At 72.4% G+C, this 40,988-nt stretch carries 29 protein-coding genes and 1 pseudogene; 24 read left to right on the top strand and 6 right to left on the bottom strand.

Annotated elements, in window-relative coordinates; genetic code table 11:
* Positions 1-560: 560 nt before the first annotated feature.
* The 21 genes from AB0K02_RS30945 to AB0K02_RS30845 all read left to right on the top strand — a co-directional run bounded on the left by AB0K02_RS30945 (position 561) and on the right by AB0K02_RS30845 (position 31,828).
* Complete coding sequence (locus AB0K02_RS30945; protein WP_365995898.1) at positions 561-1,118, top strand: transglycosylase SLT domain-containing protein; 558 nt, start codon at positions 561-563, stop codon at positions 1,116-1,118.
* Positions 1,119-1,912: 794 nt separating this feature from the next.
* The gene (locus AB0K02_RS30940; protein WP_365995897.1) at positions 1,913-3,763 is read left to right on the top strand and encodes a phage tail sheath C-terminal domain-containing protein; all 1,851 of its coding nucleotides are present in this window, start codon (positions 1,913-1,915) and stop codon (positions 3,761-3,763) included.
* A gap of 36 nt (positions 3,764-3,799) precedes the next feature.
* Positions 3,800-4,324 carry a phage tail protein gene (locus AB0K02_RS30935; RefSeq protein WP_159694533.1) on the top strand — a complete coding sequence of 175 codons (525 nt, stop codon included), beginning with the start codon at positions 3,800-3,802 and terminating at the stop codon, positions 4,322-4,324.
* A 25-nt stretch (positions 4,325-4,349) separates the two neighbouring features.
* A complete protein-coding gene (locus tag AB0K02_RS30930) occupies positions 4,350-5,087 on the top strand; it encodes a hypothetical protein (protein WP_365995896.1) in 738 nt (245 codons plus the stop codon).
* Positions 5,080-5,796, top strand: coding sequence for a hypothetical protein (locus tag AB0K02_RS30925; RefSeq protein WP_365995895.1), 717 nt, complete (start codon positions 5,080-5,082; stop codon positions 5,794-5,796). The genes AB0K02_RS30930 and AB0K02_RS30925 overlap by 8 nt, the downstream gene beginning before the upstream one ends.
* The gene (locus AB0K02_RS30920; protein WP_365995894.1) at positions 5,793-6,620 is read left to right on the top strand and encodes a DUF4255 domain-containing protein; all 828 of its coding nucleotides are present in this window, start codon (positions 5,793-5,795) and stop codon (positions 6,618-6,620) included. The genes AB0K02_RS30925 and AB0K02_RS30920 overlap by 4 nt, the downstream gene beginning before the upstream one ends.
* Before the next feature lie 285 nt (positions 6,621-6,905).
* Positions 6,906-9,149 carry an ATP-binding protein gene (locus AB0K02_RS30915; RefSeq protein WP_365995899.1) on the top strand — a complete coding sequence of 748 codons (2,244 nt, stop codon included), beginning with the start codon at positions 6,906-6,908 and terminating at the stop codon, positions 9,147-9,149.
* A complete protein-coding gene (locus tag AB0K02_RS30910; protein ID WP_365995893.1) occupies positions 9,140-9,436 on the top strand; it encodes a hypothetical protein in 297 nt (98 codons plus the stop codon). Before AB0K02_RS30915 ends, AB0K02_RS30910 begins: the two co-directional genes overlap by 10 nt.
* The gene (locus AB0K02_RS30905; protein ID WP_365995892.1) at positions 9,433-15,930 is read left to right on the top strand and encodes a DUF4157 domain-containing protein; all 6,498 of its coding nucleotides are present in this window, start codon (positions 9,433-9,435) and stop codon (positions 15,928-15,930) included. Before AB0K02_RS30910 ends, AB0K02_RS30905 begins: the two co-directional genes overlap by 4 nt.
* A gap of 29 nt (positions 15,931-15,959) precedes the next feature.
* Entirely contained in the window at positions 15,960-16,658 is a 699-nt protein-coding gene (locus AB0K02_RS30900) for a hypothetical protein (protein ID WP_365995890.1), read from the top strand.
* The gene (locus AB0K02_RS30895) at positions 16,655-17,344 is read left to right on the top strand and encodes a hypothetical protein (protein ID WP_365995889.1); all 690 of its coding nucleotides are present in this window, start codon (positions 16,655-16,657) and stop codon (positions 17,342-17,344) included. The genes AB0K02_RS30900 and AB0K02_RS30895 overlap by 4 nt, the downstream gene beginning before the upstream one ends.
* Positions 17,345-17,349: 5 nt before the next feature.
* Complete coding sequence (locus AB0K02_RS30890) at positions 17,350-17,724, top strand: hypothetical protein (RefSeq protein WP_365995888.1); 375 nt, start codon at positions 17,350-17,352, stop codon at positions 17,722-17,724.
* Complete coding sequence (locus tag AB0K02_RS30885) at positions 17,717-18,856, top strand: hypothetical protein (protein WP_365995887.1); 1,140 nt, start codon at positions 17,717-17,719, stop codon at positions 18,854-18,856. The genes AB0K02_RS30890 and AB0K02_RS30885 overlap by 8 nt, the downstream gene beginning before the upstream one ends.
* Before the next feature lie 60 nt (positions 18,857-18,916).
* Positions 18,917-19,444 (top strand): phage baseplate assembly protein V, encoded by a 528-nt coding sequence (locus AB0K02_RS30880; protein ID WP_365995886.1) that lies wholly within the window; start codon positions 18,917-18,919, stop codon positions 19,442-19,444.
* A 41-nt stretch (positions 19,445-19,485) separates the two neighbouring features.
* Entirely contained in the window at positions 19,486-19,836 is a 351-nt protein-coding gene (locus tag AB0K02_RS30875; RefSeq protein WP_365995885.1) for a hypothetical protein, read from the top strand.
* Positions 19,833-20,210: a GPW/gp25 family protein gene (locus AB0K02_RS30870; RefSeq protein ID WP_365995884.1), complete on the top strand. Its 378-nt coding sequence runs from the start codon at positions 19,833-19,835 to the stop codon at positions 20,208-20,210. The genes AB0K02_RS30875 and AB0K02_RS30870 overlap by 4 nt, the downstream gene beginning before the upstream one ends.
* Positions 20,207-23,386, top strand: coding sequence for a putative baseplate assembly protein (locus tag AB0K02_RS30865; protein WP_365995883.1), 3,180 nt, complete (start codon positions 20,207-20,209; stop codon positions 23,384-23,386). The genes AB0K02_RS30870 and AB0K02_RS30865 overlap by 4 nt, the downstream gene beginning before the upstream one ends.
* Positions 23,383-27,153: a putative baseplate assembly protein gene (locus AB0K02_RS30860; RefSeq protein ID WP_365995882.1), complete on the top strand. Its 3,771-nt coding sequence runs from the start codon at positions 23,383-23,385 to the stop codon at positions 27,151-27,153. Before AB0K02_RS30865 ends, AB0K02_RS30860 begins: the two co-directional genes overlap by 4 nt.
* Before the next feature lie 22 nt (positions 27,154-27,175).
* A complete protein-coding gene (locus tag AB0K02_RS30855) occupies positions 27,176-29,329 on the top strand; it encodes a hypothetical protein (protein ID WP_365995881.1) in 2,154 nt (717 codons plus the stop codon).
* 46 nt (positions 29,330-29,375) lie between these two features.
* Positions 29,376-30,923, top strand: coding sequence for a DUF6519 domain-containing protein (locus AB0K02_RS30850; RefSeq protein ID WP_365995880.1), 1,548 nt, complete (start codon positions 29,376-29,378; stop codon positions 30,921-30,923).
* Positions 30,924-30,949: 26 nt separating this feature from the next.
* Positions 30,950-31,828: a peptidoglycan-binding protein gene (locus AB0K02_RS30845; RefSeq protein WP_365995879.1), complete on the top strand. Its 879-nt coding sequence runs from the start codon at positions 30,950-30,952 to the stop codon at positions 31,826-31,828.
* Between the two features lie 53 nt (positions 31,829-31,881).
* Here the strand turns inward: AB0K02_RS30845 and AB0K02_RS30840 are convergent, their stop codons facing one another.
* The 5 genes from AB0K02_RS30840 to AB0K02_RS30820 form a co-directional block, all read right to left on the bottom strand.
* Complete coding sequence (locus AB0K02_RS30840) at positions 31,882-33,423, bottom strand: hypothetical protein (RefSeq protein WP_365995878.1); 1,542 nt, start codon at positions 33,421-33,423, stop codon at positions 31,882-31,884.
* The gene (locus AB0K02_RS30835) at positions 33,420-35,408 is read right to left on the bottom strand and encodes a hypothetical protein (protein WP_365995877.1); all 1,989 of its coding nucleotides are present in this window, start codon (positions 35,406-35,408) and stop codon (positions 33,420-33,422) included. The genes AB0K02_RS30840 and AB0K02_RS30835 overlap by 4 nt, the downstream gene beginning before the upstream one ends.
* A gap of 163 nt (positions 35,409-35,571) precedes the next feature.
* Entirely contained in the window at positions 35,572-36,537 is a 966-nt protein-coding gene (locus tag AB0K02_RS30830; RefSeq protein WP_365995875.1) for a TIGR03557 family F420-dependent LLM class oxidoreductase, read from the bottom strand.
* 3 nt (positions 36,538-36,540) lie between these two features.
* A complete protein-coding gene (locus AB0K02_RS30825; protein ID WP_365995873.1) occupies positions 36,541-37,944 on the bottom strand; it encodes an NADP-dependent succinic semialdehyde dehydrogenase in 1,404 nt (467 codons plus the stop codon).
* Positions 37,945-38,002: 58 nt separating this feature from the next.
* The gene (locus tag AB0K02_RS30820; protein WP_365995871.1) at positions 38,003-38,380 is read right to left on the bottom strand and encodes a hypothetical protein; all 378 of its coding nucleotides are present in this window, start codon (positions 38,378-38,380) and stop codon (positions 38,003-38,005) included.
* Between the two features lie 240 nt (positions 38,381-38,620).
* Between AB0K02_RS30820 and AB0K02_RS30815 the strand changes: the two are divergent.
* Positions 38,621-38,989: pseudogene (locus tag AB0K02_RS30815) on the top strand (MFS transporter); the annotation flags it as partial.
* A gap of 224 nt (positions 38,990-39,213) precedes the next feature.
* Positions 39,214-39,348, top strand: coding sequence for a hypothetical protein (locus AB0K02_RS30810; protein WP_365995870.1), 135 nt, complete (start codon positions 39,214-39,216; stop codon positions 39,346-39,348).
* Positions 39,349-39,621: 273 nt separating this feature from the next.
* Here the strand turns inward: AB0K02_RS30810 and AB0K02_RS30805 are convergent, their stop codons facing one another.
* Positions 39,622-40,287: a DUF6629 family protein gene (locus AB0K02_RS30805; protein WP_365995869.1), complete on the bottom strand. Its 666-nt coding sequence runs from the start codon at positions 40,285-40,287 to the stop codon at positions 39,622-39,624.
* Positions 40,288-40,478: 191 nt separating this feature from the next.
* Between AB0K02_RS30805 and AB0K02_RS30800 the strand changes: the two genes are divergently transcribed.
* On the top strand, positions 40,479-40,712 hold the full coding sequence (locus tag AB0K02_RS30800; RefSeq protein WP_365995868.1) for a hypothetical protein: 234 nt from the start codon (positions 40,479-40,481) through the stop codon (positions 40,710-40,712).
* The last annotated feature ends 276 nt before the right edge of the window (positions 40,713-40,988 follow it).

Genomic DNA, 40,988 nt, shown 5'->3' with positions numbered 1-40,988 from the left:
CCTGTCGCCCCGTTTGCGACCGGGGGGGGGGCCCCGGGCCGGCCGGGCCGGGGCCCCGCCCCTTTCCGATGTCGGCAGCCCGCTCCCTTCCGCCGTCACGGCCCGCGCACCCACGGGCTGCCCGGGCGGCGGCTCCCCGCTGAACTCGGCTTCCGCCCACGCCTGATCACCGGCCGGACCGGCGGCGCCGGCGAGCGACGCCCGCTCACCGCCAGTAGCGCAGCTGCCCCCTGCCACCGGCCCCCGTGTGATGCCGGGCATAGGAGCCACGTCACTTCCTAAAGGCGATAGTGGACTCCGACGCCCCCGGCCCGTGGCGACAAACAGCCTAGAAGTGCCTTTTGTGACATTGCTCTGTAGTGGGGTAGTAGGTCACATTCTTGCGCCGGGTCCGAACCGCCCCTAACCATGGCTGACGTTCCGGGGAGCAAGCGCCGGACCGGGTGCATCCCGCCCGGTCGACCGCTCCGGCCCCGACGCGGAGACCTTCTCCGCCGCCGGCCGATCGCATCGATGGTCGGCTTCCCCATGACGTCCCCTGTTTGGAGAGTTCCTTCCGCATGACCGCCGCCACGCAGACCACCGCCAGCCGCACCGCCCGCTTCCGCAAGCTCTCTGTCACCGGCCTGGCCACGGCGGGCGCCGCAGCACTCGCGCTCACCCTGGCCCCCTCGCCGGCGCAGGCCGCTCCGGTCACGCAGAGCGCGTCGAAGGCCACGGTCGCGACGGCCGAGGCCGCGCCGACGAAGAAGGACAAGCCCAAGAAGGACAGCCCCAAGAAGGCCAAGAAGGTCTACGCCGACAACCTCGACGGCTGGATCAAGGAAGCGCTGGACATCATGAAGGCCGAGGGCATCCCCGGCACCTACGAGGGCCTGCACCGCAACATCATGCGGGAGTCCAGCGGCAACCCGAACGCCCAGAACAACTGGGACATCAACGCGCAGAACGGCACGCCGTCCAAGGGCCTGCTCCAGGTCATCCAGCCGACCTTCGACGCCTACCACGTCGACGGCACGCCGCACGACCTGACCGACCCGGTGGCCAACATCACCGCGGCCGCGAACTACGCCGCCGACAAGTACGGCTCCATCGACAACGTCGACTCCGCCTACTGATACGCCTTGTGAACCGTCCTCCCGGATCGTTCGGGCCGCGCGGCCCCGCCCCTCGTGGGCGGGGCCGCGTCGTCGTCGCGGGACGGCGCCGGTCCCTGCCGTCACGGGCGAAGTGACGTCGTCCCTCCCGAACGCCCGGGCCGACCGCCGTCGCCGGGAAGGAACTCCCCGCGCCACCCCCCCCCCCCCCCCCCGGGTTGACCGCTTTCCGGCCGTGCACACCCCCGCTTCCCGCCGACGGCACCGCGCGCCGTGATCCGGTCGCCCCGTCACAACGGTTGGGCGTGATGTGGCCAGACCGGGGAAGACGGTGCAGGCGCGCAAAGACCGACTGCGCCGGGCGCGCACACGGGCGGGCGCAGCCGTACCGGACAGAATTCCGTCACAATCCGCCGCATCAAGGACACAAGGCGGCGCGCCGGAGCATTTTTCGATCGGCCGGATCCTGACCCCGTCCGATGGAATTCTGTGAAGCCCGTGTGAATTGCTCTCCATATCCGCTCACCCACATGGCTCTGACCATGCCGATCAACCGGCTGCTTCATTCACATATCCGTCGGGCCGGATGACCGAATCGGTCCCTTGACCGGCACTTGAGGGACGAACGAGACTCGCAGAGGCACTCATGCACCAGGGGCCACTGACGCATGCGCATGCGAATGGCCCCTGAGACCGATATCGCACGGGGTGTGTGGCGGGGGAAAGTGAAGAGCTCATTGTGTGCGTCCGCACGCGCGGACATCTGCTTCACGTCCTCTCCTCATCTCTTGGTGCGCGAAGGGAATGGAGGGGGAATGCCGACGCACATGGGCTATCCCGGCGTATACATCGAAGAACTTCCCAGCAGCGTCCGTACCATCGCGTCGGTCACCACGTCGGTGACCGCGTTCGTGGGCCACACCCGCCGGGGTCCGCTCAACCAACCGGTCCGCATCACCAGTTTCGCGGACTTCGAGCGCCGCTTCGGCGGTCTGACCGCCCAGAGCGCTGTCGGCTACGCGGTGCACCAGTTCTTCGGCAACGGCGGCACGGTCGCGGTCGTCGTACGCGTGGCCAAGGCCGGCAGCGGCGAAGAGGCCTGCGTCACGCTCGAGTCCACCGAGGGGCGCAGCGAGTGCCCGGTGCTCGAGGTGCACGCGAAGGAGCCCGGCGTGTGGGGGTCGGGTCTGCGGGTGGCCGTCGACCACGACACCCGTACCCCGGACAAGACGTTCAACCTGCACGTCCTGGACGCCCGCGGCGACGCCCGCGAGTCCTTCACCGGCCTGTCGATGCACTCCGGGCACGGCCGCTTCGTCGAGACGGTCGTGAACGCCGGCTCCTCTCTCGTACGCGTGAAGGCACTCGACGAGGACCGGCCCGACCCCTCCGGCACGGTGTCGAAGCCGTTCGCCGCCGACCTGCCGGACCTCGCCGTCGAGCTGAAGGTCAAGATCGGTGACGTGGAGCGGGAGTTCACGCTCTACGAGCCCGACCGCGACGGCGAGCCGCCCACCGATGTCACCGAGCTGGCCCTGCTGCTGGAGCGCAAGCTCCGGGCCCTGCCCGACGCCCCGGGCAAGCACGCCTACGCCGGCGCCGAGGTCACGGCTTTCGGACGCCGGCTCCAGGTCGTCGCCGGGTCCCTCGACCCGGACGACGTGGTGCGCTTCGTCGGCGAATGCGCCAACGACCTGGGCCTGGAGGCCTCGGTCAACCCGCCGGTCTTCGCGCTCCAGGGCGGCAAGGACGGCGACGCCCCCGGACCGCGCGACCTGATCGGCAGCGAGGCGGACAAGACCGGTCTGCAGGCGCTGCGGGACGTCGACGACGTCAACCTGCTGGCCCTGCCGGAACTCGCGGCCTACGAGTCGACGGAGGACATGGTCACCGTCGTCTCCGCGGCGCAGCAGCTGTGCCGGGAGCGGCGGATCTTCCTGCTCGTCGACTCGCCCTCCACCTGGGGCAGCGTCGACGCGGCACGCGCCGGCATCGGCGCGTTCGACACCGTGCGCAGCGACCACGCGGGGCTGTACTTCCCCCATCTGCAGCTCACCGACCCGCTCACGGGCCGGATGCGGGCCTTCCCGCCGTCCGGCGCGGTCGCGGGTGTCATCGCCCGCACGGACGGCGAGCGCGGTGTGTGGAAGGCTCCGGCGGGCACCGAGGCGCGCCTGGCCGGGGTCCGTTCGCTGACCGTGCGGCTCACGGACCGCGACAACGGCCTGCTGAACCCCCTGGGCGTCAACTGCCTGCGCACCTACCCCGTCGTGGGACCGCTGGTGTGGGGCGCGCGGACGCTGGCGGGCGCGGACGCCCTGGAGAGCGAATGGAAGTACGTGCCGGTGCGCCGGCTCGCGCTCCACATCGAGGAGAGCCTGTACCGCGGACTGCAGTGGGTCGTCTTCGAACCGAACGACGAGCAGTTGTGGCAGCAGATCCGGCTGAAGGCGTCGGCGTATCTCAACGACCTGTTCCGGCAGGGCGCTTTCAAGGGCGGCACGCCCCGCGAGGCGTACTTCGTGAAATGCGACAAGGACACCACCACCCAGGCCGACATCGATCGCGGTGTGGTGAATGTCGTGATCGGAATCGCTCCGGTCAAGCCCGCGGAGTTCGTGATCGTCAAGATTCAGCAGATGGCCGGCCAGTTCGACCTGTCGTAGTCGCAGGCCCGAGGAAGAGGAACACAAAGGAAACCGATGGCTGAGTTCCAGGTAAACGCCCATCGTTTTGACCCCTACAAGAATTTCAAGTTCCTGGTCCTGTGGGACGGTCGAACGGTCGCGGGCATCAGCAAGATCAGTCCGCTGAAGCGCACCACCGAGGTGGTCAAGCACCGCCACGGCGGCGACCCCAGCTCGCCGCGCAAGTCCCCGGGCCGCTCCGAGTTCGAGGGAGTGACCCTGGAGCGCGGTGTCACCCATGACCCCGAGTTCGACCGCTGGGCCAACAAGGTCTGGCAGGTCGGGGCGGGGCTCGGCTCCGAGGTGTCGCTGCGGGACTTCCGCAAGGACATCATCATCCAGGTCCTCAACGAGGCCGGGCAGGTCGCCGTCTCGCACAAGCTGTACCGGGCCTGGGTCAGCGAGTACCAGGTCCTCGGCGAGCTCGACGCCAACGCCAACGCCGTCGCCATCCAGAGCGTGAAGCTCGAATGCGAGGGCTGGGAGCGGGACTACGAGGTGCCCGAGCCCGTCGAACCGTCCTTCACGCACCCGGCCTGACCGCCGGGCGCGACGGGGAACAGGGGTGGGACCCACCGAGCTGCTGGCCGTCTGGGAGGCCGGCCTGGCGCAGCGGGCGGCGGAGCGATCGCTGCTGCTGCACCGGGCCGCCCGCCCGGCGGCCACCACCGACGAACTGCTGTCGGTGCCGGTCGGAGAACGGGAGGCGGATCTGTTCGCGCTGCGCCGGGCGTTGTTCGGCGAGCGCATGCAGGTGCGTGCGGAGTGCGGGGCGTGCGGCGAGGCGATGGAGTTCGACCTCGACACGAGCGTGCTGGCTGCGCGGAGCGCGCTGCCGGAGGGACCGCTGCGCGTGGCGGACGGCGAGTGGGTGGTCGAGTTCCGGCTGCCGACCGTCGCCGACCTCGCGGCGGCCGCGACGGCGTCCGGTCCGGACGAGGCGCGCCGCGGGCTGGTGAGCGGCTGCACGCTCCTGGCGCTGCGGGGCGGCGAACCGGTCGCTGCGGAGGACCTGGCATCGCTGCTGCCGGAGCGCGTGGAGAAGCTGATCGCCGAGAAGGCGGCGGAGGCCGACCCGACGGCGGACGTGACGCTCGACGTCTCCTGCCCCGCGTGCGGCGAGGCCACACCGGCCGAGCTGGACATCACCTCCTACCTGTGGACCGAACTCGACACCTGGGCACGGGACCTGATGCTCGATGTCCATCTCCTCGCCTCCGCCTACGGGTGGAGCGAGCCGGAGATCCTGGCGCTCAGCCCGCTGCGGCGTCGTTACTACCTGGAGCTGTGCGCAGATGTCTGACTACTTCGACCGGCTGCTGGCCCGGTACACGCCGGCGGGCGCGGCGGCCGGCGCGCCCGTGCGGGTGCGACCCCGTCTGCCCGGGCCGTTCGAGCGCGTGGAGGCGCTGCGGTACGGGCCGCCGGACCCCGACGAGCCCGCGGCCCTGATCCCGACGGCGTACGTGCCGCCGTCCGCACCCGCCGCGACGGTGCGGCACGAGCACGAGGTACGGACGGAGAACCGCACGGTGGTGCGCACGGAACGGACACGTGGGGCCGAGACGGATCCGGCGCCTGTCCGGCCCGCCGCGGAGCCCCTGCTGCGGCCCGCCGCGCCCGTGCCCTCCCCGGCACGGCCCGCGGCGGAACAGGCACCGCGTACCGCACGCCGGGGCCGCGCGGTACGGGAGACGGATGACGCGGCACCGCGGCCCGCCGCCCCGGCGGCACGGGCGCACACCGCTCCCGTGGCCGCCGTACCGGCGGCCGTGCCCGTACCGCGCCGGTCCGACGCGGCCGCGGTGCGCGGCGCGGCGCTCGGCCCGGGGCGGCGCGCGCAGAAGCCCGCGGAACGGGTCGTGCACGTACAGATCGGACGGCTGGAGGTCAGCGCGGCGGCACCGCCGCAGGCGGCCGACCGGCGGCCCGCCGGGCGGGGCGGAAGGCCCGCGCCCGCACTGACCCTGGACGACTACTTGTCGCGCGGCGAGAGGAAGGACCGACCATGAGCAACGCACTCGCCGTCGCGACGGTCACCCAGGCGCTGGCCCTGCTCATCGAGAGCAACCTCGGCCCGGAGATGGACATCGCGGTCAAGGTGGAGACCCGCAAGCCGCCGAACGAACCACCGGCCGAACCGACCATCACCGTGTTCCTGTACCAGGTGACGCCGAACCCCTCGCTGCGCAACGCCGACGTGCCGACGCGCGCCTCGGACGGCACGCTGCGCAAGCGCCCGGCGGCCGCGCTGGACCTGCACTACCTGATCAGCGCGTACGGGGAGGAGGCGGAGCTCGTCGGGCAGCGGCTCATCGGCTGTGTGGTCCGTACGCTCCACGAGATGCCGGTTCTGCCGAAGGACCTGATCGAACTGGCTGCGGAGCGGCCGTATCTGGCCGGGTCCGATCTCGCCGAGTCGCCGCAGAAGGTGCGCTTCTCGCCGATCGTGATGGACATCGACGAGACGTCGAAGCTGTGGGGGATGCTCCACCAGACGCCGTACTCGCTGTCGGTCGCGTACCAGGCGTCGCTCGTGCTGCTGGAGGGCCGGGAGCGGCCCACGCCGGCGAAGCCGGTGGAGGAACGCACGGTCAAGGTGCTGCCGTTCGGCGCGCCGGGCGCGCCGGTGCCGCCGGGGCCCGTGGAGCCGCCGGCTCCGAAGGACGCGGCCTCCCCCGAGCCGGACAAGGCCCCCGCGGCCGCCGATGCCCCTGAGAAGAAGGCACCGGCCAGGCGGGCCGCCCGAACGGCGCCGACGAAGCGGACGGCCACAACACCGCGCCCCCGCAGGGCAGGTGGGCCCGCGGTGCCGAAACAGGACGGAAAGAGCTGAGCCGGAGTGCCGACGACGGGGGCGGGTGAGGACATGGGTACGTACGAGGGAGCCGGGGAGGCCCACGCACTGACGTCGGCGATCCACGAGGTCCTGTCCCGTATCGACGCGCACGGAAGCCGCGCGGAGCGCGGCGGGGCACCGGGCGGTTCACCCGCGCCGGGCGGGGCGAGTGGAGTTGACGGCCCCGGCCGCCGACAAGCCGGGCGCGGCGGTGCCGCCGCGTTTCGCGAGGGCGCGGGAGGTCGCACCGCACCCGGCGGTGCGCCTGCCGACGGGGCCGGCCTGGCCGGGCGCGGAGACCAACCCGACCGCCTCGAAGGGGCCGCACGCGCAGCAGCTGACGCCGACGAGTCGGACAGCGCCGTGCCCGGCGACGGCACGGCACGGCCCACCGCACCCGGCGGTGCGCCCGCCGACGCCCACGAGTTGGGCAACGCCGCATCAGGCGACGCAGGCACCGGCCGAGCGACGCTCGACGGCACGGCAAGGCGCACCGCACGCGGCGGTGCGCCCTCCGACGGGGCCGGCCTGGCCCGGCGCGGTGGCGAAGCCGACCGCCGCGAAGGGGCCGCGCGCGCGGCGGCCGACGCCGACGCCCACGAGTCGGGCAGCAACACGTCCGGCGAGACCGGCGCACACCGCGGCGGGCAGGGCGCGGGGCGCCGTGAGGCGCGTGGTGGCGGCACGGCGGTGCCTGCCGTCGCGGACGGCAGCGGACCGGCCGTCGGGGTACCACAGGGGCCCGCCGCACTCGACGCGCTCGTCGCGTGCTTCGGGCTCAGCCCCTTCGAGCGCGACGTCGTGCTGCTCACCGCCGCCGCCGAGCTGGAACCCACCACCGGCGTCCGGTGCGCCGCCGCCTGTGGTGATCCGGAGCGGGCGCATCCCACCTTCTCCCTCGCCCTCGCCGCCCTGCGCGACCCCCACTGGAGCGCGCTCACCCCCGTCTCTCCCCTGCGGCGCTGGCGCATCGTCGAGCTCGACGACGAGACCCGGCTGACCACCTCGCGGCTGCGGCTCGACGAGCGCATCCTGCACTTCCTGGCCGGCTCGCCCTATCTGGACGCCCGGCTGCACGGAATGCTCCGCCGTGCCGCCGTACCGGACTCGCTGCCCGCCTCCTACGACCTCGCGGCCGAGCGCGTCGCGGCGGGCTGGGCGGGAGCGCCGCTGCGCGTGGAGCTGGTCGGCGGCGACATGCGCACGCGGGCGGACATCGCCGCCGCGGCCGCCCGCCGCCGCGGGCTGAGCCTGTACGAGATGGCCGCGGAGGACGTCCCCACAGCCGCCGCCGAACGCGACAGGCTCGCACGGCTGTGGCAGCGGGAGGCCGTCCTCCTGCCCGCCGCGCTGCTGCTCGAAGTGGGCGACATGGACAGGGAACAGGCCGCCGCCACCGACGCGTTCGTCGAGAGCGCGGCCGTGCCCGTCGTCGTCTCGGGCCCCGAGCCGCGCCGGACGGCACGTGCGCGGGGCGAGCGCGTCGTCGTTCCGCCACTGGACGCCGACGAGCAACTCGGCGTGTGGACCGAAGCGTTCGCCGGCGTGCCGGAGGTCTCGGAGGACGACCTGCGCGACCTGGTCGCCCAGTTCTCGCTGCCGCCCCACCTCGTACGGTCAGCCGGCGCGGCCGTGGCACGCGACCTTCCCGGCGAGGATGAGCTCGACGCGACGGGCCTCGCCTGGCGCGCCGGCCTCACCGAGGCCCGGATGGGCATGGACGAACTCGGGCGGCGGATCGAGCCGCAGGCCGACTGGGGCGATCTCGTCCTGGCCGAACGGCAGTTGAGGGTCCTGCGCGAGATCGTGGCGCACGTGCGGCAGCGCCCCACCGTCTACCAGGAGTGGGGCTTCGCCGACACACTGCGCCGCGGACTCGGCGTCACGGCGCTGTTCGCCGGCGGCTCGGGCACGGGCAAGACGCTGGCCGCCGAGGTGATGGCGAAGGAACTCGGCCTGGACCTGTTCGTCATCGATCTGTCGCAGGTGGTCAGCAAGTACATCGGCGAGACGGAGAAGAACCTGCGCCGGGTGTTCGACGCGGCTGAACGCGGCGGCGCGCTCCTGCTCTTCGACGAGGCCGACGCGCTCTTCGGAAAGCGCAGCGAGGTCAAGGACAGCCACGACCGCTACGCCAACCTCGAGGTGAGCTACCTGCTCATGCGGATGGAGGCGTACCGGGGGCTGGCGATCCTGACGACCAACATGAAGCAGGCGCTGGACACGGCGTTCATGCGCCGTATCCGCTTCGTCGTCGACTTCCCGTTCCCCGGCGAGAGCGAACGCGCGGAGATCTGGCGCCGGGTGCTGCCCGCACGCGCCCCGATGAAGGACGTCGACCCGCAGCTGCTGGCACGGCTGACCGTCGCGGGCGGCTCCATCCGCAACATCGCGCTGTCGGGCGCCTTCCTCGCCGCCGAGGAGGGCGACCGGCTGCAGATGCGGCACATGCTGGAGGCGGCGCGCACCGAATACCTCAAGCTGGACCGCTCCTTGACACCCTCAGAGGTCCACGGATGGGTCTGAACGAGGCGCCGCGCGAGACGGCGGTGCGGGTGGACATCGGTGAGCTGGTGCTCGACGGCTTCGGCCGGGGCGTGGACCCGGAACGGGTGTCGGCGGCCTTCCAGGCCGAGCTGGCGCGGCTGGTACGGGAGCGGGGCGTGCCGATCGCCGTGGACGGGGGCCGTGCGCTGGACGGCCTGGCCGGCCTGCCGCCGCTGCCCGCGACCGCGTCGGCCCGTCGGCTGGGCCAGGAGCTGGCCCGCGCCGTGCACGCGGGCCTGGCGGGCAGGGGCGAGGTGACACGATGAGCACCTCCCACTCCCAGGAGTCGCGGACGGACCAGTCCGGCCGGCGGCGCAAGCGCAAGGACCGGTCGGTCTCGCGTGCGCCCGAGCCGAAGAACATCGTCAGCGGCGCGGGCCAGCCGCTCGACGTGAGCGTGCGGCGCGAGCTGGAGGAGCAGCTCGGGCACGACTTCGGCCGCGTACGGCTGCACACCGACCGGGACGCGGGCGCGCTGACCGAGATGCTGGGGGCGGACGCGGTCGCGGTGGGCCAGGACATCTTCTTCCGCGAGGGCGCCTACCGGCCCGGCACGGCCGACGGCCGGCGGCTGCTCGCCCACGAACTGCTGCACACGGTGCAGAACCCGCACGGTCTCGGCGCACTGCGCGCCGGCCGTGACCTGGGCGCGGTGAGCCTGCCGCAGCAGGCGATGGAACGCGAGGCGGAATCGGCGGCGCAGGAGTCCGTACGGGGCTCCGCACGCGACTTCGTGCGGAAGGGGGAGCCGGGCGCCGCCGTCGAGGAGGGACAGGCGACGCCGGGCTGGCTGCGGTACGCCACGGTGGACGCCGACCGGAGCCGGCTGGAGCAGATCGATCCGGCGACGCTCGTGGACCGCCTGGCGAACTCGGTCGTGCGCTCGCTGCGCGGCGACCCGGAGGACCGCTCCAAGCGCACCCGTACGCAATTGGCGCGGCTGCCCGACGAGTTGCAGGACGCCGTCCTGGACCGCCTGGAGACCAGGCTGCTCAGCTCCGAGCACGAGCGGGTGCTCGACCTCGTCGACGAGATCGAGATCGACGAGGAGACCGATGAGCAGCTGGAGCAGAGCTCGCTCGACGCACCGGCCGTCGAGTCCGATCTGTTCGAGGAGGTGTCGTTCGAGCGCGAGAGGGAGCGGCAGTCGGCCGACGAACGGCAGGAGGAGGCGGACAGGCCGCCGGTCGCACCGGGCCCGGAGAAGGAGCAGGCCGGGACGGACGGCGCCGCGGGCAGTACGCCGCAGAACGGCGGGACGCGGGAGGACGGGACGACGCCGCAGGGCGGCGAGGCTTCGCGCGGTGGCGAGCAGGCGCAGGAGCCGGGTGGTTCGGGTGGCGGCGCGGCTGACGGCGGAGGTGCCGCTCAGGCTCCCGAGGCGCAGCAGCCGTCGTCGGCTCCCGGCGGAACGGCCTCCGGCAGCGGGAAGTCCGAGGGCGGGCAGGCACAGGGCGGGCAGGCGCAGGGCGGTGAGAAGAAGTCCGCGGGCGCCGACGAGAAGGAGGCTCCGGAGCAGCAGGAGGCCCCGGCCGCGAGCGAGGAGGAGTCCGCGGCCAGGAACCGTCCGGGCGCGGTCGACGCCCTCGTGGCGGGTCAGCAGGTGAAGCCGGAGGACAAGCGCGGGCAGGAGCAGCCCACGGGCACGCCGGCGGTGTCCGGCAAGGACACGCAGGACCCGGGACCGTTCAGCAGGCTCGACGGCGTACGCGATCAGGATCTCGGCGGCCCCGAGGACAAGGCTGAGGAGGACCCGTTCGCGTCGGGGAGCGAGTCGGAGGTCGAGGCCGGGGGCGGCCGGAGGAGCGCCTGGGACATCAAGCTCCGGCCCGAGGACTTCCTTCCCGAGCAGGATCTCGATGTGTCCGGCGTGCCGACGGCGGACGAGCTGGACCCGTCGTCGTCCGCTGCGCCGGCGGTCCCCTCGTTCCCCGCTCCCCCGGTGACCAGGGCCGACAAGGTACAGGCCGAGCGGGACGCGGAGGACGCCGAGGACGCGGCGGCCGAGGCGGAGCCGGAGGAAGCCGACGCGGAGGCACCCGCCGGGCCCGCGGTCGAGGACGAGCCGGATGCGGCGGACGGTGGGGAGCTGGTCGGCATCGGCCTGGAGAGGGCCGCCGCGTCGCCGCCCGCGCCGGGCTCGGCGCCGAAGGACCCCAAGAGCGGCTCGGACCCGAAGGCCGGGCCCGTCGCCGCGCAGACCGCGGTCCAGGAGGCATCCGGAAAGTCCGAGGGCGGCGGCAGCGACAGCAAGGAAGCGGCGGCCAAGGAGGAGAAGGGCACCCCTGCCGCGGGCGACAAGGCGGGGGCCGGGCAGGAGAAGACCACGCAGCAGGCCGCGGGCGGAACGGCGGCGGCGCCGGACGCCGCGGCGAAGGAGGAGCAGAAGAAGACGGACGCGGCTCCGGCCGGCAGGAGCGAGCCGACGTCGGACGCGAAAACCCCCTCGGCGGCCCAGGACAGTCATGTCTCCGGCGGTTCCTCCGCGGCTCCGTCCTCCGGCAACGCGCCCACCGGTGGGCAGGGTTCCGAGGCTGAACCCCCGGCGCCGAAGGAATCCGCTCCCGCGGCCCCCGCACCCGTGAAGGCTCCCGAGGCTCCGGCCGCCCCGCCCGCATCAGCACCCCCGCCCGCGGCAAAGGAGGAGCGCGCGCCCAAGGCCGCGGCGCCCAAGGCGGCACCGGCCCCGAAGGGGCCGCGAGGCGGCGGCGCCAAGCCGGCCGCACGCGGCAAGGCCAAGAAGGACTCGGGCCCCGCTCCGAACCTCTCCGGTGTCGCCCCCGAGGCGGGCCTGACCACGGCCGCGAAGCTCAAGCCGCACAAGGCACTTGAGGCCATGGGCGGCGTGAGCGGCTCGGTGGACCGCACGGTCGGCGACGAGCACAAGGCGCTCGCGGCCGCGCCACCCTCGATGCAGCGCCCCGCGGGTGCCCCGCAGACGCTGGAGGGCAAGCCGAAGACCGACGCCCCGGCCGAGTACTCCCAGGACCCGGCGCAGAAGTCCGAGGCGCCGAAGGACGAGAAGGCCGAGGTCACGGGCGCCAAGGAGCCCGAGGGGCAGATCGAGGCGGAGAAGGCCGAGGAGCCAGGCGGCTGGGACACCTTCAAGATGGCTCTCGGCTTCGGCATCGGCAAGGTGCTCAGCTGGGTCGGCTTCGAGGTCGACGCGCAGGAGTTGGCGGCCAAGTTCGCCGGGCTGCCGACCAAGGACGAGGCGCTGAAGAAGGCGCAGGCCGGCAACGCACCCGGTGTGGAGATGCAGGGCGCGGCCGAGCAGACGGCCGGCGAACAGGGCTCCGCCGTGGACGCCAAGGGCCAGGAGGCCGTCACGACGGCCCGGGACGACTCCGGTCGCGCCATGGGTGAGGACCAGGTCTATCCCCACGCTCCGAAGGAGCAGATGCAGGCCAAGGTCCCCGGCGGTCAGGGCGGCAAGGGCGGCGGCGCGCCGGCGGGCGGGGCGCCGACCGGAGTCGTACCGCCGGAGGCGGCGTCCGAGGTGGCCGAGCACGATCGCGGGCCCCAGTTCCAGGCCGCGTTCAGCGACGGGCAGAAGGGCATGTCCGAGGGGCGGCAGACCAAGGACAGGGACTTCCGCGACTCGCAGCAGAAGCACAAGCACAAGGTCGACGCCGAGGTCGCGACCAACACCGAGAGTCAGGCGGGCGAGCGCGAGAAGGCGATGAGCGACGTCACCGCCCAGCGCGCCGACTGGCGTACGGAGCAGGACGCGGAGCTCAAGAAGCTCGGCACGAAGAAGACGGAGCGGCACGAGAAAGTCCGCAAGGACGTCGGGGACAAGGAGAAGAAGACAGACGAGGACGTCACCAAGGAGAAGGAGGACGGCGACAAGAAGATCCAGGACGAGAACACCAAGGCCGAGCAGGAGGCGGAGAAGAAGCGCGACGACAGCGTCAACGAGTCGGGCAACTGGGTCACGAAGGCCTTCGACTGGATCAAGCAGAAGGTCATCGAGATCAAGAACGCGATCGTCCGGGTCATCCGGGCGGCGCGTGACGCGGTGATTGGCTTCATCAGGAACTTCAAGGAGACCGTCGAGCGCTGGATCAACGAGGCGCGGAAGTTCATCGTCGACACGATCAAGAACCTGATCAACGATCTGATCGAGTTCGCGAAGGCGATGGTGCGGGCGGTCATCGAACTGGCCAACCGGATCCGGAAGTTCATCACCGACCTGATCGCAGCGGCGATCGCGCTGGTGAACAAGCTCGCGAACATGCTCAAGCAGATCATCAGCGATCTGCTGGACGCCATCGGCAAGCTGCTGAGCAGCATCCTGGACATCCTGAAGAAGATGCTGCAGGACGTGATCAAGGCCGTGGTGGACGCGATCAAGACGGTCCTGGACTACGCGGCCAAACTGCTGAGCGCGCTCGGCGACTTCATGCTCATCGCCGTCGACTTCCTCTCCGACCCGGGCGGCTGGCTGAGCGGTGCGAAGAACTCCGCGGTGGACGGCGCGAAGAACCACCTGTTCCGAGAGGTCCAGGCGGCCGTCAAGTCGTGGTTCCAGTCGAAGATCGAGGAGATCCTCGGCGTCCCGAAGGCGATCATCGACAAGCTGATCAAGGGTGGCTTCACCCTGGAGAAGATCGTCAAGGAGACGTGGGACGCGATCGTCCCGCAACTGCCGTTCATCATCGGCGAGATCGTCATCACCAAGGTCATCGCCAAACTGATACCGGGCGCAGGCTGGGCGATGGCCGTCATCGACGCCATACGCGTCGCCATCGGCGCGCTCGGAGAGATCCTGCGGGCGATCGGGGCGGTCATCACCTGGCTCAAGGCCGTCCGCCAGGGCGGCGCCGGCGTCCTCTTCGCGAAGGCGGTGGCCGCGGGCATCGTGGCGCTGCTGGAACTGGCCTACGAGGCGCTGCTGAGCGGTATCGGCAAGTACGTGGCGAAGGTGGGGCGCCGCCTGAAGGGTGTGGCGGAGAACCTGGGCAAGGACAAGGGCGGGGACAAGGGCCCGGCCGCGCCGCCGGCCGCACCCCCCGGGGACAGGGGCGGCCCGGGCAAGGACCGGCCGGCACCCTCGGCGCCGACCCGCCCGTCGGCTCCGTCGCCCCGCCCGGCCAAGAACGCCCCGGCCCCTGGCCCCGCGAAGACCACGCCTGCTCCGGGCAGGCCTGGGCCGGGTACGCAGAAGACGCCGACGGACGGCAAGAAGCCGACGGGCCCGGCCAAGCCGAAGGACACGGACGGCACGAAGCCGGACACCCGCCCGACGCCGCCCGCCAAGCCGAAGACGCCGGCCCCTCAGCCGAAGCCCAAGCCCGACACGGACACGACGCCCAAGCCGAAGGACGAGACGCCGGCCGGCCCGAAGAAAGACCAGGACTCCACGCCCCAGCCGAAGGTCGACGACAAGACGCCGACACCCCCGAAGGACGTGGACCCGGCGAAGCCCAAGGACACGGACCCGTCCAAGCCGAAGGACACCGACCCGACAAAGCCGAAGGACACGGACCCGACAAAGCCGAAGACCGACAAGGACGGCCCGGGCCGGCCCAAGAACGACAAGGACGGGGACAACGACAAGGGGAATCGCCCCAAAGGCACGACGGACAAACAGGAGAAGCGCGACCAGAGGAGGGAAGAGGAGAAGCAGTCGAAGGACGACAGGCTGGACGAGATCGTGGCGCGGATTCGCCCCATCCTCAAGGAGCGCCTCGAACCTGGGATGCAGCCGTCCGTTCACACGCAGCTCCTCGCCGCACTTCGTCGGCATTACCGCCTCACCAGTCTGACGAAGAAGGGGCACCCGGACTTCACCGTCCGCGCCACTCTGAATCCCGCCAAGGACGTCATCACTGGAATCTCACAGGGCGCACGCGAATACTTGAGAAAGCATGGCCTGCCGCGCCCCGCGCTGACGCCGAACCCGCGAATGGGCACACCCCCCGGGGCGGAGATCAACGCAAAATACATCAACCCGCAGTTCGCCGAGGAGAACGGCGCCGAGCCGAACCAGGAGTACACAGAGGGCTGGGAATACCTGAAGCTGCACAAGTTCACCAAGCCTGACAGCCCCCAGTGGGATCGAATGCACCTCATACCACGACAGGTGGGAGGCCCCGCAAAGACCGGCAACTTCGTCCCCGCCCTCAACAGCGTCAATGCTCCTTTCTACGACAGCTTCGAGAAGCATGCTGCCCATGCCTTCGGATCCGCCATGAAGGCCGGAACCACGGGATCAGCAGCAGACGTCAAACCTCCGGTCGTCGGCTGGTACACGGTCAACCTGACGCGTTGGGAAGGCAAGTCCCCGCACCCTTACCCCGGGAGCCCCGGGCCCCGCGAGGCGTATGCGAAAGGTCATTACCCACCTGGGTTCCCGAAGAATTTCACGGCCTCCTGGGGCATGTACCAAAGGAAGCCGAACGCGTCCGGGTCGAACCATGCCGACTGGACCAAGCTCGGCCCCAAGGACCGTAAGACCCTCTATATCGACAGACCGCCTCTGCCAGGCGCCGCACCGGCCACAATAAACATCAACAAGTGCACCGAGAGCGAAATAAGGAAGGCCCTTGACAGGTCTCCCGAGTTCCACAAGGCGGTCAAAGAGATACGCGAGAAAGAGCGCAAGAAGGGTAATCCGCAGCCGTTCACGGACATCACGGACCTGCACAACAAGCTCAAGACGTACAGAAGTGACGCCGGAAAATCTCTCTACAGCCTCGACAGCGCGATGGTACAAGTCGAACTGCGATTCAACGCCGGACACTTCTCCTTCTGATCTGCACCGCAGCGAACAGGGACGGGACCATGGTTTCACTCACACCGAACGAGCAGCGACACGTCACTTCTCTGGCTGAGATCCGCAACTGTCCCGTCATCGAGTCGGAGTGCAGCGACGAGGAACTCTCCATGCCGCTGTCCGACATCCTCGCCGAGGAGTACAACAGCGACTGGGAAGGTGTGATCTTCAGCGGAGCCATGCAGGCCTGCTCCTTGCGCTTCGCCGAACTCGGCGCCGTCTGGAGCACGGTGGGCAACTCACCGACAATCAAGGGCGAGTTCAATCTGGTTAATTTTCACCATGCTCTTCAAGTCAGCGATCCAGGCACGAGCAGGGGCGTGACAGATTTCCAACGAAGCTTCCTGAGCCAACTGTGTCCGATCGACCGGACGCCGCGATCAGGCGCGGGAATGCAGACATACATCCGCATGCAAGCCGATGTGGACGACCTCGAACTCTGGTACAGCGACATCGCCGACATCGAGCAGCCGCCCTATCCGCCAGGGTTCATCAAACTCGACATCAACTACTGCCAATACCTCGAGGCTCTTCTCCTCACGAAGGGCACGTACGGCTGGCAGTACCTGTTCGCGGACGTCTCTCTCGCCAGTGGCGAGTTCACAAGTAAGGGAAATTACCTCAAGAACATGCTCCAGGTGTTTCCCGACCTGTTTCCGGAGCATGACTATTCTTCGCTCGTGCCCCGCCTGGAGGCCCGCCTGTGACCCGCTACCCCGACATCCCCAAGCCCATCCGTTCCGGCATCGTCGTCGTCGACCCCGACCGCGGCACGCCCCAGCGCATCATCGTGCTCCAGTTCAACCCCGACACCCTGGAGCGAAGTCTCGCCCCGCAGGCCGCCGGAGGGACCGGTGATGCCGGTGGGGGCGGGAGTGGGAGCGGGGACCGGAACGAGGCTTTGCGGCTCAAGGGGCCGGCGCAGGAGACCTGGAAGTTCACCGCCGAGATCGACGCCACCGATCAGTTCGAGGTCGCCGCTCCCGACGGGATCCATCCCGAGCTCGCGACCCTCGAGATGCTCGTGCATCCGACGACCGCGCAGTTGCGGGAGGCCTCCCGGCTGACGAAGAAGGGGACCATCGAGATCAGCCCGATCGAGATGCCGCTCACCCTCTTCACCTGGGGCAGCAAGCGCGTCATGCCCGTGCGGCTCACCGAGTTGAGCGTCAACGAGTCCGCGTTCGACGTGAACCTCAATCCGATCCGGGCCTCGTTGAGCATCGGCATGAAGGTGCTGAGCGTCAGTGATCTGCCGGCCGGGCACCGCGGGGCCGATCTGTACATGGCGCATCTGGCGCAGAAGGAGCGGCTCGCCCGGGCCGCTCGCAGCGGCGGCGGGCTCGCCGCGCTGGGCATCGGCGGGCGCGGCGGCGTCCTGGGGAGGAGCTGAAGGCCATGGCAGACATCGAGCCGTACGACAGCGCCCTGGACGCCATACCCGGCGCCCACCCCTACCCGCGGTCGAGCCGCTACCACGACGCCGAGATCGGGGTGCACCGCGCGGAGGACGGGACCGAAGTGCGGTACGCCAAGCGCCGGTTGCTGCCCCCCGTCGGCCGCACGGGCGACGACACCGCGCCGCACACCGTAAGCAGCGGTGACCGTCCCGATCTGCTCGCCCAGCGGTACATCGGCGACCCGGGCCAGTGGTGGCAGATCGCGGACGCCAATCCCGTGCTGGATCCGGCCGAGCTGACCGCCGAGGCGGGCCGGGAGATCCGGGTTCCGCACGCCGGCGGGTTCCCGGCGCCGGGAGACCGGTATGTCTGAGCAGCCCGTCGGGCGGGGGCCCATCCACATCACCCTCGAGACGGGTCCGCGCCTGACCCGGCCGGTTCCGCCGGAGGTCATGGAGGCGCTGTTGTCGGCGCAGATCACCGCGACCGCCGGGGAACGCAGCGGCTTCCAGCTGGCGTTCGACCTCACCAAGCGGGGTGCGCTGTCGCAGCGTCTGCTGCCGGAGGGGTTCTTCGATCCGAAGACCAGGGTGATCCTCTCGGTCAGCGTGAAGGGGACCGCCCAGGTGCTGCTGGACGGCCTGGTGGTCCGGCAGGAGGTCGGCGCCAGCAACGAGCCGGGGCATTCGACGCTCACGGTGACCGGTGAGGACCTGACCATCCTGATGGATCTGGAGGAGCGGACCGACCGCTATCCGAACCAGCGCCCCTCCCAGCGGGTCGGCCGCATCCTCGCCAAGTACGCGGACTACGGCATCGAACCGCGCGTGTTCCAGGAGAAGATCGAGCAGCCGCCGCGGGAGCAGCTGCGGGTCGAGTACCAGACGGGGACGGACCTCGCCTACGTCAACGAGTTGGCGCGCGCCAACGGCTACGTCTTCTTCCTGGAGCCGGGTCCGCGGCCCGGTCGCTCGACCGCCGTGTGGGGTCCGGAGATCCGGATCGGGGACCGGCAGCACGCGCTCAACGTCAACATGGACGTCAACTCGACCGTGGACCAGCTGACGTTCGCGTACGACGGGACCGCGCGGGAGGAGCCGCAGGCCCGCGTGCAGAACCCGGCGACCCGCGACTCGGTGCTGCTGCCGCAGCCCGACATCGGGCCGCTGCGCCCGCCGCTGGGCCGGCGGGCGACGCCGGCGCTCAAGCGCCGGACGCTGTCGGGCACGGCGAAGAAGGAGTCCGAGCAGGCGCAGGCGGAGCTGCTGGCGCGGGCCGCGCTGTCCGCCGACGCCATCTCCGGTTCCGGGTCGCTCGACGTCAACCGCCACGGGTACATCCTGCGGCCGCGCGAGCTGGTCGGGGTGCGCGGCGCCGGGGTGACGTACGACGGCGACTACTACGTCAAGTCCGTCACCCACAACATCAGGCCCGGCTCGTACCAGCAGAACTTCACGCTCTCGCGCGAGGGGCTTATCGCCCGGAGCAGCACCGTCCGGCCGTAGAGGCGGCCGCACAACCGGCCCCGTGGGACCGGCCGTAGGAAGGGATCAGGGAAACAGCGCATGGCTGCAGGAGGGAACAACCGGTTCCTCGGCAAGTTCCGGGGGCGGGTGGTGAGCAACGACGATCCGCTGAGGATCGGCCGGGTCACGGTCAACGTGCCGGACGTGCTGGGGGGCGAGACCTCCACGTGGGCACTGCCCTGTCTGCCGTTCACGGGCCGGGGGTCGGGACAGTACGTCGTGCCCGCCGAAGGAGCAGGCGTATGGGTGGAGTTCGAGCAGGGGGATCCGAGCTACCCGATCTGGACGGGGTGCTGGTACGGGGAGAGCGGGGAGCTGCCGCCGGACGCGCTCACGGGCGGCCCGGCGCACCAGAACGTGGTGATCCAGACCTCCGACAAGCACAAGTTCGTGATGGGTGACGTGCCGGGGGGCAACGGGATCCGGCTCCAGGCCGCGAGCGGGGCGTACATCCAGGCCGACGAGAAGGGCGTGACCATCGCCAACGGTCAGGGCGCGTCGGTGGTCCTGCGCGGAGCCGAGGTCGACATCAACGACGGCCGGCTGATCGTGCCGGGCAAGCAGTGACCACCGCGTACGGCAGCGACCACACAACGGGGAGAGAAGTCTTGTCCGGACACTCCGGGAACTCGGGCGTCTGCATCAGCGCCGCCTCGGCGATGCACTGTCCGCACGGCGGCCGGGTGTTCGCCGCGTCGGCGGCCGGTGCGGTGCGCGTCGACGGGCATCCCGTTCACACGGCCTCCGACGTGTTCGCCGTGAGCGGCTGCGCGCACACCGTGGACGGTGTGCCGCAGCCCTGCACCAGCGCCCGTTTCGATCCGCAGGCCAGGGGCGTGCTGGTGGACGGCGTGCCGGTGCTCCTGGACACGACGGCCGGGCAGTGCTTCGGCGCCGCGCTCGTGCCGCAGGGACCGGTGGTCGTCTCCGCCGGACGACAGGGAGTGATGTGCCGATGAGGGCCGTACGCAGTGACATCGCGTTTCCGTTCCGCGGCGACCGGCGGGGGCGTACCGCGCATGCCGCGCACGACGAGCATGTGCGCGATCTGATCGAGCAGTTGCTGTTCACCAGCCCTGGGGAGCGGGTGATGCGCCCCGACTTCGGTTGCGGGCTGCTGGACCTGGTCTTCACCCCGAACAGTCCCGAACTGGCCTCCGCGCTGGAGCTGTCGGTGCAGGCGTCGTTGCAGCGCTGGCTGGGTGAGCTGATCGAGGTGGAGTCGCTGGACGTGGTGAGCGAGGAGAACGTGGTCCGGGTGTATCTGCGCTATGCGGTGCGCGCCACCGGGAGCCTGCGCGACGAGGTGTTCGAAGGGAGCGGGCCCGCATGAGCGGCGTGGAGGAGTTGGTCTGCCGCGGCGACGGCAGGCGTGGGAAGGTGCGCGCGGCGCAGCTCGGCGGCGTGGACGCGGTGGAGGTGGGTGACGACGGGCTGACGCTGACGGTCACCTTCCTCGGCAAGGCGCCGCACGGGCTGTGCCCGGAGAACATCCGCATCGACGGCGGGCGGCGGGTCACCGAAATCGAGGCCGTCGACGTCGTCGTGGAGCGGGAGGAGGACCCGGAGCTCGACGACCGGCTGCTGGTGACGCTGGACCGCACCGGGGACACCAGCCGGTATCGGCTGTCGGTGGTGGACACCGATCCTTACGGGCGGCCGGGGACGGAGCCGTTCCCCGGTTTCGACCAGCGGTACTTCTCGGCCGGGTTCACGTTCCGGCCCGAGCGCCCCACCCCGTTCGACTGCGCGGACGAGCCGGGTGAGTGCCCGCCGGAGTTCCCGGCCGCCCCCGTCGTCGACTACACGGCGCGCGACTACGACACGATCCGCCGGCTGATCCTGGACCGGCTCGCGCTGACCACCCCGGACTGGGTGGAGCGCAACCCGGCCGATCTGGGTGTCACGCTGGTGGAACTGCTGGCGCACACCGCCGACCGGATCAGTTACCAGCAGGACGCGGTCGCGACGGAGGCGTATCTCGACACCGCGCGGCGGCGCGTGTCGGTGCGCCGGCATGTGCGGCTGATCGACTATCCGATGCACGACGGGTGCAACGCCCGCGCGTTCGTCACCGTCGAGGTGGTTCGTGAACTGACCCTGCTTCCAGGGACGTTCCGGTTCGCCGCGGTCGATGTCGCGCGGCTCGGCCCGAGGGACCGGCCCGAGATCGGCACGGTGATCGACGACCGGGATCTGGCGGTCCTCGGGGAGCGCGGGTCGGTCGAGGTGTTCGAGCCGGTGGTGGCGGCCGAGCCGCTGGTGCTGCGCCCGGCGCACAACACGGTCGGTTTCTGGACCTGGGGCGGCGAGGTGTGCTCGCTGCCGAAGGGGGCGACGTCGGCGACGCTGCGCGACGCGTGGGCCGACGAGGAGTGCTCCGTCCGGGAGTTGTGTCTCGCGCCGGGCGACCTGCTGCTGATCGAGGAGGTGCGGGGGCCGGTCTCGGGCACACCCGGTGACGCCGACCCGTCGCACCGGCAGGCGGTGCGGCTCACCTCCGTCACCCCGGTGGTGGACGCCCTGTGCGACCAGCCGGTGCTGGAGGTCACGTGGGCGCAGGAGGACGCGCTCACGTTCCCGGTGTGCCTGTCCACGCGGGGCGGCAGGGACTGCGAGCCGGTGGCCGACGTGAGTGTGGCGCGCGGCAACGTGGTGCTCGTCGACCACGGGCGTTCCCTGACCTTCTGCGAGGGCACGGCGGAGACGGTGACCGTGCCGGCGGAGACGGCCGTCCTCGGCTCGTGCGATCCGTCCGGCTTCGGCTGCCCGGACCGGGACGCGGGCAACGCGGTCGCGGACCTGATCGGTGCGCGCCTGGACCAGACGCGGCACGGCAGGCTGCTGACCGCCGCTCAGATACGGGAGTTGTTCGCGGTCGTCGGACAGGACGCGACGGGCCGGGCCGGTCTCGGTCTGGAACTGGCGGGCCGGCGGCGCGAGAAGGTCGTGCCGGGCACCGCGTACGAGCAGGCTCAGGCGCTGGAGACGCTGCTGGCGCAGGTCGTGTATCCGGGTATCCGCCCGCGGTTCCGTCCGGTGCTGCACCACTCCCCCGTGGTCCAGTCGGTGCCGTTCCCGCTGCCGGCGCACGTGTCGGGCGGGCAGGCGGCCCGGCTGGCGGCCGTCCCGGAGCGGGTGCGGCAGCGGCTGGTGGAGCTGTGGCGCAGCGCCCGTGACCGCGACGGTCTGACCGAGGCGGAGATCGCCGAGCTGACCATCCTGTTCGGGCTGAAGGTGCTCGAACGGCTGGAGCTGCGCCGCCGCCCGGTGCCCGCCCTGCGGGAGCTGCTGCACCGCGCTGACCGGCTGCTGGCCGCGAAGCTGCGGCGGCTGGAGGTGCTGACGGCCCGGGCCGGGGCGGGCGCGGTCCTCGACGGCGGGATCGCCTGGGAGGTCGCGCACACGTGGGGTCCGGCGTACGCGGCGGGCCTGCACCCGGACGAGCCGGAGCTGCGCGGTCCCGCGGCGGCCCTCGGCCAGGACCCGCGTCAGGCGCTGCCCGCGGTGCGGGTGGTCGACGCCGAGCGGGACGAGGAGTGGACGGTGCGGCGTGACCTGCTGGCGAGCGGGAAGCGGGACCGGCACTTCGTCGGGGAGCTGGAGGACGACGGCCGGATCGCGCTGCGGTTCGGCGACGGGCGGCACGGGGCGCGGCCGCGGCCGGGCACCCGGCTGGAGCTGCACTACCGGCTGGGCGGCGGCACGGCGGGCAACGTGGGCGCGGAGGCCATCAACCACCTGGTGCTGTGCCGGGATCCGCGGGCGGCGGAGGCGGGCGAGGCGATGCCGGTGGCCGGGGTGCGCAATCCGCTTCCGGCGGTGGGAGGCACCGAGCCGGAGCCGCTGGAGCAGGTGCGTCAGCTCGCGCCGCTGGACCTGCGGCGTGCGCGGCTGCGCGCGGTGACCGCCGACGACTACGCCGCTCTGGCGTCGGCGCTGCCGGGCGTGCAGCGGGCGGCGGCGGAGATCCGCTGGACGGGCAGTGTGCAGGAGGCCCATGTGGCCGTGGACGCCCTGGGCGCGGGTGAGCCGTCGCAGCGGCTGCTCGACTCGGTCGCGTACGCGCTGGAGGGCTACCGGCGCATCGGGCACGACCTGGTGGTCGGCCCGGCGCGCATGGTGCCGCTGGACATCGCGCTCCAGGTGTGCGCGGCGCCCGGCCATCAGCACGGGCAGATCCTCGCCGAGCTGCACCGGCTGCTGGGCAGCCGGCGGCTGCCCGGCGGGCGGCTCGGCTTCTTCCACCCCGACGCGCTGTCGTTCGGCGAACCGGTGCGGCTGAGCCGCCTGGTGGCCGCGGCGGCGGCGGTGCGGGGCGTGGAGAGCGTACGGGTGACCAGGCTGGCCCGGCTCTTCGACGCCGGACCCGCGCAGGAGACGGACGACACGGCACTGGAGGCAGGCGTGCTGCGGCTCGGCCCGCTGGAGATCGCGCGTTGCGACAACGACCCCGACCGGCCCGAGAACGGGCTGCTGTCCATCGAGATCGGCGGAGGTGCGCGATGAGCGGCACGTGCGGCTGCGGCTGCGGCGGGCACGACGAGCGCCGCGCCCCGCGGGCCCTGTACAACCCCCCGGGCCGGGACGCGCTGGACTACCGCGTGGGTGAGTACGGTTCGTTCCTCGCGGCCATGCTGGACCGGCTTGCCTCGCCCGCCTATCCGGCGCTGCGCGGGCTGACGGTCCGCACTCCGGACGATCCGGCGATCGGGCTGCTGGACGCGTGGGCGGTGGTCGGTGATCTGCTGACGTTCCATTCGGAGCGGATCGCGGACGAGGCGTACCTGCGCACCGCGAACGAGCACCGCTCGCTGGCGCTGCTGGGCAGGCTGGTGGGGCACCGGCCGCGGCCGGGCATCGCGGCGGACACGCATCTCGCCTACACCCTGGACCGGGATCCGCGGGAGCCGGAGCTGTCGGTGGTGATCCCCCGGGGCGCGCGGAGCAACAGCGTGCCCACCTCCTCGGACGAGCAGTCGCAGGTCTTCGAGACGAGCGAGGACCTGGTGGCGCGGGCGGCGTGGAACGAGCTGGCGGTGCGCCGGCGCAGGCCCTCGCCGCTCACGCCCGACGATCTCGTGCGGCGGTCGGAGATCTTCGTGGCGGGTACCTCCACGGGGCTGAACACGGGTGACCGGCTGCTGTTCGTGTTCGCCGGTGAGGAGGGCGGGCCGGCGGGGCAGCGGCTGCTGCTGCCGGTCGCGCGGACCCGGGTGGACCGCGACGACGACGTGACCGCGATCGCGCTGCCCCGGTCCGCTCCGCCCACGCTCGGCGAGCTGGTGGACGAGCTGCGCCGGTGGATCACGGAGGACGACCGGGCGACCGAGGACGGTGATCCGGCGCCGGACAACCCCAATCCGCGTCCCGTCAGCCGGTACATCGAGGAGTTCGACGCGCAGGTGCTCGCGCCGCTGCGGGCCGGCCTCGACGACGTCGCCTCGCCCGCCGCGTTCGCGTCGCTGCTCGCCGGTCCGCACGAACGGCTCGCCGAGGCGCAGGCGGTGGCCGCGGCACACGAGGACGTGGCGGCCTGGTTCGAGCAGTTGGAGGCCGTGGTCGGCGATCTGCGCGAGCGCGCGGCCGATCTGGAGCCGTCCCGGCCGGCACCGCGTCCGGAGGAGCAGGTGTCCGGCGGCGCCGCGGCGCTGCGGGCGCTGGGCGCGGTGCTTCCCGCGCTGCGGACCCGTGACGTGAGGCCGGGCACGGGAGCCCGGTCTCTGCCCGAGGACCGGCTTCCGGCCGCCGGGTCGGAGCTGGGGGCGCAGCTGCTGTCGGCTCTCGATCCGCGGGTGGCGGACGGGATGTACGCGGCGTGGCGGCGGTCCGCACCGACCGCGCCCGCGCTGCTGAGCGAGCTGCAGGCGATGCGGGTGACGGCGGCGCCGTTCGGAGCGACGGCTCCGCTGCGGCCCGTGCAGGACGAGCGCGGCCGGGTGGTCCGGCAGGCGGACTGGCCGTTGACGGGCGCGGCCCTGACGACGATGAGGGTCGTGTACGACCCGTCGGGGCGGGTGCCGCAGCGTGCCGAGTTCCAGCACACCGAGACGGGGTCGTCGGTGCAGGTGTCCGAGAACCTGCCGGCGGAGAAGTCGTTCGAGCTGGGGCCGGGCAGGATCACGCTGCGCACGCGGTCGGGCCAGGACCACGATCTGAGCTGGCTGAGCAGGCGGCCCGCGGACTCCCAGGAGCCGGGTGTGACGGCCCAGCTGTCGGACGGCCTGCCGGAGCGGACGCTGTTCGTGTCCCGTCCCGGTGAGGACGGCCGCGTGCACGTGGCCGTGCAGAACGGCGAGCCGGTGAACTGGCGGCTCGCTCCGGGCGAGCGCCGCCAGGTCCGGCACGGCGGGATGGAGCTGACCGTGAGCTACACGGTGGGCAGCGAGCCGGCGAACGTCGTCGTCGGCATCGCGACGGTGCCGGAAGCGGTGAACCGTCATGTGCTGCCGCTGGACTCGGTGCAGGACTCGGTGACGGTCGGCAGCTGGGTGGCGATCGAGCGTCCCCGCAAGGGCGCGGAGGGGCCGGACGGGATTCCCGGTGACGCGCGGCTGAGCTTCGTCACCACGCGGGTGACGGCGGTGCGTACGGCCGTGTACACCAACTACGGCATCACCGGCCGGGGCACGGAGCTGACGCTGGCCGACCCGTGGCTCGACGAGCACGACGTGCTGCTGTCCAACGTCCGCGACACCACGGTGCACGCGGGCGGCCAGTCCCTGCGGCTCGCGGGCGAGCCGCTCGGCGAGGACGTGCACGGCGACGAGATCGAACTGGCGGAGCTGTACGACGGGTTGCGTCCGGGACGTCACCTGGTGGTCTCCGGGGAGCGGACGGACGTGCTGCCGCGGTCCCCGGCGGCGTCGGGGGTCATGGGCACGGAGCTGGTGGTGATCGCGGACGTGGAGCAGGTGGTCGACCGGCGTCTGCCGGGCGACCACGTGCACACCCGGCTGTCGCTGACGTCGAAGCTGGCCTACCGCTACCGCCGCGACACGGTGCGCGTGCTGGGCAACGTGGTGCCGGCGACGCACGGCGAGAGCCGTGACGAGCCGATCGGCAGCGGGGACGCGAACCGGCCGAACCAGACGTTCGCCCTGTGGCAGTCGCCCCTGACGTGGCTGCCCGCGGACACCCCTTTGGGGGCGACGCCCGTGCTGGAGGTCCGTGTCGACGGACTGCTGTGGCACGAGGTGGACTCTCTCGCCGGGCGCGGCCCGACCGAGAGGGTGTACGTGACGGGCACGACGGCCGACGGCCGTACGACGGTGACGTTCGGCGACGGGGTGCACGGGGCGCGCCTGCCCAGTGGCAGCGAGAACGTCCGCGCCCGCTACCGCTTCGGCACGGGGCGCGCGGCCAACGTCAGGGCGAACCGCATCACCCAGGCCGTCACGCGGCCGCTGGGCGTCACCGGGGTCACCAATCCGCAGCCCGCGTCGGGCGGCGCGGACGCCGACGGGCCTTCGCTGACCCGCCGCACGGTGCCGCTCGCGGTGTCAGCGCTCGACCGGCTGGTGTCGGTCGCGGACTACGAGGACTTCGCGCGGTCGCGGGCCGGGATCGGCCGGGCGGTGGCGCGGGAGGTCTTCGACGGCCGCCGGCGGGTGCTGCACGTGACGGTCGCCGGGGTGGACGACATCCCGGTCGCCGGGGACTCCGACGTGCTGCGCGCCCTGCGCTCCTCGCTGGCCGAGTACGGCGACTCGCGGTTGCCGGTGCGGGTGGACGTGCGGGAGCTGGTGCTGCTGCTGATCGCGGCGAAGGTGAAGGTCGCGCCGGACCACAGCTGGCGGGTGGTGGAGCCGAGGCTGCGGCAGGCGCTGCTGCGGGAGTTCGGGCCCGGCCGGCGCGAACTGGGCAGTCCCGCCCGGCTGTCGGACGTGCTGGCGACGGCGCACCGGGTGCCGGGCGTCGACTACGTCGACGTGGACGTCTTCGGCGGGGTCCCGGCGTCGGTCACGCCCGAGGGCCTGACCCGGCTCGCGGAGGGGCTCGCCGAGGTGCGGCCGACGGTCCCGGCACGGCTCGCCGCGTACGACGAGGACGTGCACCGCGTCACCGCCGGCGAGGGCGAGACCCTGACCGAGGTGGCGGCCCGGTACGGCATCCCGCTGTCCGAACTGCTGCGCCTCAACCCGGACGTCACCGACACACGGCGGCTGGCGAAGGGGCGCGCGGTGTGCGTCTTCCGCGGGGTGCGCCCGGCCCAGCTCGTCCTGCTGTCCCCGCACGTGGCGGACACGCTCATTCTCACGGAGGTCACCGCATGAACACGTACGAAAGGAGCGCCGCATGAGCAGGGAACCGGACGGGCTCGCGGAGCTGCTCCCCCAGTGGCACCGGCTCCGGGACGCCGAGGCCGGAGAGCCCCTGCGGGCACTCCTCGCGGTGATCGCCGAGCAGGCCGATCTGGTGCGCGACCGCGTCGAGCAGGGCTACGAGGACCTGTTCGTGGAGACGGCCGCGCCCTGGGTGCTGCCGTACATCGGCGACCTGGTGGGCTACAGGCCGCTCCCCGGTTACGAGAGGGTGCGCACCGACGGGCTCGGCGACGCGGGCCGGGACGCCTCGCGCGGCGCTCTCGCCGAGGCCCTCGCGCCGCGCCGGGACGTGGCGGCCACGGTCGCCAACCGGCGCCGCAAGGGCACGCTGCACCTGCTGGAGGAGCTGGCGCAGGAGGTCGCGGGGTGGCCGGCGCGTGCCGTGGAGTTCTCCCGGCTCGTCTCCCACCACCAGCCGGTGAAGCTGTACGGGTCCGGACCGGCGGCCGCGGATGTGCGCCGGGCCGGGCGGGGCCGGCTCGCCGACGTACGGGAGGGCGCCGAACTGGACCTGGCGGGCGGCCCGTTCGGGAATGCCGCACGGTCGGTGGACGTGCGCAGGGCGGGCTCCGCGCGCCGCACGGGCGGGTACACGCCGGCGGGGGTGGGCCTGTTCGTGTGGCGGCTGAAGCCGTACCGCCTCAGCCGGACCCCGGCCTACTGCATCGACCGTGCGCGCAGTCTGTACACGTTCTCGATCCTCGGCAACGACGCCCCGCTGGTGACGCGTCCGGTGCCGGAGCCGTCGGCCACGCACATCGCGACGATCGACAACGTGCCCGCGTACATCCGGCGCCGGCAGCTCGCCGACCGGCTCGCGGACCACTACGGGCCGGGCAAGAGCTTCACCATCTGGCGGGACGGCCAGGACGAGCCGGTGCCGATGTCGGACATCGTCGTCGCGGACCTGTCGCAGTGGCGCTACCGGCCGCGGCGCGGGCAGGTGGCGGTGGACCCGGTGCTGGGACGGATCGCGTTCGGGTCGCGTTCGGCGCCCAGGCAGGGTGTGTGGGTGACGTACCACTACGCGTCCGGCGACGACATCGGCGGCGGCGAGTACCCGCGCGAGCGGGACACCTCGCCGGCGGCGAGGGTCTACCGGGTGGGTCCCGGCGGCGGCCACCAGAAGATCATGGACGCGTACGAGGAGTGGCGCGAGGACCGCAGGGCGGGCCGGTGCGGGCCCGAGGGCGTCATCGAGATCACGCACAGCGGCGCGTACCAGGAGCAGCTGGACTTCGATCTGGAGCGCGGCGACCGGCTGGAGCTGCGGGCGGCGGAGGGCTGCCGTCCGGTGATACGTCTCCTCGACTGGTACAGCAACCGTCCCGACGCGCTCAACATCCGGGCGCGGGAGGAGGGCCGCGGCGGCGAGGCGCCGCGCATCGTGCTGGACGGTCTGCTGGTCACCGGCCGCGGCCTGCATGTGAGCGGCCCGGTGGGCGCGGTGGTGCTGCGGCACTGCACGCTGGTGCCGGGCTGGTCCCTGGAGCCCGAGTGCGATCCGCACTCGCCCGAGGAGCCGAGCCTGGTCCTGGAGCGGACGACGGCGTGCGTGCAGATCGAGCACAGCGTTCTGGGCACGATCGAGGTCATCGGGGACGAGGTGAACCACGATCCGCTGCCGATCCACATCCGGGACAGCATCCTGGACGCCACCGGTCACGACCGCGAGGCGCTGTCCGCTCCGGACTGCCGGCTCGCGCACGCGGTCCTGCACGCCCACCGCACCACCGTGATCGGGGAAGTGCACACGCACGCCGTGGAGATCGGCGAGAACAGCGTCTTCACCGGGCAAATGCGCGTCGCCCGGCGCGGCATCGGCTGCCTGCGGTACTCGTACGTGCCGCCGGGCTCCCGCACCCCGCGCCGGCACCGCTGCCAGCCGGACCTCGCGGGCGGTGAGCCGGTCCGTCCGCTCTTCGCGAGCGAGCGGTACGGCACGCCCGCGTACGGCCGGCTCGCCGGCGCGTGCCCGCCACAGATCCGGCGCGGCGCCGACGACGGCTCCGAGATGGGCGTCTTCCACGACCTGTACGAACCGCAGCGCGAGGACAGCCTGCGGGCCCGGCTCGCCGAGTACACCCCGGCCGGTACCGACGCCGGGATCATCCCCGTCACCTGACACGACTTTCACGACTGCCTGAACTTCCCGAGGGGGACCCCAACTCATGCACGCAGACATCTCCCGCGTCACCTTCCGGCCGGAGAGGCACTACTCGGCGGTGATCGCCCAGCAGGGCCGGGTCCAGCTGGACGCGGACGCCAACGAGCAGACGGCGATCCAGCTGCACCGGGCCCGGACCGTCGCCCGCGACCTGATCGGGCAGCACGGCGGCCCCGAGGGCGCGACCGGATTCGCCATCCAGTTCCTCGGCGGCAGCCGGGAGCTGGACGACCTGGCCATCGGCGGCGGCCGCTACTACGTCGACGGCATCCTCGTCGACGCGACCCGCCCCGCCCCGGGCGTACCGGTCACCGAGCAGGCCGTGGACGGCGAGGCCGCCGGCAGTCCCGCGCCGCCGACGACCTGGACGTACTGGGACCAGCCGGACGGCTACCGGGACCCGGAGCGGCCCGGTGACCGGCTGCCCGCCCAGTTCCCGTACCTGGCGGCGCTGCGGGTGTGGGAGCGCGTCGTGACCGCGGCCGAGGACCCGCTGCTGCGTGAGGTCGCGCTCGGCTCGGCCATGCCGGACACCGCGGCGCGGGTGAAGGTGGTCTGGCAGGTGGTTCCGGTGCCGGGATCGGAGCTGGAGCTCGCGGACGGGGCGACGAAGGACCAGGTGCGGGCCGCGTTCGACCAGTGGGCGGCGGCGCAGGCTCCGACGGCGCGGATGGCGGCGCGCAGCGAGCGTCCGGACCGCGCGAACGAGGACCCGTGCCCGGTGCCGCCGGACGCCCGCTACCGCGGACCGGAGAACCAGCTGTACCGCGTGGAGATCCACGAGGGCGGGGCGGCGAAGGACGCGACGTTCAAGTGGTCGCGGGAGAACGGGTCGGTGACCTTCCCCGTCGACGAACTGGACGGGACGTGGGTGGAGTTGGCGTCGCTCGGCGGCGACGACAAGCTCGACCTGAACGTGGGTGACTGGGTCGAGTTCACCGACACCGCGTACACCAGCCGCCGCGAGCCGCAACCGCTGCTGCGGGTCGAGGAGCTGGACCTGCCCGGCCGCCGGGTGAGGCTGTCGGACGAGCCGCACCCCTCGGTGGGCCGGCGTCCCGAACTGAACCCGTATCTGCGGCGCTGGGACCACCGGCCGCCCACGGGCCGCGGCAAGGCCGGCGCGTCGAGGACACGCGGCGGGGCGCTGCGCCTTGAGGAGGGTGTCTGGCTGCCCCTGGAGGACGGGGTGTTCGTGTACTTCGAGCCCGGACGCGCCTACCGGTCGGGGGACTTCTGGACCGTGGCGGCGCGTACGGCGACCGGCGACGTGGAGTGGCCGACGGACAGCGCGCGGCGTCCGCTGCTGCGTTCGCCGCAGGGCGTCGAGGTGCACTACGCGCCGCTGGCGTGGGTGCTCGGTGAGGGGTCGGTCGCCGATCTGCGGCAGTCCTTCGGATCGTTGGCGGCGCCGATCCCCGCGGCCGACGCCGAGGCGCTGGCGGCCGAGGCGAGCGCGGAGGAGGAGGCCGTGGCGGCGGAGCGTGCCGCGCAAGGCGGTTCGGCGGACGCGGAGACCGGGCAACACGATCAGGGACGGCCGGAGAACTGACGGACTCCTTGGGAAGGAGCACCACCATGGCGACACCCCTGTCGGCCGACAGATTACTGAAGGCGCTGCGCAACGAGGGACTGCGGGTGGTCGAGCACCGCAGTTGGCGCACGCACAACCGCAACCACAAGGGACCCTGGGGCCCGGTGAACGGCGTGATGATCCATCACACCGTGACGAAGGGCACCGAGAGCTCCGTCGAGCTCTGCTACAACGGCCACTCCAGTCTGCCGGGGCCGTTGTGCCACGGTGTCATCGCGAAGGACGGCACCGTCTACCTGGTCGGCAACGGCCGCGCCAACCATGCGGGACTGGGCGACGACGACGTCCTGCGCGCGGTCGTCAACGAGTCGGCGCCGCTGCCCGCCGACAACGAGGCCAACACCGACGGCAACCGGCACTTCTACGGTTTCGAGTGCATCAACCTCGGCGACGGCAAGGACCCCTGGCCCGCGGCGCAGCTGGAGGCCGTCGAGAAGGCGGCCGCGGCGATCTGCCGGGCGCACGGCTGGTCGCACCGCTCGGTGATCGGGCACAAGGAGTGGCAGCCGGGGAAGGTCGATCCGCGCGGGTTCACGATGGACTCGATGCGCAGCCGGATCAGGGAGCGGCTGGGCGGCGATCCGGACGGCCCGGCGACGCCGCCGCCGGCTCCGCGGTACGAGCCGTTCCCGGGCGCCGCGTTCTTCCAGGTGGGCCGGCGCAGCCCGGTCATCACGGCGATGGGCAGGCGGCTGGTCGCCGAGGGATGCGGCCGCTACGAGGTGGGTCCGGGCCCGGAGTGGACCGAGGCCGACCGCAAGTCGTACGCGGCGTGGCAGCGCAAGCTCGGCTACTCGGGCAGCGACGCGGACGGCATTCCGGGCAGGACGAGCTGGGACAAGCTGAAGGTGCCCAACGTCTGACGTGGCCGTGGCGGCGGCCGCGCACCCTGGGGGTGGGCGGCCGCCGCCCTGTGTCAGGTGCGGCTCGCGGTGCAGTCCGCCGGGGTGGGCCTGCCGGTGGGCCAGGCGAGCCCGACGAAGCGGATGCGGCCGGGGGCGTCGGGTGCGAGTTCCACGACGGAGACCGCCTTGTTGTACGGGTTGCCGTAGTTGTCGAGACAGATCCAGCCGCTCGCGCCGTCCACCTTGCCCATGCCGTGCAGCCGCAGCCAGGAGTCGCTGATGCGGCTGAGGCCGGGGATGACGGGGTCGCCGTCGTCGCGCATCCGGATGGCGGTGACGGCGGTGAGGCCGGCGTCGTAGAAGGTGATGGTCCGTGAGTCGGTGAGTTCCACCTGGCCGATGTCTCCGACCGCCTTGCTGTGCGCGAGGTCGGCGAGGGTGCGGTAGGCGGCCGCGGAGCCGCCGGTGGCGGGGGCCTGCGGTCCGGTCCAGGCGTCGGGGTGGGCGACGGCCGCGTACTGGAGGGTCACGCCCTTGCGGAAGGCGTTCCAGTCGAGCAGCTTGTCCGAGGAGAGCGTGGAGGCGCCGGAGCCGGTGATGACGGTGTACTTCTTCTCGGTGCAGCCCCGGTTGCCGAGTTCGTTGACGAACTGCCGCAGCTGGACGGGACGTCCGGCGAAGTAGATGACCCTGGCGGCCGAGGTGCAGATGGTGTCGACCATCTGGTCGAAGGCGTTGGCGGTGGTGCCTTCCTCGTGGAACTCGTCGGGTGCGCGGTACTGCTCGGGTGCGCGCGGCGATCCGAGGGTGCGTTCGGCGAAGGCCCGCTTGAGGGCGTCGACGTAGTTGTCGCCGGTGCGGATGTCCTCGACCACCAGGGTGTGCTTCGGGTCGATGTCCTTGTTGAAGTGGGACAGGGCCTTGGCCTGGTCGGTGGTGGTGGGCACGACCCGGGCGAGGCCGGGGTAGGCGTCGGGCCGTTCGGGGCTGTTGCCGGAGTCGTCGGCGGTGATGGGGCCGCCGACGACGGGGATGCCGCGCTCCCGGGTGAGGTAGCCGATGGCCGCCTGGGTGGTGGCCGTGGAGACGTCGAAGCCGATCACGGCCCGGAGGTTGTCGGTCGGGGACTCGGACATCTCGCCGAGCTGTTCGGCGACGGGCCTCCAGTGGGCGTGGCTGCGGCCCGGGTTGGCGAGCAGGAGCCGGATCGCGGGCTTCTTGCTGTTGGAGTCGTGGTTGGCGCGGTACTGGGCGAGGTAGGCGCCCTGCACCTCGTGCAGGGTCTTGTCCTGTTCGAAGGCCTGGGCGGGCGCCATGGGCAGCATCACCGCGACGGACACGTGTGGTTCGTCAGCGATGCGATCGTTCTCCGCCTTGATCCGTGCGCTGACCTCCTTGAGGTTGGCGGCGAAGACGTAGCTGCCGTCGGTGACGCCCGTGCACTCCCTGCTTCCCTCGGGGCCGCGTTCCTCGATGCCCTTGCCGCAGGCCGGATCGGGTCCTAGGACGACGATGCCGGTCCACACGGCCGCGCCGAGGACGGCGAGGGCGACGACGAGGGCGGCCGCCTTGGTGAGCGGTCCGCCGGGGAGTCTTCGGATGAACGAGGTCATGACGCGGCACCTTCCTGGACGGGCAGGTCGGGGGCCTGAGTACCGGCTCTCAGACGGGCCGGCCAGGCGGCGGACGCCTCGCGGTAGGGGCCGTGCGCGGCCTTGTTGCCGTACAGCGTCTCCAGCGCGATGCGGACGGTGGTCAGTTCGTCCTCCCGGGGGGCGAGGGTGAGCGGGTCGGACAGCCGCCACAGCAGGGGCACCAGCGACGCCACGGCCTCGTGGTGGGGGCCGGGGACGTCGCTGCCACAGGCCGTGCACGACAGGGCGGGGCTCCCGGCAGGGGGCTCGTAGCCCTCGCGGGGATGGGGGGCGGCACAGATCACATTGAGCGCGGTGAGCCACTCGGCGGGCGGGGTGACGGTGAACCGGTGGTGCAGTACGCACACCACCTCGTCCACTCGGCCGAGGGCGAGGGTGTGGTGCAGGTAGGTGTCGCCGCGCGGGTCGCACAGGGAGCGCAGGCGCAGCTGGGTGTCGCGCCAGCGCTCGTGGGTCATGGTGGCGGCCAGCCGGTGCCGCAGCAGCAGGTCGAGGGCCCGGTCGCCGTCGAGGCAGGACCGGGTGCGGTAGTCGTCGGCCTCGCGGACCCGGGCGGCGACCAGGTCGCCGGAGTGGTCCTCGGGATGGGCGAAGGTCCACAGACCGCGCCGGGTGCCCGCGTCGGCCGCGGCGGACAGCAGCACCAGACGGTCCCGCAGCACGGGGTCGGGCAGCAGTTTGGCGAGGAGTGCGGGCCCGGCGTCGTCGAGCAGTTCCCGGCTGCGTATCGTGCCCGTCTCCTGGACGCGGCGGACAGCCGCGTCCGCGAGGATCCGGGCGGCGGCGGCGCGCCCACCGCTGAAGCGGGCGACGACGCGGGGCAGGTGGTCGGGGTAGTCGACGCGGCTGAGCATCTCGGCGATGTCGGCCGGTCCTACGGCGGGGATGCCGAGGACGAGGGGCCGGTCCTGCGGGACGGCGTCGCCGCCGGCCTCGCCCAGCGGCGGATGCCCCTCCCCCCTGCCGAGGAGGGTGGCCAGGGTGACGGGCCGCGTCGGGTCCTTGCCGGGGGCGTCCCAGCCGGCGTCGAGCAGGCCGAGGAAGGTGCGTCCGACGTCGGTGTGGGCGTTGTCGAGGAGCAGCAGCGGCCTGGGCTTCTTGTTGAGGCGGCGCAGCCTGCCGTAGTTGGCGTCGACGTCGTCGAGAAGGGCGGCGACGAGGTGCCTCTCGGCGGTGCGCCGGCGGTCGTCGAGCCTGCGGAACCCGCGGACGAACTGGAACAGCCGTTGCAGGGAGTCGCCCTGGTAGCCCTGGGAGCTGTGCAGCCGGCCGCCCCACCAGGCGAGCGCGCCCTTGTCCGGTTCGCTCTTGAGGAGCTGCTGGCGTGCGGTGTCGAGGACGATTCCGGCGATGGAGTCGAGGCCGGGGACGGCGGACAGGACCTGCGGGAGGTTGTCGCTCACGACGTCGAACCAGCGGCCGAGGCTCTCCCTGCGGCGGCGCACGTCGGGGTCCTCGGCGGTGATGAAGGTGCGCAGGTCGGCCTCGGCCCGCCGCAGGTCGGGGGGCCGCACATCGGTCTCGTCGCTGTTGAGGGGACGCCAGGCGGTGACGACGAGGAGGCCGAGCGACAGCCTGGGGAAGGCCATGAGACGGCCGAAGTGCCGCACGTCCAGGCCGAGTTTGTAGGCGAGCAGGTACAGCAGGTGGGTGATGTGGGAGGCGTTGGGGACCTCGTCGTCGCTGAGTTCGGCGACACCCGGCTCGCCGAATCCGGGGGCGCCGAGGTCGACGCGCGCGAGCGGCACCCGGCCGTTGTAGGCGTCGTGGACGGCCCCCAGCAGCGCGGTCTTGCCGCTGCCGCGCCCGCCGACGATCCGCACCAGGGGCGCGCCCCTCGGATAGGCGAAGGGGACCTGGTAGGCGTGCGTGGGGTGCAGTCCCACCAGCCGGGGGACGAAGTCCTCCTGCAGGGCCTGCTGACCGTACAGTGTCCCGCCCATGGCGCTCCCCCGCCTCCCCCTGCCCGCTGCGCATCATGAGATCAACTCGCCGTGCACAGAGGGAATTTACCCGACATACGCCCGCTCGGCAGGGGGTTGTGTACGCCGGTGTCACCTGCCGCTCGACCGTGACGCCGGCAGTGTGCGCGCCGACGGGCCGAGGTCAGAGCTCGCGGAGCGCCGGCAGGAGCTTCTTCCCCGCCCAGTCGAGGAACGGCCCCTGCCGGTCCCCGCCGATCTGGACGAGGGCGACCTCGGTGAATCCGGCCTCCGCGTAGGGGCGTACGGCGTCGACGAAGGCGTCCACGTCGTCGCCGCAGGGGATCTGTCCGGCGACGTCCTCGGGGGTGACGAGTGCGGTGGCCTGCTCGAAGGACTTCGGCCCGGGCAGTTCGGCGTTGACCCGCCAGCCACTGAGCGCCCAGCGGAACTGGTCGTGGGCGCGGGCCACGGCGGCGTCGCGGTCGGCGTCGTAGCAGACGGGCAGCTGGCCGATGCGGGGTTTGCCGGCGCCGCCGTACCGGTCGAAGGCGTCGAGCAGTTCCTTCTTCGGCTCGGTGGCGATCACCAGGTCGGCGTTGTTCCCGGCGACCTCGCAGGAACTCTCGCCGGAGACGGCGATGCCGATGGGCACGGGCTGTTCGGGCACGTCCCACAGTTTGGCGTCGACGACGTCGAAGTGGGGTCCGTGGTGGGAGACGTGTTCGCCGTCGAGGAGCCTGCGGATGATGTCCGTGGCCTCCTCCAGCTTCTCCAGGCGCTCGTGGGCGCTCGGCCAGCCGCCGCCCACCACGTGCTCGTTGAGGTTCTCGCCGGACCCGAGGCCGAGGCGGAAGCGGCCGTCGGACAGCAGCTGGACGGTGGCGGCCTTCTGGGCCACGACCGCGGGGTGGTAGCGGGTCGTCGGGCAGGTCACGAAGGTCATGAGCGGGATGGTCGAGGTGGCCTGGGCGGCCGCGCCGAGGACGGCCCAGGCGTACGGCGCGTGGCCCTGGGAGTCGAGCCAGGGGAAGTAGTGGTCGGAGATGACGGAGAAGTCGAAGCCGGTCGCCTCGGCGCCGGCCACGTGGCCGATGAGCTCGCGGGGCCCGGCCTGCTCGGTCATCATCGTGTAGCCGATGCGCACCATGTGCTACGCCTCCTCGTCCTTGCCGTGCCACAGCGTGGTGACGTTGCAGAACTCCCGGATTCCGTGCCCGGACAGCTCGCGCCCGTAGCCGGACCGTTTGACGCCTCCGAACGGCAGGGCGGGGTGGGAGGCCGTCATGCCGTTGAAGAAGACGCCGCCCGCTTCGAGGTCCCGCGAGAACCGCTCGATCTCGGCGTCGTCGCGGGTCCAGGCGTTGGAACTGAGTCCGAAGGGCGAGTCGTTGGCGAGGGCGACGGCCTCGTCGGCGCCGGCCACGCGGTAGAGCGTGGCCACCGGCCCGAACGCCTCCTCCCGGTGGATGCGCATCGCGTCGGTCACACCGGTGAGCACGGTGGGCTCGTAGTACCAGCCGCGGTCGCGGCCGGGCGGGCGCCGTCCGCCGCACTGTGCGGTGGCTCCCCGGGCGAGCGCGTCGTCGACGAGCTGTTCGAGGTCCTCGCGGCCCTTCTCGGTGGCGAGCGGACCCACGTCGGTGGACTCGTCCATCGGGTCGCCGACGGTCAGGTCCCGCATGGCGGCGGTGAACCGGTCGCAGAAGGCGTCGTGGACGTCGGCGTGGACGATGAACCGTTTGGCCGCGATGCAGGACTGGCCGTTGTTCTGCACGCGGGCGGTGACCGCGGTGGCGACCGCGCGGTCCAGGTCGGCGGAGGGCATGACGATGAACGGGTCGCTGCCGCCGAGTTCGAGCACCGTCTTCTTGACCTCGTCTCCGGCGACGGAGGCGACGGAGCGTCCGGCCGGTTCGCTGCCGGTCAGGGTGGCGGCGGCCACGCGCGGGTCGCGCAGGATCTTCTCGACGGCGTCAGGACCCACCAGCAGCGTCTGGAAGCAGCCTTCCGGGTAGCCGGCCCGGCGGAACAGGTCCTCCAGGTAAAGGGCGGTCCGCGGCACGTTGGACGCGTGCTTGAGCAGGCCCGTGTTGCCCGCCATCAGGGCGGGAGCGGCGAAGCGCACGACCTGCCAGAGCGGGAAGTTCCACGGCATGACGGCGAGGACGACGCCGAGGGGCCGGTAGCGCACGGTGGCGCGGGCCGCTCCGGAGTCCGTGACGTCGGCCTCCGGCGGGTGCTCGTCGGCGAGGAGTTCCTCGGCCCGGGCGGCGTACCAGCGCATCGCCTTGGCGCACTTGGCCGCCTCGGCGCGGGCGGCGGCCAGTGGTTTGCCCATTTCGGTGGTCATCGTGCGGGCGATGCCCTGCTGGTCCTGTTCCAGCAGGTCGGCGGCGCGGCTCAGCAGGCCGGCCCGCTCGGCGAAGGACGTCGTGCGATGCCTCGCGAAGGCCTCGGAGGCGAGCCGGACGCGCCGCTCGATCTCGTCGGGACCGTAGGCGTCGAAGGTCTCGAGCGTCTCCCCGGTCGCGGGATTGACGGTGGCGATGGGCATGGTCGGTCCTCCTGGGCTCGGGTGCCGGGTGGGGCGCCGGTGTGTCGGGCCGAGCCGGTCACTGATGGATGCCGCTGGTCAGCCGCAGCTGCACGTCCTTCTCCTGGTCGCCGGCCGCCATGCCCTCCTCCTGGACCTCGAAGCTGGTCGCGAGCATCTCCTTCATGCGGTCCACGGCCCAGTAGCCGCCCTGCATCTCGACCGTCACGGGTGCCGCGAGCCGTACCGGCTCCCCCTGGCCGAGGGGGTGGGAGACGTCGAACGTGGTCGTCCACACGGTCTCGTGACCCTCCATGACGTGCCGGGGCACCTCGGACTCGTCGCGGTCCGAGGGGTACGCGCGGCCGAGGGCGCGGAAGACGGCGTCCGCGTCCTCGGTGGAGCAGCCGGTGACCGTGACGACGACCGACTCCGTGTGCTCCTGTGCAGTGTTCACCGTGATTCCCGCCTTCCGTTCCTGTCCCGTGGTGGCCGACCTGTCCGCGCCCGGCGGCGCGCCCTCCCCGTCTCCTCAAGCCTCGCTCCCAGGCCGCGGCGGTGCGAGCGGGCCGGGTCCGGGCGTGGGGAGACGGCCCCCCGGGGGACGTCGGGTACCCAGGCGGCGGGCGACGATGCCTGGTCCGCGGCCGGTGAGGGGTGACAGGGACAGCGGTCGGCGGAAGATGCGGCGGGCAGACTGATGCCCGGCATGCTCGTCATCGCGATCGGCTACGGCGCCGGGCTCGGGCTGAGGAGCGCCGCCTGGCGGACCGTCGTCGTGTCGGTGGTGATCGGGGCGGGCATCGGGCTCGCGTACTCCTCGCTGCCGACGCTGATCATCGGCGCGGTCGACGCGTCGGAGACCGGGGCCGCCAACGGGCTGAACACCCTGATGCGGTCGATCGGCACGTCGGTCGATCGCGGTGATCGGCATGGTGCCGGGCCACACCTCGGTGCGCGCGGGCGCCGAGGTGCCGAGGTGCTCGGCTTCCGGCCGGCGTTCCTGATCGCCGTGGGCGCCGTGCCGGCCGGACTGGTGTATGCGGCGTTCCTGCCGTCGCGCAAGGAGGGCGGGCCGGCCGCGGCTGCTCGCGGCCGGTCCTCGGGATGCTGCCGCCGACCTGCCGTCCGGCTTCCCCGGCCACGTGCGGACGCCGGGGGCACGCCGGTGGCGTACGCCCATGTGACGCTGATCGACCGGTCCGCCCCCGCCAGGCGGGCCTGGCCGGGGCGGACGCGCAAGGGCGTTTCTCCCTCCCCGCGCCGCCCGAGGGGAGGTGTGTGCCGGCGGTGACGGCGCCCGGGGACGCGCCGCATGCGTTCAGGGCGGTGTACGAGCGGGAGGGCGCGGCGGCCGAGTACGACGTGACGCTGACGGCCACGCAGGTCGGCCAGGGCACGCCGTCCGGGCCGGCGAAGGGCTGACCAGCCAACGCGCGGGGGGCGTCCGGGCGATCCGCAGCGCGGGGCGACCGGGCGGCCCGGCGGCGGCGCGGCCGTAAGGAACGGCGTCCGCGCCGGCGCGTGCCGATGACCCGGCTCCCGCACGGGCCGGGCGAGCGGCCACAGGCAGCAGCGCCCGCTGAAGGGACACCCCGGCCCGTGGCCGCCACCGGGCGAGACCGCCCCGACGGACCGCGGGGCAGCACCGCTCTCAGGAACGGCGTCCGCCGCTCCACGGGCTCGGGCACAGGGCCCTCAGGACAAGACGTCTGTATCCGCGCGGGGCCGGCCGCGCTCGGCGGCAGTGCCGGGACGCCGGACCCAGGCGAGCAGTGTGAGGGAGGCGACGGCCGCCAGCGCGCACCAGGTGGACACGAACGCCGTTCGCCACAGCAGGGCGCAGGCCACGGCACCCGCCCCGGTGAGCACGCCGAGCAGCCGCAGGATGCGGTCCGGGGCGAGCAGCAGCGAGCCGACGGTGGCGACGAGGTAGCCGGTCAGCAGCCAGGCCGGGTACGGCAGGCCGACGGCGTAGCCGACGGTGTGGCCGCGGATGTCGGCGGTCACCGTACGGGTGGCCAGCACATGGGCGAGCACCGCCGAGGTGGCCACGCCCACGGCCACCGGTACCACCATCCGTACGCGGGCCCGCGCGGGCGCGGCGGCGAGCACGCCGAGCGGGACCCAGGCGGCGAGCACCGGCAGGGCGATGACGGCCCAGGCGGTGGTGGCGGGTCCGGCGCCGCCGCCTCCGGCCCACAGGGCGGCCTCGACGATCTGGTGGGCGCCGAGCAGCAACGGCAGTGCGGCGAGCGGCAGATCGTGCGTGCGGCCGCGGCGCACGGTCGTCGCGACGCAGGCGGCTCCCGCGGCGGCGATACCGGCACCGGCGGCGAGGTCGGCCGTGGCGCTCCAGCACATGGGGTCACCGTACGACGGTCGTGATCCGGACACCGGCGCGCGCTGCGCGAAGGGGAGTGATCGCGGCATGAGGGTGCCGCCGGGCGGGTCGCCGGTCGTTCTCGCGTGCCCCGGAACGTGTGGCGCAAGGGCGTTGTCAGTGCGGCACGAGATGCTTGACGGCCCGACACCTTCACGAGGGGAACCGCGAGATGAACGATCCCGAGCTCGCCGCCGCGCAGGCGTACGTACGGCTTCTGCAGACCACCCGGGCCCTGCTCGCCGATCCACGCCGGGCCCCGACGGCGCTTCCCTTGCTGTCCGCACCCATGGCGGAGGCCGACGAGGCGCTCAGCGCGGTCGGACTGGCGGGCAACGAGGCCGGATTCTTCCGGCTCGTGGCGGACCTGCACACGACCCCCCGGCAGAACAGGAGCGCCGCCTGAGGCGGCTGCCCTTCGCCCGGCGGCCGGCCCCTGGGTACGACACCCGGGGCCGGCCGCGCGGGCTGCCGAAAAGCCGCTGTCCGTCTCACCGGACGCGGGCGTCGCCGGAGAAGCACGTGTATCGCGAAGTGACCGGCGTGACGGCCTTTCGGGCGCCCGGGCACCGTTGCCAGAAGCGCGCGGGCCCCGCCCGCCCGCGGCGGGGCCCACCGACCGCTCACCCCACGGCCAACACCCCGAGGGCGGGCGCGTCGGGCGGGCCCACCGGCCAGGCCA

Origin of the sequence: Streptomyces sp. NPDC049597, from assembly GCF_040675505.1 — a bacterium.
Taxonomy (GTDB): Bacteria; Actinomycetota; Actinomycetes; order Streptomycetales; family Streptomycetaceae; genus Streptomyces.
The sequence above is the reverse complement of the archived record's forward strand: the minus strand, read 5'-3'. Positions and strand labels throughout refer to the sequence as shown.

What these genes read in the sequence shown, in the direction of transcription:
- AB0K02_RS30825 (WP_365995873.1), bottom strand. Translation starts at nt 37,944, where the DNA reads ATGCCCATCGCCACCGTCAATCCCGCGACCGGGGAGACGCTCGAGACC.
- AB0K02_RS30925 (WP_365995895.1), top strand. Translation starts at nt 5,080, where the DNA reads ATGTCTGACTACTTCGACCGGCTGCTGGCCCGGTACACGCCGGCGGGC.
- AB0K02_RS30935 (WP_159694533.1), top strand. Translation starts at nt 3,800, where the DNA reads ATGGCTGAGTTCCAGGTAAACGCCCATCGTTTTGACCCCTACAAGAAT.
- AB0K02_RS30800 (WP_365995868.1), top strand. Translation starts at nt 40,479, where the DNA reads ATGAACGATCCCGAGCTCGCCGCCGCGCAGGCGTACGTACGGCTTCTG.
- AB0K02_RS30805 (WP_365995869.1), bottom strand. Translation starts at nt 40,287, where the DNA reads ATGTGCTGGAGCGCCACGGCCGACCTCGCCGCCGGTGCCGGTATCGCC.
- AB0K02_RS30860 (WP_365995882.1), top strand. Translation starts at nt 23,383, where the DNA reads ATGAGCGGCACGTGCGGCTGCGGCTGCGGCGGGCACGACGAGCGCCGC.
- AB0K02_RS30855 (WP_365995881.1), top strand. Translation starts at nt 27,176, where the DNA reads ATGAGCAGGGAACCGGACGGGCTCGCGGAGCTGCTCCCCCAGTGGCAC.
- AB0K02_RS30890 (WP_365995888.1), top strand. Translation starts at nt 17,350, where the DNA reads ATGGCAGACATCGAGCCGTACGACAGCGCCCTGGACGCCATACCCGGC.
- AB0K02_RS30920 (WP_365995894.1), top strand. Translation starts at nt 5,793, where the DNA reads ATGAGCAACGCACTCGCCGTCGCGACGGTCACCCAGGCGCTGGCCCTG.
- AB0K02_RS30945 (WP_365995898.1), top strand. Translation starts at nt 561, where the DNA reads ATGACCGCCGCCACGCAGACCACCGCCAGCCGCACCGCCCGCTTCCGC.
- AB0K02_RS30940 (WP_365995897.1), top strand. Translation starts at nt 1,913, where the DNA reads ATGCCGACGCACATGGGCTATCCCGGCGTATACATCGAAGAACTTCCC.
- AB0K02_RS30885 (WP_365995887.1), top strand. Translation starts at nt 17,717, where the DNA reads ATGTCTGAGCAGCCCGTCGGGCGGGGGCCCATCCACATCACCCTCGAG.
- AB0K02_RS30830 (WP_365995875.1), bottom strand. Translation starts at nt 36,537, where the DNA reads ATGGTGCGCATCGGCTACACGATGATGACCGAGCAGGCCGGGCCCCGC.
- AB0K02_RS30870 (WP_365995884.1), top strand. Translation starts at nt 19,833, where the DNA reads ATGAGGGCCGTACGCAGTGACATCGCGTTTCCGTTCCGCGGCGACCGG.
- AB0K02_RS30900 (WP_365995890.1), top strand. Translation starts at nt 15,960, where the DNA reads ATGGTTTCACTCACACCGAACGAGCAGCGACACGTCACTTCTCTGGCT.
- AB0K02_RS30835 (WP_365995877.1), bottom strand. Translation starts at nt 35,408, where the DNA reads ATGGGCGGGACACTGTACGGTCAGCAGGCCCTGCAGGAGGACTTCGTC.
- AB0K02_RS30880 (WP_365995886.1), top strand. Translation starts at nt 18,917, where the DNA reads ATGGCTGCAGGAGGGAACAACCGGTTCCTCGGCAAGTTCCGGGGGCGG.
- AB0K02_RS30910 (WP_365995893.1), top strand. Translation starts at nt 9,140, where the DNA reads ATGGGTCTGAACGAGGCGCCGCGCGAGACGGCGGTGCGGGTGGACATC.
- AB0K02_RS30850 (WP_365995880.1), top strand. Translation starts at nt 29,376, where the DNA reads ATGCACGCAGACATCTCCCGCGTCACCTTCCGGCCGGAGAGGCACTAC.
- AB0K02_RS30840 (WP_365995878.1), bottom strand. Translation starts at nt 33,423, where the DNA reads ATGACCTCGTTCATCCGAAGACTCCCCGGCGGACCGCTCACCAAGGCG.
- AB0K02_RS30845 (WP_365995879.1), top strand. Translation starts at nt 30,950, where the DNA reads ATGGCGACACCCCTGTCGGCCGACAGATTACTGAAGGCGCTGCGCAAC.
- AB0K02_RS30865 (WP_365995883.1), top strand. Translation starts at nt 20,207, where the DNA reads ATGAGCGGCGTGGAGGAGTTGGTCTGCCGCGGCGACGGCAGGCGTGGG.
- AB0K02_RS30905 (WP_365995892.1), top strand. Translation starts at nt 9,433, where the DNA reads ATGAGCACCTCCCACTCCCAGGAGTCGCGGACGGACCAGTCCGGCCGG.